Here is a 57,671-nt window from a genome sequence, read left to right as displayed (position 1 = left end):
CCAAGGCGGACCTGCCGATCGAGTTCCGCGACCTGTCCGGGCTGGACGGGCCGGCCCGGGAGCGCGCCGTCGCCGAGGAGCTGGAGCAGCGCGCCCGCGAGCGCTTCGACCTGGCCCGGCCGCCGCTGATGCGGCTGCTGGTGCTGCGCCTGCCCGACGAGCACCTGGTGGTGTGGACGTACCACCACCTGCTGCTGGACGGCTGGTCCGCCGCGCTGCTGCTGGCCGAGGTCACCGCCGGACTGTCCGGTGACGCCGCCGAGCCGCCCGCGCCGCCCGCCTTCCGCGAGTACATCGCCTGGCTGGGCCGTCAGGAGGCCGAGCGCGACCGCGCGTTCTGGACCGGCTACCTGGCGGGCTACCGCGAGCCGGCGACGCTGAGCCTGCCGGGCGTGCGCCCGGGCGCCAAGCCGTCCGGCGACTTCCGCACGGTGCGGGCCGAGCTGCCCGCCGAGACCGTCACCGCGCTGCGGCGGCTGGCCGCCGGCAGGGCGACCACGCTCAGCAGCCTGGTCGAGGCCGCCTGGGCGGGGACGGTCGCGCGCCACAGCGGCCGCGACGACGTGGTGGTCGGCGTGACCGTCTCGGGCCGCCCCGTCGACCTGCACCGGGCGGACCAGATGCTCGGGATGTTCATCAACACCGTCCCGGTGCGGGTGCGGATCGACCGGGAGCTGCCCGGCGACGAGTGGCTGGCCCGCCACGCCGCGACCCGCCACCCGCTGCTGGACCACCAGCACACCCCGCTGACCGACATCCAGCGCTGGGCCGACACCGCGCCCGGCGTGCCGCTGTTCGACACCGTCGTGGTGGTCGAGAACTACCCGGACCGCACCGAGGCGGTGCTCTCCCACGGCGCGGTCACGGTCAGCGACGTCCGCTACGAGACCCGGACCAACTACCCGGTCACCCTGGTCGTGCGGGCCGCCGCCGAGATGCAGCTCCAGGCGGTGGTGGACGCCGGGCGGATCACCCCGGAGGAGACCGGCGCGCTGCTCGACCACGTCGTCGCGGTTCTGACCCGCATCGCCGCGCAGCCCGGCCGCCCGGTCCGCGAGCTGCTCGCCGTCCCCGAGGCGGCCCGCGCCCGCCAGCTCGACACCTGGAACGGCAGCGAGATCGACCGCGGCGAGCCGTCGGCCCTGCTGTCCGGGCTGATCGACGACGCGGTCCGCAGCCGCCCGGACCACCCGGCGGTGGTCGACCAGCAGACCCGGTACAGCTACCGCGAACTCGACCGGCGGGCCAAGGCCCTGGCCCGGCAGCTGGCCGCGCGCGGCGTGCGCCCCGGCGACCGGGTGGGCGTCTGCCTGGGCCGCAGCGCCGACCTGGTGACCGCGATGCTGGCCGTCGCCCGGGCCGGGGCCGCGTTCGTCCCGCTCGACCCGGCCCACCCGGTGGAGCGGATCGGCCTCGTCCTGGCGGACGCGGCCCCGGCCGTGGTGCTCACCGACGCGACCGGCGCGCCCGCGCTGGCCGGCTGGGACGGCACCGCCGTCGACCTGGCCTCCCTGGACCTGGCCGACCTCGACCTGACGCTCCAGGAGGCCGCCGACCCCGCCGCCGCCGAGCTGCCGGGCGCAGCCCCGGACGGCCTCGCCTACCTGATGTTCACCTCCGGCTCCACCGGCCGCCCCAAGGGCGTCGCCGTCGGCCACCGCGCGCTGGCGAACCTGGTGGACAGCCTGGCCCGCCGTCACCCCGGCCTCGACGGCGACACCCGCTTCCTCGCCCTCACCACGCTCGGCTTCGACACCTCGCTGGCCGAGCTGCTGGTACCGCTCGCCGTCGGCGCGACGGTGTACGTCGGCGGCCAGGCCCTCGGGCTGAGCGGCCGCGAACTCGACCGCTACAGCGTCGAGCACGGCATCACCGCGCTCCAGGCCACCCCGTCCCGCTACCGGGCGCTGCTGGACTCCGACTGGCAGGGCGCCGGCCGCCCCCGGCTCTACAGCTGCGGCGAGGCCTTCCCCGCGGACCTGGCGGCGCCGCTGGCCGAGCGCGGCGAGTCGGTGTGGAACATGTACGGGCCGACCGAGACCACCGTGTACTCCAGCGTCGAGCGGATCACCGCCGACACCACCCGGGTCACCGTCGGCCGCCCGATCGCCAACACCGTGCTGCACGTGCTGGACACCGTGGACGGCGAGCTGCTGCCGGTCGGCTGCGTCGGCGAGCTGTGCATCGGCGGTGACGGCGTGGCCCAGGGCTACTGGCAGCGGCCCGAGCTGACGGCCGAGCGGTTCGTCACCGACCCGTTCACGGGCGGCCGGATGTACCGCACCGGCGACCACGCCCGCCGCCTGCCCGACGGGCGGATCGAACTGCTCGGCCGGATGGACCGCCAGCTCAAGCTGCGCGGCTACCGGATCGAGCCCGGCGAGATCGAGCAGGTCCTGCTGGCCCTGCCCGAGGTGGCGGCCGCCGCGGTCGCCGTCCGGGAGGGCCGCCTGGTCGCCTGGGTGGTGCCCGCGGACCGGGGCGCCCCGCTCGACGCCCCCGGGGTCCAGGCCGGGCTGCGGCGCTCGCTGCCCTCGTACATGGTCCCCGAGGCGGTCACCGTCCTCGCCGAGCTGCCGCTCACCCCGGCCGGCAAGACCGACCTGCTCGCCCTGCCCACCCCGGCCGGGTTCGCGGACGAGGCCGCGCCGAGCGGCGGGCCCGGCGGCACGGCGGACCACGAGGCGCTGGTGGCCCGGCTGTTCCGCGAGGTCCTGGCACTGCCGGAGGTCGGTTTGGACGACGACTTCTTCGAGCTGGGCGGCGACTCGCTGCGCGCCCTGCGACTGGTCTCCCGGCTGGAGGCGGAACTCGGCTGCTCGCTCGACATCGAGCTGCTCTTCGACTCCTCCACGGTCCGCGACCTCACCGCGGCCATCGGCCCCGCCCTGACCGACGCCGACGCCGACGCACCGGCCGGCTCCGACGCCCCGGGCTCCGACGCCGACCAGTGAACCAACCGGCGTCCCGGCCGGCCCCGGCCGCCGGGACGCCCCTGCACCGACCACACCGATTGGACACAACCTCCATGGCTAGCCCTACGGCCACGATTCTCGACGACGGCGAACGACGGCTCGACACCCTGCTGCTCTCCCGCTGGGAGGCCGACCCGGCGCAGCCCGCCGTGGTCGACGGCGACCGGGTCCTGCTCGCTGGCGAGCTCAGGGACCGCACCGTGCGGGTCGCCTCGCTGCTGCGCGAGCGGGGGGTGCGCCCGGGCGAGCGGGTCGCGGTCTACCTGGAGCGCTCGGCCGACTTCGTGGTCGCCGTGGCCGGGGTGATCCTGGCCGGCGCCGCCCAGGTCGCCTTCGACGTCAACGACCCGGTCGCCCGCACCCTCGACATGCTGGCCGACTGCACGCCCCGGCTGCTGATCACCACCCCCGAACTGCGTTCCCGCTTCCCCGAGTTGCCGGGCACCGAGGTCGTCACCGTCGACGAGTGCGCGGCGGCCCGCCCGGCCGTCCCGTTCGAGCCGGCGGCCGACCTCGCCGAGCAGCCCGCGGTCGTCATCTACACCTCCGGCTCCACCGGCCGGCCGAAGGCCTCGCTGATCCCGCACCGCGCGGTGACCACCCGCCTGCGGGCGCTCCAGCGCAGCCACGGACTCGGCCCGGACGACCGGATGCTGCACCACACCGCGTGCAGCTTCGACATGTTCCTGATCGAGGTGTACTGGCCGCTGATCACCGGCACCACCATCGTCATCGCCGCCCCCGGCCGCCAGCGCGACGCCGACTACCTCGCCGAGACCATCCGCGCGGCCGACATCACCGTCTTCTACTGCGTGGTCTCGCTGCTGGAGCTGTTCCTGCTGGCCCGCGGGCCCGAGGAGCGCTTCGACGGCCTGCGGCGCGTGCTCACCGGCGGCGAGCCGCTCGCGCCCGAGCTGGTCCGCCGCTTCCACGCCCAGTCCACCGCGCCGCTCACCAACCTCTACGGGCCGAGCGAGTGCACCATCTACTGCACCGCCTGGGTGCCCCCGCGCGACCCCGGCCTGGACACCGTCTACATCGGCCCGGCCATCGAGGACACCACCCTGTGGATCCTCGACGAGGACGGCAAGCCCGTACCGGACGGCGAGCCCGGCGAGCTCTACATCGGCGGCGAGGGCCTCGCCCTCGGCTACCTCAACCGGCCCGAGCTCACCGCGGAGCGCTTCGTCCCGGACCACCTCGGCGACGGCCCCGGCCCGCTCTACCGCTCGGGCGACCTGGTCCGCACCCACCCGGTGGGCGGCCTGGAGTTCCTGGGCCGGGTCGACCTCCAGGTGAAGATCCGCGGCTACCGGATCGAACTGGGCGAGATCGAGTCCGCCGCCCTGCGGGTGCCCGAGGTCCGGCAGGCGGCCGTGGTGGCCCACGGCCGCGGCAGCGACGCCCGGCTGGTCGGCTTCCTGGTGCTCGCACCCGGCGCCGAGCCCGCGAGCGTCACCGCCGCCGTGCGCGAGACGCTGCGCGGCGCCCTGCCCTCGTACATGGTCCCGGCGTCGCTGGCCACCGTCGACTCGATGCCGCTGACCGCCAACGGCAAGCTGGACCGCGCCCTGCTGACCGAACGGGCCGGGGCCGTCCTGCCCGCCGTCACCGACGAACCGCAAGCACCGCCCGGCGACGGCGTGGCCGCCACCGTCACCACGGTCTGGTGCGAGGTCCTCGGACTGCCCGCCATCGGCCCGGACGACGACTTCTTCGAGATCGGCGGGGACTCCTTCAAGGTGGTCCGCGCCACCCGCAAGCTGGAGGCGCTGCTCGGCGTCGAGGTCCCGATGCACCTGATGTACGACGAGCCCACGGTGACGGCCTTCACCGCCGCCCTGGCCGAGCAGGGACCGGAGGGATCGCGGTGACTGCCCAGGTCGTCCGTTCCTTCGGCGAGCTCGACGCGATCGCCCGCGATCCGTCGGCCCCCGTCGTCACCCTGTTCAGCGGCGGGCTGGACAGCAGCTACCTGCTGCACCGCCTGGCCCGGGCCGGCGCCCGCAACGTCCACGCCGTCAGCGTCGACCTCGGCGAGGACGAGAGCAGCGAGCACAAGCAGCGGATCGCCGACCGGCTCGGCATCCGGCTGCACCTGGTCGACGGCCGGCAGGAGTTCGCCGAGGACTACGTCCGCCCGGCCATCGCCGCGCACGCCGTCTACCTCGACACCCACCCGGTCAGCTCCTCGCTCAGCCGCCCGCTGATCGCCAAGGTCGCCGTCGACACCGCCCGCGAACTCGGCGCCACCACCGTGCTGCACACCGCCAACCGCTCCCAGAACACCCTGCGCCGGCTCAACGGCGCCCTCGAACTGCTCGGCTTCGCCGGGCGCTACGGCAGCCCGTACGACCTGGACCCGGTGGACCGGGACCAGAAGATGCACGAGCTCAAGGAAGCCGGCCTGGAGCAGCTGAGCGAGCGGCTGGTCAGCGGCGACTCCAACCTGTGGTGCCGGGAGTTCGAGTCCGGGATCCTCGACGACCCCGAGGACCACGCCGTGCCCGAGCGGCTCTACCAGTGGAGCGCGCTGCGCCCCGCCGAGGCCCCGGAGGCCGTCGAGGTCGCCTTCGAGGCCGGCCGTCCGGTCGCGGTGGACGGCCGCCGGCTGCCGCTGACCGAGCTGATCGACACCCTCAACCACCTGGTCGGCGCGCACGGCCTCGGCCGGTACAGCGGGCTCGAACACCTGGGCCACGGGCCGAAGGTGCTGGAGATCCGCGAGATGCCCGCCGCCTGGCTGCTGCTGCGCTCGCGCCGCCACCTGGAGACGGCCACCCTCTCCGCCGAGCTGCTGCGGGAGAAGCTGAACCAGGAGCAGCTGTGGGTCCGCGAGGCGCTGGAGGGCCGCTGGTTCGGCGAACTGCGCCGCGCCAGCCAGGCGTTCATCGAGGTCTGCTCGGCGCACGTCACCGGCTCGGTGCGGTGGCGGCTCTCGGCGGGCTCGGCCGAGACCCGGGCCGTCGTCGCCGACCGGCCGCTCTACCTGCGCGACCGGGAGGCCTGGGAGCACCGGTCCGTCGCCGCCGAGCGCGCGGCGTTCAGCCCGAACCAGCCGCAGGAGCGCTGACATGGGCGGCTCGAACCCGACGGACCACCCGGCGCCCCCGGAGTCCCCTACGCCTCCTGCGCCCCCGACGCCCCCGGTGCTGCTGGTCGTCTACGGCCGGGGCTCGGCCACCGCGCGCGGGGTCCTGACCGCCGGGCGGCGGCTGTGCACGGCGGTCTTCCTCGGCGACCTCGGCGACCCGAAGGTGGCCGCCGACCTGGCCCAGCTGCCGAAGTCGGCCACCGTGGTGGACACGTCCGGCCTGACCGAGGAGCAACTGTGCGACCGGGCCGCCGAGTTCGGCGCCGCCGGAGTGATCACCTTCAGTGACCACCTGCTCCGGACGGCGGCCGCCGTGGCCGCGCGGTGCGGCGTGCCGTTCCACGACCGGGCCACCGTCGAGGTCCTGGTCGACAAGTTCCGCCAGCGCGAGGCCCTGGCGGCGGCGGGCGTGCAGAGCACCGCCTGCCGGACGGTCCACTCCGCCGCCGACCTCGGCCCGGCCCTCGCCGCGACCGGGCTGCCCGCCGTCCTCAAGCCCCGCTCGGGCGCCGGCAGCGTGGACACCTGCCTGGTCCGCAGCACCGCCGAACTGGCCGACCGGTACGCCGAGTTCACCGAGGGCGTGGCGAGCCCGGCGGTGTTCGTGCTGGAGGAGTACCTGGTGAGCGACCCCACCGTGGTGGGGGAGTTCTGGGGCGACTACGTCTCGGTCGAGTCCGCGATCCGCGACGGCCAGATCCGCACCCTCGCGGTCACCGGCAAGCTGCCACTGGCTCCCCCGTTCCGGGAGACCGGCTACTTCACCCCGGCCCTGCTCCCCGCCGGCCTGGCCGACGAGGTCGTGGCCCTGGAGCAGCGCGCGCTGCGGGCGCTCGGCATCCGCGAGGGCGTCACCCACACCGAGATCAAGTTCACCCCCGCCGGGCCACGGCTGATCGAGGTCAACGGCCGCCTGGGCGGGCACGTCTCGGACGTCCTCAAGCGCTCCGCCGGGACGGACCTGCTCGCCCTCGCCCTCCGGCTGGCACTCGGCGCGTTCGACCCGCCCGAGCCGGTGCTCGCCCTGGGCGCGGACTGCCCGAAGGTGGCGTTCCAGTACTTCCTCTCCCCGCCCGCCGACGGCCTCGCCCCCGGCCCCGGCGAGGTGCTCGACGGCCTCCACCACCTCCCCGGGGTGGACCTGGTGGACGCCACGATCGACCCGTCCTGGCGGGCCGACTGGCGGGCCGGCACCGAGTGGCTGATCGGCACGGTCTACGGCTCGGTCCCCGGACACCCCGAGCTCCGGGCCACCGTCGAGGGCATCCACCGCACGATGGCCGACTTCTGGTCCTGACGGCCCCGAGCCCCGGCCCTCAGCCCTACCCCCGACCCCACCGCACCCGCCCAACCTCGCACCCCTGGAGTCAACTTGCCGCGGCGCATACGCACAGCCACCCACGCGGCGGTGGCAGCCGTAGTCTCCGGCCTGGTCCTCGCGCTGCTCGCGCTGGGCATCGGGCCCGTCCCGGCCCTCGGAACCGCCCTCGTCCCCGGGGCCGGTGCGTGGGACTCCGCCGCCGGCGCCGAACTCCCGCACACCGAGACCCTCACCCTGGCGGGCCTGAACGCGCCGGTGACGGTCGCCTTCGACGACAACGGCGTCCCCACCGTCAAGGCCGCCTCCGACACCGACCTGTTCCAGGCCCAGGGCTACCTGCACGCCCGCTTCCGGCTCGCCCAGCTCGACCTGGAGCGGCGCGCCGGACGCGGACGCCTGGCCGAACTCAACGGGCCCGGGAGCGTCGAGTCCGACCGGTTCGAACTCCAGATGGGACTCCTGCGCACCGCCGAGGCCACGTGGGCCGCCACCGCGCCCGACAGCCCGGCGGGCCGCGCCCTCACCAGCTACACCCGGGGAGTCAACGCCTGGATCTCCGAGCTGCGCCACAACGGGCAGTGGCCGGCGATCTTCTCCCTCACCGGCGTCTACCCGGCCGACTGGACCCCGGTCGACAGCCTGGTCATCCAGGAACTCCTCACCCAGAGCATGGACTTCACCAGCACCCCGCTGGACTACGCGATCTTCCGGGAGTCCCTCGGCGAGGAGCGCACCATGGACTGGTTCCCGGTGCACGCGCCCAACGACCAGCGGCCGTACGACGTCGGACCGTACCGCGACCTCGGCATCGCGCCGCTGCCCGCGAACGTCAACACCGCCGGGCCCGACGGCCAAGCCGCCGCCAACCGGTCGGAGCCGCGCCCCGCGCCCGTCGCCCCCACCGGGAAGCCCGACCCCGCCGGGGAGGCGACCGCGGCCCACACCCTGCTGGACACCATCCGCGCGCTCCCGGCCACCCAGGTCCACACCTTCCCGGACAGCAACGCCTGGGCGGCGAACGGCCCGGCCGTGGCGGGCGGCAACGCGATGCTCGCCGGCGACCCGCACCTGCCGATGACCCTGCCCTCGTACTGGTACCAGATCGCGCTGTCCTCGCCGGAGACCGACGTCACCGGCGCCAGCATGGCCGGCATGCCCGGCGTGCTGATCGGCCGCAACGCCAACATCTCCTGGTCCCTGACCGACGGGCAGAACCAGTCGACGGTCTTCTACAGCGAGCAGACCAGCCCCGACCACCCCGGCCAGTACTTCTGGAACAACGCGTGGCACCCGATGCAGCGGGTGGAGTACACCATCCCGGTCCGGGGCGGCGACACCGAACACCTCGCCGTGGACCTCACCGTGCACGGGCCGGTCCTGACCCGGGCCGGGCAGACCACCTCGGTCAGCTGGATGGGCAACATCCCCTCCCCCGACCTGGCCGTCCTGCTCTCCGTCAACAAGGCCCGCGACTACCAGGAGTTCCGCACCGCGCTCGCCGACTGGCACGCCCCCACGCTCAACTTCGCCTACGCCGACGGCGGCGGCAACATCGGCGTGGTCGCCGCCGGGTACTTCCCCCTCACCAAGGGCGGCAACCCCTGGTTCCCGCTGCCCGGCACCGGCGAGTACGACGTGGTCGGCGCCATCCCCTTCGACGCCACCCCGCAGGTCTACAACCCGCCGAACCACGTGGTCGCGACCGCCAACCAGCGCCCCGTCTCCGCCGACTACCCGTACTACATCGGCACCACGCTCAACGCCTTCGACAACGGCTACCGGGCCAACCGGATCTACCAGTACCTGGAGAGCCACCAGGCGATGACCAGCACGGACTTCACCACCCTGCAGAACGACGTCACGGACTACCTCGCCACCGTCATCCTGCCCCACCTGAAGACCGCCCTGGCCGACCAGAAGCTCGACCCCCGCCAACAGGCCGCCCTCGACGTCCTGAACCGCTGGGACCACACCATGAAACCCGGCGTCGCCGGCGGCCCGATCTGGTGGACCTTCTGGAACGACTACCTGGAGACCACCTTCCAGCCCTGGTGGGACCACGCCAAGGTGCCGGTCGAGCGCGACCGCCTGTACCTCAAGGTCTCCAGCGCCCTGCCCAGCCTCGACGAGAACCTCGAAGCCTGGACCCTGCACGACCCGACCAACCCGGCCTTCACCTCCCCCGGCGGCCCGACCCGCACCGCGACGGACGCCATGCGCACAGCATTCGCCCAGGCCGTCTCCGAACTGTCCCAGGACCTCGGCAACGACCCCGCCACCTGGACCTGGGACCGCGTCCACACCCGGCAGATCCCCTCCCTCACCGGCGCCGAAGCCCTCGGCTACGGCCCCAAGCCCGCCGAGGGCGACCGCTGGACCGTCAACGCGGCCGACGGCGGCATGAACTCCACCTTCGGCCCGAGCTGGCGCATGGTCGTCGACTGGAAGGGCCCGGACACCGCCACCGCGCAGGCCGTCTACCCCGGCGGCCAGAGCGAGAACCCGGCCTCACCCTGGTACCGGAACTTCATCCCGTACTGGTGGGAGGGCCGAAACCCGCCGCTCCTGATGGCCACCGACCAACCCGCCTCCACCAAGGTGTGGACCCTGCGACCGGGAGCCTGACCACCATGACGACCCCCCACCTCCGCACCCTCCTCCGCACCCTCCTCCCCACCCTCCTCGCCACCGTGGTCATAGCCCTCGGCTCCCTCTACTCCCTCTGGTACCTCCCCTTCCTCTGCGGCCTCGCCCTCGGCGCAGTCACCGCCCTGCGCGGCCAACGAGCCCGCACCGCCGTCCTCACCGCCACCACAGCCGCCCTCGCCGGCTGGGCCGCCCCCCTCCTGTGGCGCGCCGCCACCGGCGAAGCCGTGGCCGGCGCCGCCCGCACCCTCGCCGCCCTCGCCGGCCTCCCGGCCCTCGCCTCCCTGATGATCACCGCAACCCTCCTGATCAGCCTCCTCCAAGCCCTCCTGGGCGTTTGGCTGGCCCGCACCACCACCGCCACCCTCCGCCCCACCCCCTGACCCCATCCATCCACCCACCGCAAACGATGTCCCGGCCCGCTCAGCGGCCCGGGCCATCGTCGTTCCGTGGTCTCGGTTTCGGTTTGCCGACCAAGTCGACGGCCTCGGCCGACGTATCCACGGGACTCCGGGCCCACATCCGCCCAGACGGAGCTGAGGTCGAACCCCCCGTCCCAGGTGTTCAGCAGTGCCTCGAATCACCGCCTGAATCAGATCCTCAGCAGCACCCCCGGCCGCCAGGGCCTTGAAACACCAAGGTCATATCCTGGCCGATCATGCAGAGCATTGAATGGGACGGCGTCCGGGAGCGGGTATGCGCGGTGCGCGAGGAGCAGGGGTGGAGCGGGCCGGGGGCTGAGCTGGCTGCGCCGCTGACCGAGATCCAGGTGGTGGAGGCGGAGCGGCAGTTCGGGATCACGTTTCCGGCGGACTACCGGGAGTTCCTGCTGCGGGTGAGTGCGGGTGGACGGTGGCCCAGGGAGTTGCGGCGGGGACCCGACGGATGGCACTGGGCAGAGGACGCGGACACCCAACTGGAGCGGCTGCACGTGCCGTTCCCCGATCACGACACCGCGCTGGCGGCGAGTGACGAGGTGTGGGAGAAGTTCGTACGGGAAGAGGACTACGCCGACCCTGCCGACTTCGAAGCCGCCCGGGACGCTCGGAACGAGGCCGTGGAGGCGGCGGAGCGGGACCGGGTCACGGGCGGTGTGTTTCTGGCGGGCCATGGCCACAACTTCAGCACCCTGCTCATCGTCAGCGGTCCGGATCGCGGCAGTATGTGGTTCGACGGGCGGCCGACCTGCGATCGCCTCAACCCGCTGCTGACGGATGCGGGACGACCGGCCGGCTTCGGTGAGTGGTACATCGACTGGCTGGAACACGAGGAGGGTCTGACGACCCCGGAGCTGGGGAAAGCCGCTCGCGACCAGTGGCACCGCGGTGTCGGCACGCCCATCTGGCTCCGCTGGTTCGACGACTGGGAGGACAACCGCCGCGGCCGGTAGCCCACCGGCCCCGAAGGCGCCGGTCATCGCCGAGGCCATGGCAGTGGCCACGGCAGTGGTGATCGGCAGGGAACGGTCACCAGGCGGCAGTGATGTGAGCAGACTGGAGTGATGAACTCCGGGACAGGGCTTGGCAGCGGCGCTTGGGGCTTTCGCAGCACGGGAAGTCGGACCGGCCGACTTCCCGTGCTGAGAGCGGGATCCGTAAGGCGCTCCCTTAAAATCCCACGGTGAAGATCTGGACGGAGCGCCCTGCCAAAGCCGATGTCGAAGCGGTCTTCTGTCGCTACTTCAGTCTGCTCCGAGCCGGCCGGATCCCCGAGGCCGAGGAACTCGTCGATCACACCTCGGTCCGGCACGTGCTCAGGTCGCTATGGGCCGGCTCGATCGAGGCGAACGCCGACGATGACGAGGCGAGCGGCAGCCCTGCTGTCGACGAGTGGGAGCAGGACCTGTCCTGGCTCCGCGAACTCGATCTCGCGGACTTCCACTGGGGCCACGAGGGCACCGGTTTCTACGTCGAGATCGCCTACCGCGCGCGGATCATCGAGGTGTCATTGAGCTTCTGGGTCAAGCCCACCGACGCCGGCTGGGTCCTCTCGGGGCCTGCCACCCTCTGGTAGGAGGACGAGCAGAAGCGCAGCTCAGACGGTCGTCGACTGGAACTGGTGCGGCATGTTCCAGCCCTCGGCGAGCCTCGACGGGTGAACGTTGGCTCCCCCGCCGAAGAACTCGCAGAACTTCATGATCAGCGGGTCCCAGCCGAGCGGATCCACGTAGTGCGTCCCGGGGATGACGAGGCTCTCCTCGACATGGGCGCGAAGGACCTCGACCTCGAAGGCGGTGGCGTGCGGCTCGGGACCGCCGAAGGGGTGGGCCGAGACGACCTTGCACTCCAGCTGGACCGGGCATTCCGCGACCCTGGGGGGGCCGGACCAGGTCCGACGCCTGCTCGGTCAACTGCGCGACCGAGAACTTCTCCGGCTCGTACCGGTAGCCCTGCTTCACCTTGTAGTCCGCCACGACCGGCTTCCCGGTGGTGAGCGCGATCCGGTCGACGGCATCGACCATCGCCGACGAGGGCAGGTTGAGCACGCACTCGCCTTCCCGCAGCAGGTTCGCGGTGGTCTGGCCGTTGTTGCCGAGACCGAGCATGCAGGACTGGCCCAGCCACCACACCGAGGACATCGGCGCGAGGTTCGCCGTGCCGTCCTCGTTGAGTGAGCTGATCAGCACCACCGGAGTTCCGAAGTACAGGACCTTGAGCCCGGGGACGACGTGCATGCGCTGTGCCTTTCGCGAAGTGCCGGACGAACAGGTCCGCGATCAGGAACACGAACCGTCGCCGACTCTCTCGTGGGCGAGACACCTGCGCTGGCGGAAATGCGACACCGCGTCTCGGCCGAGTGCGGTCGAAGACGGCAGCGACAACGGCAGCGACGACGCTACGGTCCGGGTTCGGGGCGGCCGAGGACGGCGTCCGCTTCGCTGAGCATGCGCCGCCGTTCGGCCAGAACGCCGTCGAACGCGGTGGCGTTCTGCTGGATCAGGGTGCGCTGGACGGTGGTCTCGGCCTCGTTCCAGATCCGGACGAGCCCGGTCTCCTGTTTGCAGGCGACGTCCGCGAGGGCGGTCGTCCGTTCCTCGCCGGTGGCTCGTTCGGACGGCCAGGTGCCGGTCTGCAGCGGTGTCGCGTAGTCGTACCCCGCCCGCTTCATGCACCGGGACCACGCGGTGACGACGGCCACGACCTCCGGCGTCTTCGCCGACCGCTCGAAGGACTCCTGGTTGGCCGACCGGACCACGTAGGCGTCTCCCGGGTAGCCGGGAGTGCCGGTGATCCGCCGCGCGGCGGACTCCTGGCAGCCCTGCGGGCCGGTGAGCGCCTTCATCTGTGCCGGGGAGAGCGGTGCCTGTGTCGGGGCCGGGTGGTCGGGCAGGTGGTAGCCGACGGTGCGGGCGCCGGTGGCGCTGGTCAGACCGTAGCGCCGTTCGTACCGGCCCAGCAGGGGTGCCTGGACGCCGGCCGGGCCGGGCGGTTGGAGGCCGGCGCTTCGCAGGCAGTCGGCGACCAATCGGTCCAGGGCGGTGTGCAACCGGGCCTCGTCGGTGGGCGGGAGGAAGTACGGGTCCAGCGGCAGGGAGATGACGGCGGGGCCGTCGGTGGCGGCCCCGGGTGTGAAATCAGGTGTGAAATCAGGTGTGACCCCGGGTACGGCCTCCGACGTGACGGCGGCGGCGGCGGAGGGCGGCGTGCCGGTGGCGCCCCCTCCGCTCGTGGAAGTGGAGCAGGAGGCGAGCAACAGGCAGCAGGTGACGACAGCTACGAGCGGGGCCGCGAGCGGGGCGGCGAGCCGTGGTGCGTTCATGGTGACGTGGCCTCGAATCTCTGCGCCGCCGGGCCGTCCGACCAGTCGGACGGCCCGGCGGGGTGCTGCTGCGGTCAGCCGTTGACGAGGAACGAGGCGTCCTCGTTCTTCGTCCTCACCAGGTTGCCGTTGCCGCAGGCCACGATGAGGTCCGAGGGCCCGGACCAGTTCTCGTTGTAGAACACCTGGACGTTGCCGACGCAGTGGCCCGGGTACTGGTAGGTCGCGGAGGCCGCGTTGTTCTTCACCGCGGTGCCCTGTCCGGGGCCGGGCGTCAGGAACGCGCCGGCGTTCGCGAGGTTGTCGAAGCCCTTGAACCCGGTGCTCAGGTCCCAACCGGCCACCGAGCCAATCTGGTTGGCGTTGTACCAGAGGCAGAAGGCCCTGGCGCCGAGGCAGTTCGGGTTGTTCGGCGCGGCCTGCGCGGCGGGCGACACGGCCAGCGTCGCGGTGGCCACCGTCCCCGCGAGCAGCAGGGTGGTGAGGATGCGTCGAGTCTTCATGGTCTTCCTCCTGGAGTCCGAACGCCCCGAGGCGGGGCGGATCCCGGTTCGGGTGCGTTTCGGTGCGACGGGTACGGGGGGCCGGTCCATCGGTGCCGCCACGTCCCCCGTTCGTGGCGGTGGTGCCGTCGGCCCCCGGCTCCGTCTTCGGGTTCCCGGTCCGGAACGCCGCCGTGGGGGGCCGCGTCACGGGACCTTGAAGTGTCCGAAGATCCGATGGAGACTCCACCGTGCGGGCTAATTTGATTGTCCATCAACAAAAAACCGACACGGCCCAGGTGAGCGGCGGACAATCCCGCTTCGGCCGCCGGACAGGACCGGACAAAGGGTCGGACAGGACAGGAGGCACGGTGGGTGGTGCTGGACGACCGCAAGGACAGCTCAAGGGAGAGACGGAACAGGCGAACGCCCTGGCCCGGTTCGTACGGGAGGTGACGGGCGGGGCCACGGTCCGCGAGCTCGCTCAGCGGTACCCGGCCGGCAAGACCAGCTGGAGCGAGTACCGCTCCGCGGAGAAGGACATTCCGTGGCACCTGCTCGAACGGCTGGTCCACGACTGCGCGGTGGACCCGCAGGCCCGAACGGTGTTGCTCGTCCGCGCCCGCGCCCTGCACGAGCAGGCCGGCCGGGCGGCGGCCGGGACAGCCCCCTCGCACGCGGAAGGGCGGTCGGCCGCGCGGCAGGCCCTGGAACGGGCCCGGCAGGCGCAGCGCCAGGCCGAGGCGGGCGTGGCCCAGGCCCAGGAACTGATCCGCGTGCTGGTGGCGATCGTGGCCGAACTGCGGGGCGAGCTGAGCGCCGGCACGGAGGACGGGACGGCTCCCGGCGGACGGGTTTCGGACGGCGGGTACGCGGCGCAGTCGCGGCGCTCCCGGCTGCGGGAGGCGACGCGTTGCCTGGCCGAGGTGCGGCGCATCAGGGAGAACGCGCGCCAGGTGCAGCGGACGGCGGGCTGGGAGGAGGATACCGTCGGGCTCCTGGTCGACCAGGAGCGGGCGCGGGCCCAGGAAGACGGTGGTCAGCAGCCGGGTGCGGAGCTGGTGGTGGACGGCGGGGTCCAGGCGCACCTGCCGGTGCTGCGGCGCTTGGAGGCCGACCTCGTGGAGGTACGGGAAGCACTGGCCGACCAGTGCCGGGAGGTGAGCCGGATGGTCCGGCCCACCGCGGCCGGGCCCGGGATTGTCCGCGGCGAACTGGTCCGGGCGCCGGACAACCCGCCGACCAGCCCGCTCGCGCTCGGCCCCCCGCCCACCGGCCCCGCGGTCATCAGCCCCACGGTCAAACGACCCCGGGCAGTCCTGGAGAATCGAGAAGTGGCCGAAAGGCATCCGCTTCGTCAACGGCAACAGCCACCAGTGTCTCGCCGTCTCCTACGGCAGCAGTGCCCCGCACGCCCCACTGATGCAGTACCCGTGCGGAAACTACCCGGACCACTACTGGAGCTACGGCCCACGCCGGTAGCAAAGCAGTCCTCGCCGGCCCGCACGGCCGGGTGGCAGACCGCCCGGGCGACCCGTCTTCCCCCAGGCCTCGGTGGCAGGTCGGCGAACACCCTGTTCAGGCCCGTGCGGCAAGCAGGAGGGCCGCCCCGACGAGGGCAGCCCTTCTGCGGATTCTGCGGATTCTGCGGATTCGGCGTCAGCCGCCAACCCGGCGAGGGAGGCCGCCCGTCAGCTCCGGGTCTCCTGCCGGGAGGAGGTGATGAACTGCAGCAGGTGTTCGTTGACCAGGTCGGGGCGTTCCAGGTTGAGGCCGTGGCCGGCTCGTTGCACGATCTCGGCCCGGACTCCCGGGATCAGCGCGGTGACCCGCTGGAGGACGTGGCGCGGGCGGAGCAGGGCGCTGCGCCTGCCCAGCAGGACGAGGGTGGGCAGGCGGATGGAGCTCAGTTCCTCGTCGGTGAACGGCCTGGCGGCGGGGCGGGTGTTCGGCTTGTAGCTGCGCATGCCGAGCATCAGGGGGGCGATCATCTCGGGCGGCGAGCTGAGTGCGGGGTTGGCGAGCAGGCGCCCGAGCGCGGGGCGCAGCGGCCGCGGGGCGAGCATGCCGAACAGGCCGCCGATCATGTGGGCGTAGAACCGGGCGGGGACCTTCTCGATGCCGCCGGGGTCCATCGGCGCGATCGAGGCGAGGCGTTCGGGTGCGTGGATGGCCTGGTTGAGGGTCAGCCAGCCGCCGTAGGAGAGGCCGACCAGGTGGATGCGGTCGAGTCCGAGCCCGGCGAAGACCTCGCCGAGCCAGGCCGCGTTCTCCTCGGAGCCGGCCGCGACGGCGCGTTGGACGCTGCGGCCGGGGTCGTCGAGCGTGTCGATCGCGTAGACCGGGTGGTGTTCGCCCAGGGCGGCGATCTGCGGGTACCAGTTGGACGGGTGTCCGGCGTGGCCGTGCAGCAGCACGATCGGTTCGCCGGTTTCGGGTCCGTAGTGGTGGACGTGGACGGTGCCGTAGCTGGTTTCGACATCGAGTTCCCGGCGGGGGGCCGGCCACAGCTCCATCGCGCGGTCGTAGGCCTCGAGGAACTTCGTTCGGGCTTTCTCGCTGACGAAGTGTCCGACGCTGGTCCTGGTCATGGTCCCTCCCGGTGCTCGGAATGCACGAAACAGCAGCACTTGATGGTATGTTTGTACCATAAAAACGTCTGGAGGGAACCCGATGCCGAAGCTGGTGGATCACGAGGAGCGGCGGGCCCACATCATCGACGCCCTGCTGCGCACGGCGGCGGACACCGGGCTGCACGCCGTCACCATGCGGTCCGTCGCGATCGAGGCGGGTGTCTCGGTGCGGCTCGTGCAGTACTACTTCGACACCAAGGAGCAGCTGCTGCTCGCGGCGCTCACCCGCCTGGCCGCACGGATGGGCGAGCGGATCCAAGAGCGGGTCCAGGAACGGATCCAGGGACAGGTCGAGGAACGGGTCGAGGAACGGGTCCGCGACCGCGCCGGGGCGGCCGGGCCCTCGGCGTCACCGCGCGACATCGTCGAGGCGGTCCTGCTGGAGTCCGTGCCGACGGACGAGGAGAGCCGGACCTTCCACCTCGTCTACACCGAGTACGCGGTGCTCTCCATCACCGACCCCGCGCTCGCCGGGCAGTCGTTCCTCGCGGCGCCCAACGAGATGGAGGACTTCCTGGTCGGCCAGCTGACCGCCGCCCGGCAGGCCGGGGACACCGATCCGCGCATGGACGCCCGCCAGGAGGCCGTCGTCCTCCTGGCGGTCTCCGCCGGCCTGGGCCTGAGCGTCCTCCTCGGCCAGCGGACGGCGGACGACGCGGTGGCGGTCCTGCACTACCACCTCGGCCGGCTCTTCCCCGGCCCGTAAACCCTCGACGGCGACCGAGTGAGCGCCCCCGGCCGAGGCGTCAGAGCCGTTCGGGAACGGGGTTGCCGACGGTTTCGATGGCGCGGCGGACGGGGACCTTCAGCAGGAGGACGAAGCCGATGAGGAAGAAGACCAGCAGGGAGATGATCGCCGAGCGGTAGCTGCCGGTGATCTGGTAGGCGAGGCCGAAGACCAGCGGGCCCATCCAACTGGTGCCGCGGTCACTGACCTTGTAGACGCTGAAGTACTCGGCTTCCCGGCCCGCCGGGATGAGGTGGGAGAACAGCGAGCGCGAGAGCGCCTGGCTGCCGCCGAGCACCAGTCCGATCATGCAGGCCAGGGCGAAGAACCAGACGGGCTGGTGGGCGGGCATCAGGTACCCGAGGGCGAGGGTGGCCACCCAGCCGACCAGGGATCCGAGGACGGTCCGCTTGGCGCCGTAGCGGCGGGCGATCCGGCCGAGGAGCAGCGCGCCGCCGATCGCCACGATCTGGACCAGGAGCACGGCGGCGACCAACGAGGTCTGGTCCATGCCGAGTTCCTCGCTGCCGTAGAGCGAGGCCTGGGAGACGACGGTCTGGATGCCGTCGTTGTAGCAGAGGAAGGCGCCCAGGTAGAGCAGCGTGAGCGGGTACTGACGCATTCCGCGCAGGGTGCGGGCGAGTTCGCGCAGGCTGCCGGCGGCGGGCCGGTCCGGCGTGGCGGCGGGCCGGTCCGGCGCAGCCGGGGTACGGCCGGACACGACCGGGGTGCGGTCGGGGGCCGCGCCCGCCCGGGAGGGCAGCCGCAGCATCGGGACGATCGTGAACAGCGCCCACCACAGGCCGGCCGAGGCCAGGCAGATCCGCACGGCGGTGCCGGAGGACAGGCCGAGCGCGTCGTGGCCCTGGAACAGCGCCAGGTTGGCGATCAGCAGCAGTCCGCCGCCCGCGTAGCCGTAGGCCCAGCCCTTGGAGGAGACCGCGTCGCGCTCGTCGGGGGTGGCCAGGCCGGGGAGGTAGGCGTAGGAGAGGGCGACCGACACCGCGTACGCGATGTTGGCGACCACCAGCAGTGCGCCGCCGAGGAGGTAGCGGTCGCCGTCGAGGAGGAACATCCCCATCGTGGCGACCGCGCCGACGTAGGCGAAGCCGCACATCAGCTCCTTGTGCCGCCCGGTGCGGTCCGCGACCGTGCCGGTCAGCAGCATCGCCGCGACCGAGAGCAGCACGGAGAAGGAGACCGTGTACGGGAAGAACGACCCGGCGCGCACCGACAGTCCGAGCGGGTGCACGTCGCCGGCCGCGTCGGCGGCGTTCTTGGCGACGGTCGTCAGGTACGGCCCGAGGAACACCGTCAGGACGGTGGCCGAGAAGGCGGCGTTGGCCCAGTCGTTGATGTACCAGCCGAACCGTATCCGGCGCAGGGCGCTGTCATCGGCGGCGGCCGCCTCGCGCTCCGGCGGGCCGTCCGGCAGATCGTCCGGGAGACGGTCCGGCAGGTTGTCCGTGGTGCTCGTCATGGGGATCCCATCACCGTGCTGGAGCCGGTGCTGCCGTCGCTCCAGCAGCCGCGCTCGCCGAGGACGTCCCGCAGGACGTCTATGCGATCGGCCATGATGCCATCCACACCGAGGCCGAGGAGAGCCCTGATCCGTGTGGGATCGTCCACAGTCCAGACGTGAACCTGGAGGCCGAGGCGGTGGGCGGCGCGCACGAAGGCCCGGTCGACGACCCGGACGCCCCGGTGCCGCTCGGGCACCTGCGCGCACACCCCGGCGAACGGCGCCCCGGCGAACCGCGACCCGAACCGCGCCCCGAACTGTGCCCCGGACCGCGCCCCACGCCCCCGCAGCAGCGGCCCGGCCAGCGAACGCAGCCGCAGCCGGGCCACCTCGCGCGGGCCGAGCGAGGTGGCCAGCCGGGGGCCCGCGGCGGCGCGGACGGCGGCGAGGCGGCTGTCGGAGAAGCCTCCGACGCAGACCCGGTCCCAGGCGCCGGTCCGGCGGATCGTCTCGACCAGCGGCCCGACGGCGGCCGCCGCCTTGACGTCGACGTTGAAGCGGGCCCCGGGGAACGCGTCGAGCAGGTCCTCCAGCAGCGGCACGGGCTCGGTGCCGCCGATCCGGGCCCGCCTGACGGTGGCCCAGGGCAGGTCGGCCACCGCACCGGTGCGGTCGGTGACCCGGTCGAGACGGGTGTCGTGAAAGGCCACCAGTACGCCGTCGCGGGTGGCGTGCACGTCCGTTTCGAGGTAGCGGTACCCGAGGGCGACGGCGGCCGCGAAGGCGGCGAGCGAGTTCTCGGGGTGGCCGAGGTCACCGCCCCGGTGTGCGAAGGCGAGCGGCCCGGGGTGGTCGAGGAAGGGGTGCATGTGGTGCTCCGAGCTGCTGGGATGCGCGTTACAGTATTACGCACCCTGTCAAGCAGTAACGCCGGTACCGCCGGTAACGCCAGCAGTCCCATCAGTGCCATCAGTCCCATCAGTGCCATCAGCACCAGCAGTACCGCTACCGCCCTGATCGTCGACGCGGCGCAGATCGTAGAGGTACGACCTGTCGGCCTTCCAGCTGCGCCAAGGGCCGAGCGGAGGGAGCAGCTCCTGGTCGTCCGTCCGCCCCGCCAGCGGCCCGGAGTTGGCGACCCCGTCGACGCCGACGGTGCACCAGCCCCGCTCCGGCAGCCACCGGCACCACACGTCCAGGTCCACCCGCCTGTACGACGGCCGGCCGTTGAACACGCCGTCCGCGCGGAAGTGGTACACCAGACCGTCCAGGCGGCGAACGAACTCGATCGACACGACGGCTCCCCCCATCGGACACCCGAAGGGCCAGGCTACGCCGCGAGCCCGGCGGAGACAGCGAAAGTGCGTTGCACGGCCGCCGACCTGACGCATAGGCTCACGCCATCGACGTGTAGCTCAGCAGCAGAGCACCGGGCTCTGGACCCGGAGGGCGCAGGGGCGGCACCTGCCACGTCGGCCTATGGACGACGACGCTGACCAGCAGCACCCCACCGGGGCCGGGATATCCGCGCACTACCCGCAGCGCCAACTGGCCCTGGCCCGCGCATTCCTGACCTCGACGGCCCACCCCGACGACAACTCCGACGACAACTCCGACACCGACTCCCACGCCGACGCCGAGACCCGGCGCAACGCCGAGGCCCGGGTCGCCCGCTGGCGCGCCGTGCTCGCCGGGATCGCCGACGGCCGGCTGGCCATCGGCTCGCGCACCCCGGTGGCCGGACTGCCCGCCTGGGTGACGCCCGAGGTCGTACGGGGTGGCTTCGCCACGTCCGCCGCGAGCGCCGAGGGCCCGCTCCAGCCGTACGAGCGCGAGGCTGCGGCCCTGGCCGGGGTGGCGGCCGAGCGCGGGGCGCTCTTCGCGTACTGCCTCACCGAGCCCGGCCTGTCCCGGCTGTACGACCTGCTCGACAGCGGCCGCTACGAGGCCGCCGTGCCGGAGGAGGCGGCGCTGCTGACGGTGGCGTGGCTCGTGCGGGCCGGGGACGCGGCCGGCGCGCTGGAACTCGTCGACGTCCTGGCGCCGTTCGCCGACCGGCTGCGCTTCACCCCCCGGCCGTCCGCGCTGCCCGCGCCGGACGCCGAGGCGGTGCACCGGCGCACGGTCGGCGACGCCGTCACGACCCTCACGGGCCGGCGGCCGAACGCCGCCGTGGAAGCGCAGCGCGAGGCGCTCACCGTCTGGCAGCCCTTCGGCGACCAACTGCTGGCCCACTGGCTGGAGACCGCCGAGGCCGGCCGGGTCCTGGAGCGTACGCCCGACAGCGCCTGGACGGAGCGCGGCGCGATGCTGCTCCGCCGCTACGAGGAACTCGCCGCGGCCCACACCCGCTGCACCAAGCACCGCGATCCGAAGGAGAACCTCGGCATCCTGCGCGGCGCCCTGGCGGAGACCGCCGCCGGCCGGCCGCTGGACGCGCGCCGCCTCGGACTGCTGCGGCACGCGGTGGCATCCATGGTGCGCCGACGCGGCCGGCCGGGCTCCGACCGGCACTCCGAACTGCGCACCCGCCAGGCCGTGCAGGCGGCCCAGCCCTCGCACCACGACCTCGCCCAGCTGGTACTGCGCCGCCTCTCCGGGCTGCCCCAGGAGACGGGCGTGGCCGACGTGTCCCCGCTGGTCGCCGACGTCTCGGCGCGCGAGGCGCACGAGGCGCACGAGACGCACGAGGCACACGCGACCCCCACCGGCCACACCACCCGTCTCCCCGCAGGCACCCCGGTGCCCGCAGCGATCCGACAGGTGGTGGAAGCCGCGCTCAGCGCCCCGATCGACACGCTCGTGGAGCGCGGCATGGTGCCCTCGGCCGAGGTCCTGGCCGAACTGGTCCCGCAGCTCGTCGCCGTGGCCGGCGCCCAGTCCTACCCGGACGAGGCGCTGCGCACCCTGATGGCGGCGAACTACTGGGCGTTCCGCAACCGCCGCTCGCTGCTCCTGAGCGACCTCACCGGGCAGGTGCGGGTCGACGAACTGCCCTGGGTACGGGCGGTGGCCGGACACCGCGTCGGCGAGGACGGCCGCGCACCCGCGCGTACCGCGCTGCGCCGGCTCGGCGAACTGGCCGTGCAGGCGTTCCCCGGCACGCTCCTGCCGAACGCGCTGGTGCGCGAACTCGGCGTGCTCGCCCGGCAGGCCGAGCTCGACGCGCCGTTCGTGGAGGAACTGGCGGCGGACATCTTCACGGGCACCTTCACCCCGAAGTACCTGGCGGCGGCCCGGGCCGCCGCGGAACTGCTCGGTGGCACGCTGTACGAGCGCTACTACGCCATCGACTACGCGGCCGTCCACGACCTCGCGACCGCCGAGGCGGGCAAGCCGAACAGGCCGGGCAGGGCGAACAAGGCCCCGGCGCGAGGCCGACGCCCCCGCTCCTCCCCCGGGTTCACCGAGCTGTGCGCGCAGCGCGCCGAGGTGTCCGGAGGATGGTCGATCGCGTCCAACGGGAAGATCATCGAGCAGGCCCAGATCCTCACCACCCACAACCTGGCCACCCTGGTCACCCGGGTCGGCATCAGCCCCGAGCCGGGCTGGGACGACCTGGCCTGGCGCAGCTTCACCACCGTGTGCCGCGCGACGGCCCGGATCCACGACAACCCGCGGCCGCTGTCCACCATCAAGGACGCGGCGTACGCGTGGCGCCAGCTGGTGTTCCACCTCTCCCTGTGCGAGCCCGCCGCGCAGGCCCGGGTCATCGCCGGACTGCGGGGGGAGGCCGCCCGCCACCCCGCCCACGTCGCGGCCCGTCTCGCCCCCGCCCTGGCCGGCCTGCGCCAGGCCGCCCGCGGCGGCGCCGCGGACGCGGACGCCGGGCGCCGCCTCCTGGGCTGGACCACAGGACCGCACTGGCTCCACCCGGCCCCCAGGACCTGACCACCCGCGCACCGCCCAGGCCGAACCCGCCGCCGCCAGACCAGGAAGCCGTCGGCACCGGCGGGTTCGGCTGGTTGGGCGGCGACCCGAACGAGCTCCAGCAGGTCGGCCGTCCGGTGGGGTGGTCTTCGCCGGTGGGTGGCTGCTGACCGAGGACGGTCCTCGAACGAGTGCGACCCGCGCCCACAAATCACCCGATCGAGTGAAGGTCGAACGCTCTCCGCCCATTCGGCACCCCGTCGCCGATGATGCGCTTGGCGCGACACGGGGGCACCCGCCATCCTGCGGGCGCCCCCGCGATCCGTGCCGTCCATCCGCCGACGAACCTCGGAGCACACATGCGTCGCCCCACCACCACCGCCGCCGCAACCGCCCTGACCGCCGCGATAACCGCGGCCCTGCTGACCGGACCGGGGGCCGCCGTCCCGGCCCACGCGGACACCGCACACATCCCCGTCATCCTCATCCACGGCCGCAACGCGGACCCCGGTGTATGGGGCACCCTGATGACCGGCCTCCGTTCGAAGGACGTCCCGGCCTTCGCCTGGGGCTACGACACCTCCCGGTCGACCAACGAGGTCCTGGCCGGGGAACTGACCCAGTACGTCGACAACGTTCTGAGCCAGACGGGCGCGGCCAAGGTGAACATCGTCGCCCACAGCCTGGGCAGCCTGCCGAGCCGCTGGTACCTCAAGTTCGGAGGCGGCAACCAGAAGGTCGCGAACTGGATCTCCCTGGCCGGCCCCAACCACGGCACCTCCCTCGGCTACCTCTGTGCCCTCTGGGACCAGGGGTGCAAGGACATGACGCCCAACTCGTGGGTCATCAGCCACCTCAACCAGGACACCGAGACCCCGGGCCCCACCCGGTACACGACCTTCTGGTCCCCCAAGGACGAGCAGATCTCCCCGACCACCAGCACCAAACTGAACGGCGCCACCAACATCGAGACTGACGGCCTCAAGCACAACGACTTCCTGACGAACCCCGGCGTCCTCGACAAGGTCACCGCGATCCTGACCAGCTGACACACAGCCACACCACCGCACCGGCACCACCGGCCACCCGCCGTGTACAGATCCTCGGCGCGGTGGCCGGCCCCGCCGCGACAACGGCGCGACGAGCACATCTGCGTCGCCTCCCGGTCAAACCCGTGGGCGGCCGCCGGTGGCGGGGCCTCCTCGAAGGTGACCACGGTGTGGCGGACGTAGTGCGCGAAGATCTCGGCCACGGCGTTCAGGTCGGCCGGAACCGCCGGGCGGATCACTGACTCCATGGCGTCCACAACGGGAGAGTGTGGGCCGCGCTGCGCGGGCCACCGACTCGGGCCGTCGCGGGCGCGGCTCTCCGATAAATCAGAGCGCGAACCCGGACAATCCATGGACCAGGAATACGGGCGAAATCGCCGGAAAGAAAAGGTGGAGATAGGAATCGAACCCATCTAAACGGCCCTGCAAGCCGTCGCCTCGCCACTCAGCCACTCCACCGCGGCAACGAGGGAAACATTACACGCACATGAACGGGGATTACCCGGCGACGCCAAGCTTTCACTCCAGAAGACCCTTAATGCGTTTAGTGCTATTTCTCTCGACATGGTGTCGACAGGGTCCGGCGGGCCAGCGCGGAAAAGTCGCGGTGCGCTAGCCTGTGCCGATATCTCCGACCCGATGGGATTTCACTGATGGCCGTCGAGGAATCATGGTCCACCCGTACCACGGAGCTGCGCTGCGGAACCGCTGCGAACCGGTGCCAGTACAAGAGCCTCCCCCTGCGCGACCTTCCCCCGCTCGGTGTCGTGCGCCGCGCCCGGATCGTCCGCGAAGGCCTGCGGGAGCGCCGCGCCGCCGTCCCGACGCCCGGCCGGCCCTCCCGCTTCACCGAGGGGGACTGGGTCCGGGTGAAGGACGAGGCCACGGTGCGCGCCACCCTCGACGCCAAGGACCGCCACCGCGGCCTGTGGTTCACCCGCAGCCAGTGGTCGTTCTGCGGCGGCGTCTACCAGGTCGAACGCATCGTGCGCCGCATGATCGACGACCACTACCGCGTGCGGCGCCTGTCCGGCACCGTCGCCCTGGCCGGCGCCACCTGCCACGGCGCGGACGGGGCCCAGGGCTGCGGACTGGACTGCGCCCTGCTGTTCCGCGACGAATGGCTGGAGCCCGCCACCGCACCGGTCCCCGCTGCTCGGCCCGCCGCCCTCTGGGCGACCGTGCGCAGCCTCCCGGAGATCCACGCCACCCTCGACCCCGACGGGCGGCTGGACGGCGTCCCCTTCCAGCCGGGCATGGAGCTCCACGCCGACACCCGCCACAGCGCCACCGAACTGCGCCACCGCTCCCTCGCCTGGTGGCAACACCCCGCCAAGGGCCGCTGGTTCATCCTCAACGGCCTGCGCTGCGGCGGCGAGCCGCTCGCCACCGGCTGCGACCGCCGCTGCGCCCTGCTGTGGCACGAGTCCTGGCTGCATCTGGAACCCGCCGCCACCGCCCACTGACCTTCCGCCACCGCCCGCCTACCGCCGACCTGCCGGGCACCGCCCTCCGCGGTGCCCGGCAGGTTTTCGTCGCCGGCAGGTCCTCGCCGGCCGTCGGCGCCGTCAGCGCCGCCAGCGGTCGCGCACCAGCTTCGCGGCCAGGTGCAACGGCCCGTCCCGGTCACCGACGTAGCAGCGGGGAAGCGCGTACACCCCGCTGTGGACCCCGGGGCTGACCGCGCACCCGTACCCGTAGCCGGCTCGCGCCACCGCTTCCACCGCGGCGGCGTCGAGCGAACCGTACGGGTAGCAGAACCCTTCGACCGCCTGCCCCGTCAGGTCCTCCAGCACGCGGCGGCTGTCGGCGACCTGGGCTGCCAGCTCCCGCGCGCCCAGGCCCGCCAGCCGCCGGTGCGTCAGCCCGTGCGAGCCGATCTCCAGCCCGGCGGCGGCGGCCTCGTGGACCTGGCACGCCGTCATCAGCGGCTTGCGCGGACCCTGGCGGTCCCAGTCGTTGTATCCGCCCAGCCGGTCGGCCACCACGTAGACCGTCGCCGTGAAGCCGTACTCCGCCAGTGCGGGCATGGCCTCCTCCACGAAGTCGCGGTATCCGTCGTCGAAACTCAGCCCCACCATGCCCGCCGCGCCACCACCCCGGTGCGAGCGCATCAGGTCGCCGACCGACACCCCGCGCAGCCCGCGGGCGGACAGCCAGCGCAGCTGGCGGCGAAAGCGCGCAGGGTCGACGGTAATCAGATAGGGATCCTCACTCGTTGATGCCACCGAGTGGTACATCAGCGTCCACGGAAAACGCCCCGCACCTCCACCGGCCGCTTCTTCCGGACTGTTGCGTGGTCGAATGATTCGCATGTTCTGCTCCAGCTGTCCGGCGGCACCGCCTGTGCAGGTGGCCTTCAGGGAAATTGCATTCTGGCAGCGTCGTACCCGGCTTCCATTCGCGCCAGGCGACTCCGCCCCATTTCACCCGGATGCCAGCCCAGAAGTCGCCCGACGAGTGCCCGGCCCGCACGGCCCGAATACCGGTTCCGCCCCGTCCGGAACCGGCCGACGTTTCACCTGGCCGCGACGGCGGCCGATGCCCGTGCGGCGGCTCTGGCGGCATCGAGCGCGGCCCGGACCCGCGCCGCGCCTGCGGAGGCGATTCCCGTCGTGCGGCTGTCGCTCGCAGGGCGGCTGACGAGGCCCGCACACGCGCGACAGATGCCGGGTTGGACCACTGGGTCGTGGCACTGGGCGCACTCGGCGTAGCCGGCCGCCGCTGGCCGTGCGGCGGCCCGGACGGGCGGCATCTTGCGCTCCAGGCGGTAGCGGAGCACCGCGACCGCCGAGTACACCGGGGCGGGCAGGCCCGGCAGCAGGGCCCGGGCGAGGTCGGCGGGTGTGCTGCCGCGCTCCAGCCACTGGGCGACCAGGGGTGCGAGTTCACGTGCTTCGGCCTCGCCCAGGCGCAGGCGCGGTTCGGGGCGGATGACCCGGAACAGGGTGGCGACCGCCTCGCGGAGCCGTTCGTCCGGCGCGTCCTTCTCGGAGTCCCCCTCCCGCCTTTCCGCCCCCAGGGCGGCGCCGGGCTCTCCGGACTGCCGGGAGGGGAGGGAGGGTTCTTTCACCGGGTTCTTTACCAGGGCGTCAGCGCCGCCGGTGGTCCCTTCGCCGGGGGCCGGACGGTTGGCACCCGGCGGCATCAGCTGCGGGGTGTCGTGGACGTGGGTCTCGGTGATGATCGTGCCGTCGGGCATCCGGATCTTCTCGACCCGGTAGAAGCCCGCCTCGGCCAGCTCCTTCAGCGCCTTGCGAATGGCGCAGCGCCCCTGGGGGCTGGTGTCGGCCATGTGCCGGCCGTCCTCGCGCCAGCCGTCCGGGCGGGAGAGGAGGTCCGCGAGCAGACCGCGAGCGGTGTAGGACAGCCGCCGGTACTGGAGCACGGTGTTGGGCAGCACGGTGAAATCGCGCACGTGGGCGCTACGATGGACGCGCATCGGGAGGTTCTTCTCCTGTTGCCGGGCCCCGGAGCGTTGCCGCGCTGCCGGGGTCACCTATTTGTGGTTAGGTCACGGAACGTACCACAACTATCCGACACACCAAGCGCGTTGACGCCAGCGACCGGATCATATTCAAATCCTCCCGCCGACGGCCGGCACGAAGTGCGGCCAGGACCACCGAGGCCTTCCACGGCTGGACCCGGAAAAGGGTTCCATGACGGCCCCGACCGGGGATTGTCCCCCTCTCGCATGGGCCCGCTGCCCGGATGGATCGGTGGATCTTGAGCACCCAGGCTGAAGGCATACGAATTGCCGATGCATCCGGCAGGGTGCACAAGGAGGGTTCCCCCATGACCGATCGTGCTCGCCCGCTTCGACGTGCCCGCGCCTCGTCGTCCGGGCCGGGGCGAGGCATCGCGATGGTGGTGGTGACGGTCGCCACCGGTCTGGCCGTGGGAGGCGCTCTGCCCGCGTCCGCGGCGCAGCCCCGCGGCTCCGGTGAGGTCGTGCGGCAAGGCCTGGACCGCCTGGTGCACGAGGACAAGTACCCCGCCGCCCTGGCCTCCGACCTCGGCCGCGACGGGCGCACCCGCAACTACGCTGCCGGCGTCGCAGACTTGAGCACCGGGAAGAAGGTGCCGGTCGACGGGCAGGTACGGGCGGGGAGCAACACCAAGGCGTTCACCGCCACGGTCGTCCTGCAACTGGTCGACGAAGGCAAGGTCGCCCTCGACGCCCCGGTCGAGCAGTACCTGCCGAACCTGGTGCGCGGCGAGGGCATCGACGGCCGCCACATCACGGTACGTCAGCTGCTGCAGCACACCAGCGGACTGCCTGACTACGTCGACTTCGCGGGCGACCTCGTCGGCACGGAGCGCCACACCTACCTCCAGCCCCGAACCCTGCTCGACCTGGCGCTGGCGCACAAGGCGCTGTTCGCCCCCGGGACCAGCTGGGCGTACAGCAACACCAACTACCTCCTGGCCGGCCTGATCATCGAGAAGGTCACCGGCCGTCCGCTGGCCGAGCAGATCACCCACCGGATCATCGAACGCATCGGACTGCGCCACACCTACTTCCCCGGCGCGGGCGACGAGGGCATCCGGGAAGCACACCCCCAGGGCTACTACGCGCAGCCCGGGGGGCCGTTGGAGGACGTCACCGAGTTGGACCCCTCCTGGTCCTGGGCCGCCGGGCAGGTGATCTCCACCCCGAGCGATCTGAACCGATTCTTCTCCGCCCTCTTCGGCGGCAAGCTCCTGAAGCCCGCACAGCTCGCCCAGATGCGGACCACCGTCGAGGTCCCCGGCGGAATGTGGCCCGGTGCCCGGTACGGGCTGGGAGTGACCAGTACGCCGCTGAGTTGCGGCGGCCTGATGTGGGGGCACGGCGGTGACATCCCCGGTTACCAGACGCGCACCGGCGTCACCGATGACGGCCGCGCCGTCACGGTTGCCGTCACCGCCGACACGGCGCCCACCAAGCAGGGCCCCTCCGATGTCCTGGCCCTCCTCGACGCCACCCTGTGCAGGTGACGGCCGAGGCTCCGTAGTGAGAGTGGCCGTGGTTGGCGTCGCCCAGTTCCAGGATTGCGTCGGTGTCGCGGCGACTCTCCGAACCCCCTGCACGCGCCGCCGCCCGAACTCATCGGTCCCAGGAGAAGAATTATCCGGCAGTCCCAACTCCATTGCCAGCAGTCCGCCGACGGCCCGCCGCCCACCGATCGGCCCGCCCCGATCGCCCTCAACCGCTTCGCCGAAACTCAGGGTGCGGCGGCGCGTCGGCGGCTGGTTCGGCCACTGCTGCGTTGACCGTCAACGACGAGTGCGCGCAGAGCACACTGCGGAGCCGCACGGCAACTACGGTTCTTGCACGGCGAGAAGGCCGAGTCCGCGGAATCCCGGTTGCCGCCCCTGCACGTTCGCTCGGGGGGAGCCGAGGGATCCTCAGCGAAAGGAAGCCCGAAGTGCACCGGACAACTGCTCACCCGCTGCGACGGACGACGGCGTTGCGCCGGGTGGGGAACACGATCGCGGCCGCGATGGCCGGAGGCGTCCTGCTCCTGGCCGCCCCGGCCCCTGCCGGGGCGGTGGAACTGGACTGGCGGGGCGTCGGCGTCAGCAGCCTGTCCCACATGAAGACGGTGACGGTCAACGGCAACACCTACGACGTCACCAGGGGCCTCGACAACGGCATCTGGTTCCGGTTCAACAACGGCGCCTGGCAGCCGCTGGGCGGCTTCCAGGCCCAGAGCTACTACTCCCCCGCCATCGTGCAGTGGCAGGACCGTGTCATGGTCGCCCACCAAGGGGTGGACAACCAGATCTACTGGACCGCCGTGCAGAACCCGTCCGCGAACCAGTGGGAGCCGTGGCACCGCATCGAGGGTGACGCCGCCGCCTGGGGCGGCATCTCCCTGGAGAGCCTGGGCAGCACGGTGCTCTTCGACTGGGCGGACGTCAACGGCCTCTACCGGATCACCAGCGTGCACACCCGCCCGGACGGCACCCGCTCGCAGACCGCGATCAGCTTCCCCAACAGCCAGTGGCACGTGGGGCCGCAGGGAAGCGGCACGACGGGCACCCGGCGACCGAGCCCGATCATGACCTGGAACGAGGCGGCGGGCGGCGAGATGGAGCACATCTACCTGGTCGGAACCGACAACCACGTCTGGCAGATCTGGCGCAACCCCGCCACCGGGGCGACCGGAACCGCGAGCCAGGTACCGGGCGGGGCCGTGTGCATCTCCGGGGTGTCGGCCGCGCGGATGGGGTACCAGGACTACACCGTCGCCCCGGGCGACCCCCAGTACGCCAACCAGCGCCGGCAGATGCTCGCCTGCATCGGGGCCGACGGCTACGTCTGGATCAACACCTCCTCCACCGGCGGTGGCACCTGGGACGGGTGGCGCCAGCCCGCCGGCGCCCTGGCGCCGTCGACGGACACCCCCGCGATCAACGCCACCGTCAACGAGTTCAGCATCGACATCAACTGGAACGGAGCCCGCAGCGGTCTCTTCCCCGACCACGCGATCGTCGAGAAGAGGATCCGGTAGCGGGAGGAGGGCACCGGCGGGCGACGGCGTGGAGGCCCGGACGGCTCGCGGCACGGGGCTGTCAGCCGACGGACTTCGCGTCGTCCGCCAGTACTTCGACGAGCCGCCGCTTGACCGCGTCGCGATGCGGGACCTGACGAGGCGGCTGCCCCGGCTTCGGCGGGACGCCGAGGTCGGTGAGGAGGTAGAGCATCCGCAGGGTGCGCAGCGCGTTGGACACGTATGTCGGGGTGGTGCCCCGGGCCACGGCCCGGAAGTCGGCGCCGATGTCGTCGAGCCAGGCGACGGACCGGTCCGCGGTGAGCTTCGGGTTGGTGAGGGTCAGCGCGATCGCACGGGCGAGCCGGTCGTCCTCCCGTTCGGCGTACAGGTAGTCGGTGGGCGCGAGGAGCCGGGCGGTCGCGAGGTCCAGCATCTCGACCGGTTCGACCTCGCGGTGGCAGCCGAGGGCACCGAGCAGGTCGGCGCCGTGCGCCACCGCGTGCAGCCAGCCCAACTGCGCGTCGTGGCCGCGCAGATCGCTCTCCGCGGGGTACCAGCGGGTGAACGCGTCCAGCCATTCCTGCCGGAGGTCCCCGCGGCTGACGATCATGTCCAGGACCAGCGGCGCGAACGTGCGGGCCTGAATCGGCGAACCGGCCGCGAAGCGGGCCGCCATGTCATCGCCCAGGCGGAGCCGCCGGTCGCCGTCGATGACGTCGCGCTCGATCCAGGTCCGCAGCACGACGTACGGGTAGCCGTCGCGCACCTCCGGGTCCGGATCCCGCAGGCACTCCGCCAGTTCTGCGGTGAGCTCGTCCAGATCGCCGCCCGGGGGCACCGCACATGCGTCGGAGTAGATCTTGTACCAGTCAGTCACGAGCAGCGAGGCTAGCCCGCCACGGACGGCGTGACCAGCGATTATCCGGATCCGCCCGCTGCTGTGACCGACAGTGCCGCGGGACGTCGGACGCCCATCGCCCCGGCCTCCCGCCCCCACTCCCCCGTCCACGTGGCGCCTGGCCGCCGTCACCGTGACGACCGCGCTCGCCGTCCTGGTGTTCTCGAACTCCTCGGCGTACGCCGAGGCGCCCGGTGAGAGCAGCAGGTGGGCCGACGAGATCGAGGACGACGTCCCCGTCGCGGCGAGCGGCATCATGGGCGAGGCGCGCGCCGACGACAGTGACCTCATCCAGGTGTGGCGCGGGGCCGACGACGCCGACACGTACTGTCGCTCGACCACGGGCGGCCGATCACGCTCGCCGGCCAGACCAACGCCGGCCCGCAGGTCGTCTACGCGGACGGCACCCGCGCACCCCGCACGTCACCACCAACCTCTCCGTCGAGGTCGACGAACCGGCGGGCACGGCCGTCGCGCGTTCATACGTCACCGCCCTCCAGGCCCTGCCCGGCTTCCCCTCGCAGCCCATCGCCGCCGCCCGCCACCACGACCGCTTCGAACTCCGGCGCGGCCAATGGCAGTTCGCGGAGCGCCGGGTCCGCCTCACGCTGGTCGGCGACGTGAGCCGCCACCTGCGCCAGGCCGCCGCACCCCGGTAACCCCCAACCTCACGGGACAGGAAGGCTAGGCATCCGTCCGCACGACCGCGGTGAGGGTCTGCTCAGGGCTGCCGTCGGCGGGCCGTGCGGTCACCGGGTCCCCGTTGCGCCCCGCGGTGCTGGAGGTGAGCGCCCAGCCGGCGGGGTTGACCACGGCCCGGCGGGCACCGTCGTAGCTCCACCGCTGGGCCGCGGAACCGTCGCAGGCGGCGCGCACCACCTGGCCGCCGACGGCCGCGGGTGCGGCCAGGCACTCGTTGCCCTGGGCGGTGTGCAGGCTGCCGTCGCGGGCGAAGACGAAGAGCTGGTTGGCGTTGGGCGTGGTGGCGCAGCGGTAGCTGATGGCGCCGTTGGTGCCGCCGCGGTCGAGGCAGGCGCCGTTGGCGAACCGGAGCGGCCAGCGGGCGGACTGGCCGAGGCCGAGTTCGGTGAGCAGGGTGCCGTCGGGCTGCTTCCGCTGGCGGATCATGTCGTCGCAGGCACCGCTGGTCGAGGTGCCGGTGTTGGTGGCGGTGAGGGTGCCGCCGTTGCCGGTCATCGGGCCCCAGCGGTTCTCGGAGTACGCGTTGTCGTTGCAGACGTAGGCGGGCCTGTTCCAGTCGAAGTACTCCACCCAGCTGTTCCAGTCGTGCTTGATCTGCTGCGACTCGGGGAGCAGGACCGAGCCGAGGACGAAGGAGGTGCCGGCGGTCTCGTCGGTGACGGTGGCCGTCACCCAGTGGGTGGCGGGGTCGATCCGGACCTGGAAGGCGTACGTGTGGCCGGTGACCGGGCGGCCCTGGTTGACGGTGCTGTTGGCGCACTGGAGGTGCTGGCCCTCGCCGGTGCTGTTCCAGCAGTGCGAGCCCTGGGTGCCGTCGGCGAACTGGAGCTCGGTGTCGGCCCAGGTGGACCAGTTGAACAGGCCGTCGTTCTGCTGCTTGTCCTGGAAGCCGATGTAGGAGAGGTTCCCGTCGAAGTTGAACTGGCTCGACCAGAAGACGTCACCGTCGCCGGGGGTGGTCACCACCGTGTTGCGGAAGGTGACCTCGGTGAGGACGGTGTCGCCGGTGATGGTCCAGGAGGAGTACGAACCGGGCGTCTGGCCGTAACGGGGCTGGGCCGCGGCGGCCGGGGCCGCCGGTTTCGCGACGGCCGGGGCTTCTCCGGCGGGCAGGCCGGTGAGGGCGAGACAGGCGAGCGGCACCGCGCACATGGCGCGGCGCCGGGAGACGCGTGACATCCGTTGCTCCTGACAGGTCAGCGGCGGCCGCAAGCCGTCGGCGCCGCACGGATTCCCCAGCGCGACCCTCACCCACCCGATCACGGTCCGCAACAGATGAGGTCGCCAGGAGTGACCGGGCGCCCGGAGGTTCACCAGGCGCCGATCACCCGTTCGAGCGATTGGTGCAGGCCGCCCCTCCGGACGCCGAACGGGCGAACGGGCGAGCGGTGATCGGACGCATGACGGACCAGCCGGGCCCGCCGCCACCCGATCGGGCCACCTCCGGCCGCGACACGGCGAAGCGCCGAGACAACGGCGGTTCGGATGCGGAAGGCTGACGCCACCCTGCCCGGGGCCTCGCGGCGCGGCGGGCACGAGCGACCGGAGCGACCGGAGCGACCCGAGACCGGAATGGTGGCATGACCGTTCAGGACACCCCGCCCACCGGGACCACCCGGCGCGGCGACTTCGCCGAGCTGCACCGACGCGTCTCCGACGCCGGTCTGCTGCGCAGGCGTCCCCTGTACTACGCGGGCCGGAGCGCCGCGCTGTTCACCGCCCTGGCGCTGCTCCTGGCCGGGTTCGTCACGCTCGGCGCGAGCTGGTGGCAGCTGTGCCTCGCGCCCCTGTTCGCCTTCGTCCTCGGCCAGTTGGCGCTGCTGGGGCACGACGTCGCCCACCACGCGGTGTTCGCCGGCCGGCGGGCGACCGACCTGGCGGGCATCGTGCTGGGCAACCTCGTGGTCGGCATGAGCTACGGCTGGTGGGTGAGCGACCACAACCGGCACCACGCACACCCGAACCGCGAGGGTCACGACCCGGCCGCGGACTCCCTCCTCTTCGCCCGGACCACCGAACAGGCCTGCCGGACAAGAGGGTTGAGGCGGCTCGCGGCCAGGTACCAGGCGGAACTGTTCTTCCCGCTGCTGTCCCTCCAGGCGCTCGGGCTGCTCGTCGCCACCTGCCTGACCCTGACCCGCGGCACCGTCCGGTACCCGGCCCTGGAGCGCACGCTCGCCGCGCTGCACTACGCCCTGGCGGTGGCCCTCCTGGCCGTCGTCCTCGCACCGATCCAGGCGCTGGCCTTCGCCGTACTGTTCGGGGCGGTCCTCGGCGTGTACCTGGGGTGCATCTTCGCGCCCAACCACAAGGGCATGCCGATGACCGGCCCGGACGCGGAGCGCGCCGACTTCCTCCGCCGGCAGGTGCTGCCGTCGCGCAACCTGCGGGCCGGCCGGTTCGTCCACTTCCTCTTCGGCGGCCTCGGCTACCAGATCGAGCACCACCTCTTCCCGGCCATGCCGGTGGCGGCACTGCGCCCCGCCTCGCGCATCGTGCGCGACTACTGCGCCCAGATCGGCGTGCCGTACAGCGAGGCGAGCCCGGTCGCCTGCTTGCGGGAGATCCTGCGGGACCTGCGGGCCATCGGCCGCTCGCTCTCCGGCGACCCGGCGCAGTCGGGCCCGCCGACCCGGCCTTCCGCTCCAGAGCCGACCCGGCCGACCGCCCCGGAGCCGCAGGCCGCGCCCGAATCGGGGGCGGCGGTACGGTGAGCGGAGTCCTGTCCGGGCCGGCGGCGCGCACCGCGGACGGCCCGGCCCCCGGCGGCGAACGGCTCCGCGTCCTGATCGTCACCGAGTCCTTCGCCCCGCAGCTCAACGGTGTCGCCCACAGCGTCCTCCGGACCGCCGAACACCTCGTCGCCCGGGGCCACACCCCGGTGGTGGTGGCACCCGCCGTGCGGGCACCAGCCGCGCGGGCCGCGCGACGGCACGCGGGCGACCTGCGCCGCGATCGGGCGTACGGCTACGAGGTGGTCCGCGTCCCGTCGGTGCCACTGCCCGGCTACCCGGAGGTGCGGGTAGCGCTCCCGGGGCGCGGGGTGGCCGACGCCATCGAGCGGCACCGCCCGCACGTGGTCCACCTGGCCAGCCCGTTCGCGCTCGGGGCGGTCGGCGCCGCGGCGGCCGACCGGGCGGGGATCCCGTCCGTGGCGGTCTACCAGACCGATCTGGCCGCCTACGCCAGGACCTACCTGCCGGCGCTGGGCGCGGCCGGGCCCCGGCTCGCCTGGTGGCGGCTGCGACGGGTGCACTCCCTGGCCGCGCGGACGCTGGCACCGTCGCGGGCTTCGCTGCGCGCCCTGCTGGCGCACGGCATCCCCCGGGTCCACCTGTGGCCGCGCGGCGTCGACTGCGCACGGTTCCACCCCCGCCACCGTGACGAGACCCTGCGCCGGCGTCTCGGCCGCCCCGGAGACGTCCTGGTCGGGTACGTCGGACGTCTGGCGCCGGAGAAGCACGTCGACCGGCTGGCGGAGGTGTCCCGGATCCCGGGGGTTCGGCTGGTGGTCGTCGGCGACGGCCCGTGCCGAGCCCGGCTGGAGACCGTACTCCCGGACGCGGTCTTCCTGGGCCTCCGGTCCGGGCACGAACTCGCCCGGCTCTACGCCTCGTTCGACGCCTTCGTCCACGCGGGGCCGTTCGAGACCTTCGGCCAGACCCTCCAGGAGGCCATGGCGAGCGGGCTGCCCGTCGTCGCCCCGGCGGCCGGCGGACCGCTCGACCTCGTCCGCCCGGGGCACACCGGGTTCCTCGTCCCACCCGGCGCGGCGGACGGGTTCCGGGAGGCCGTCGAACGTCTCGCCCGCGACGACGAACTGCGGGCGGCGTTCGGGCGGGCGGGCCGTGCCTCAGCGACGCAGCGCAGCTGGGAGACGGTCGGCGATCGCCTCGTCGAGCACTACCGGCTCGCCCTCACCGAGACGGCCGGGCCACCCCTGCGCCGCTGAGCAGGCCGGCGGACCCGCCCCGAAGAAACGGACCACCATGCACCACCCCCTCGCCGCCGAGTACGTCCGCAGCCCCGCTCCGGCCGCCGGCACCGCCGTCTTCCTGCACGGACTGGGCGGCTGGACCCACAACTGGGCCCACCTGATCGACCTGCTGCGGACCTCGGCGCACTGCCTGGCCCTCGACCTCCCGGGCTTCGGAAGGTCGGCACCCCCGCCCGACGGCGACGTCACCGTCGAACGCCAGGCCGCGGCCGTCGCCCGTCACCTCGACCGGACCGGGCACCACCGCGTGCACCTGGTCGGCAACTCGCTCGGCGGCCTGATCGCACTGCGCCTCGCCGCCCAACGACCCGACCTGGTCGCCACCTTGACCCTCATCTCGCCCGTGCTGCCGACGTTCCCGCCCGCCCCGGCCCTGCGGGTGGCCCTGCTCGGCCTGCCGGGCGCGCCCCGGCTGCACTCCCGCCTCCTGGCCGCCCAGAGCCCCGACCGCCAACTGGACGACCTCTACCACCTGATCTACGCGAACCCCGCCCTCGTCGGCACCGAACAGCGGTCGGTGGAGGCGCGCGAGCGCCGACGCCGCGCCGAACTGCCGTACGCGCAGGACATGCTGGCCGAAGGTGTGCGCTCGGTGGTCCACGCGTTCCTGCGACGGGGCGAGGCCTCCGCCTGGCACCTGGCGCGCCGCGTCACCGCCCCCACCCTGCTCGTCTACGGCCGGGACGACGCCCTCGTCCCCTTCCGTACGGCGCCCCGGGCCTACGCGGCCTTCCGCGACGCCCGCCTCCTCACCCTCCCCGGCGTCGGCCACGTCGCCATGCAGGAACGGCCGGCCCCCGTGGCCACGGCGATCCGCGCCCTGATCACCGGGTCGAGCCCGCGCGGCGCCGTCACTGTGCCGGAATCGCGCGCACCGGGTGCTTGCTCAGGATCGACACGCGGTTGAAGGCGTTGATGGCGATCGCCACCCAGATGACCGCGGAGATCTGGTCATCGGTCAGGACCTCGCGGGCGGCGCCGTAGGCGGCCTCCTGCGCGACGGCGTCCGACGGGTCGGTGGTCACCTCGGCCAGGGCGAGCGCGGCCCGCTCCTGCGGCGTGAACAGTTCGGTGTCGCGCCACGCGGGCAGCGTGCCCAGGCGCTGCGCGGTGTCACCGGCCTGAAGAGCGGCCCGGGTGTGCACGTTGAGGCAGTAGGCACACCCGTTGATCTGGGACACCCGCAGATTGACCAGCTCCACCAGCCTGCGGTCCAGCCCGGCCTCCGCCGCCCCCACCCCGGCCGCCTCGGCGGTCGCCCGCAACGCCCGGTAGGCCTGAGGGCTCTGCTTGTCGATGAACACCCGCCGGCGCACCGGGGCAGCGGTCACATCGGTGGTCACATCACTCACGGGAACTCCTCTGGCGGATCAGCAGATCAACGGATCACTCGTGGCCGGCATGTCACCGCACCATCATAGTTGAAAGTGAAACCACTTTGGCCACCGTCCTGCGCGGCACCCAGCCACGAATGGCGCCACAAGGACGGCTGCGACACCACAAGGTGTCCGCTCCGGCGCCGAGTACGACCGGCCCGGTCAGCACCATCAGGCAGTCATCGGACCAGGATCAGGCCGCAACTGTAGGCACGGGCATGGCCGAAGCCGTGGGTGAGGGCGGCCGTGAGTGCTTGTGGGTCCGTGACGCTCAGAGCTCCGCGGATCTCGGCCCGGCTGATGAGCAGGCCCCTGTGGGGGCCTTGGCTGGAGACCTTCGGCAGGATGCGGAGGGCCAGCCGTTCCATGTCAGAGTCGACACCGAGCCGGACCACTCCGTCCGGGGCCACCGCCGGTTCGCCGAACGGCTGCAGACGACGGGCGAACCACGTCTTCACGTGTTCCGGGCGGGTGTGCGGTACCCGTACACCCCTTCCGCCTCCGCCGCCTCCGGACGCTGGCGGCCCGGCCGGTCGGCTGCTGACCGGATTGACGACCGTGCGGAAGTCGAGTCGGTCCCCGACGCGAAAGGTGCGGTCCACCACCAGGCTGTGCGGCGGCTCGACCAATGCCGCTCTGGGCAGGCCGCTCCAGTCACCGGGTACGGCGGACTGTACGACCAGGGAGAGCCGGGCGGTGCTCAGGTCGACGGTCCAGCTGGAGAGCACCTTCATCTGGGCGCGGGCGTCCCTGCTTCCGTCGTCGACCCAGCCGCGGAAGCCACTCATGACGGTCCGGTGCATCTCTTGGGCGTCGATCAGTGACTTGGCAGTGAACGGGTGCCTGGCGTCCAACGTGATCAGGGTGTGCGTGGCGACGAATCTGGCCGTCTTGTTGGCGGGAACGGGCTCGGTTGTGCGCGGGGTGTTCACGGGATGATGTCCCATTCGGTGGCGTGCGGGGCGATGGTGATGCGGTGCCGGGACTCCCAGCGCTGCCGGTGGACGGGGCCGCTCGCGAGGAACCTCTCGGGCTGGTCGCGGACCGGCCCGACGCCCGGCAGCGGGTGCGGGCTCTCGATCCAGGCCCACCGGGTCTGGCTGACGTTCGGCGGCGGTTGCCCGTCGTCGGCTGCCGGGAGCAACGCCCGGGTTTCGAAGACCTCCGACAGGGCGCCCGGGGCGATGCCGACGAAGAGGTCGCCCGAGGGCGGGCAGGATTTGCGGCCCAGCCAGAGCAGGCGCTTCGGGTGCTCCAGTGCGTGGGCGATCCGTTCGAGGAGTGCGCGGTCGGAGTACTGGAGGCCGACGAGGAAGGCCGCGTCGGACAGGTACCAGCGCTCGGTGATCATGGCGTGGCGGCTCACCTCACCTGCGACCAGCGCCCCGGAACGGGGGTCCGCCGCGATCCGCTTCGGTGCGCCGTACCAGGATGCCAGGGCGTGGCTGCCGAAGGATGCGGTCGTTCCCTCTCTCTGCTCCCCGAGCGCTTCCAGGGCCGCGGCCCGGCGGTGGTCCGTCACGAGGTCGCGGGGGCGGACGGGATACCTTCCGCCCCCGACGGTGTGGTAGTCCCGCATGGGCGTTCCTGGGCGGTCGGCGCGAACGCCGAAGAGGACGGACCCGAGTTCGTCGAGCGGATCCTCCCGGTCAAGGCCGAGGGCTGCCGCACAGAGGCCGATCACTCCGGACTTGGTGGGCCGGGTGTGGGTGTCGCGCTGGGCGAACCGGCCTTTGATGCCCCAGGACTGCAGCGGCCCGGCCAACCTGATGAGCAGAACGTGCTGCGGTGCGTCGGTCGTCGCGGTGGAACCGGTCCTCGCAGTAGGAGCGGTCGTGGCAGGGGCGTCGGTCACGGCGTGAGGTCCTCGATGGAGTCCACGACGTCCACTGCCCCGGTGGGGTCGACCGTCTCCAGGAGGTCCGCGATCTCCGGGGCGTAGGTGAGGACGCGCGCGGACCGCAGGTCGCCGCGGCGCTTGCTGACGAAGAGGTGGTGCCGCATCAGACGGCGGACCGCCGCCTGGCCTGCCGGGCCCTCGCCGCCGCTGCTCTCGGGGTTCTCGTCCACGGGGTTCTGGAAGGCGGCAGCGTAGTTGTACGGGCGCTCGCCCTCGAAGGCGAGCACGAGTGCCGGCAGCGAGCCGGTGGAGGCGGTGGAGTTCTTCTTCGCCTCCGGGACGGCCTCGACGAAGGCGTTGACGAACTCCGCCTCGGCGGCGGTCGCCGCCTCCTCCGCCTCCTCCGCCTCCATTCCGGCCTGCTGGAGGTTGGCGCGAAGCTGTCGGCGGTCCAGGACGGCGTGCCGGTAGAAGGTCCCGGAGATCAGCGACTGGTACCCGGTCATGCCCGCGCCCGCGTCGTCCGCCGTGTCGAGGAAGCTGAGGGCGTTGCGCTTACGGTCGAGCTTCGCGTCGTCGGCCGCCGCGTAGAAGTCCTCGATCTGCTCTGCGGCGTGCACGGTGAAGGCATGGCCGGTCTGCACCGCCCCGTCGACATTGGGAGAGTCGGCGATTTCGGCGAGGAAGCGCCCGTAGAGGGCGATGTCCACAGCGTCACGGGGCGCGATGGCGAGCAGAACGGCGTTGCGCGTGCTCTTGGGGAGAGGGGGGAGGCCTGTGGTATCGGACTCCGTGGCCGCCTGCGCGTCGTCGTTCTCCTGCTCCTCAGTGTTCTTCGCCGCGCCACGGCGGGGTTTCTTCGAGGCCTTCTGCTGGCCGGCGAGGTAACTGTCGCGCCACGGCCGGATCTCGTCGGCGTTCTCGGCGATGTGCCGGGCGATCCTGGTGCCTGCGTCGGCGGGCGCGAAGATCAGCACCTTGGTCAGATTGGCCACCGTCTTCTTGGCCGGGTCGCCGAACTTCAAGCCGCTCGCCTCGATCACCGCGCGCGCCGTGATCAGGGCCTCCTCCTTCTCCCAGCCGTTCCCGGACGACAGTTCGGCCGCGGTGAGGAGTGCCCACTCCCTTGTCCGGGTGCCCATGCTCCGGCCCTTGAGGGCGCCGATGCCGGCGTTGGCCCGGTTGCGGGCGTAGACGCGCTCGGCTCGTCGCCGGGCCTGGCTGGTGATCATGTGCCGTTCGAACCCGCCGTACACGAGGGACTTGGGCTGACCGTTCTCGTCTCTGACCGGGAGCACGGCGACTAGCGTCTCCAGGAGGTGCAGCGAGAGGAACGGGCTTCGAGCGTCTGCGGTCACGCGGTCGCGTCCTTATGGTCGGTCGGGATCGTGTACGTGTCGTGCTTGGCCTACCGGTCTGACGAACCGGGCCCATTGGTCCTGCCCGGCCTCGGCCTACCGGCTCTGCGGCGAACTGCCGGACGGCCGGCTCCGGTGGACCGGGGCATGGAAGTCGACCGACCACTGGTAGGCGATGCGGGCCTTGCGGTCGTTCCAGAGGATCAGGTCCTCGGTGAGCCGGGTCCAGGAGGGCGGGAGCCGGTCACAGGACCGGAGCCGGACGATCGTGTGCTGAAGGTGCCGCCACGGCACTCTCCGGCTGACGACCACCCGGTCCACGAGCCGCTGCGCGCCCGGGTCGCCCGGGCCCCGTCCTACGCTGTCACCGATGCGCGCCGCCGCCGAACCAAGACTCCCGTAGCCGTAGGCCGGCGTCGAACGGCCCTGGTGGTAGAGCGCGAAGAGGAAGGCCATCCGCTCGAACAGGTCGCGGTGGCTCTCACCGCCGTACCAGCCGGCCCGGATGTGCGCGTTCGTCCGGCCCCTGGCCCGGCGCAGGTTGGCCAGGGTGCCGTACTCGCGGTTGCGCACCAGGGTGGTGAGCCAGGCAACCAGTGCGGCGCTGTCGTGCGGGAAGGCGTCCGCGACGGGGTACCCGTCTCGGGGGCTGTCCTCAGTCATGGGCGGTCTCCCCCCGGAGTTCGGCCGGGGCCTTCGGATGGCTGATGTCGTCCTCGAAACGCTTCAGGGCGTCCGCCCTGGCCTGGAAGCCCCGCTCATTGGGCGGGAGGGTGTCGAGGCGGTAGACGAGGTGGGTACGGGCCAGACCGGTGAGGGTCTGCGTGTACTCCAGGAGCAGGGGCGCGACCGGATCTCCCGGGTTGTCGTACCCCTCATCGATCACTGCCTCCAGCAACTGGTCGAAGGGCTTGGCAGCCTCGGGCCAGAACATCCACCGCGCGTCGAACCGGGATATCTGCCGGGCCTCGTCGGCCGGCCGCGCTGCCGAGTGGACCTTCTCCGAGGCGAGGATCGCCGCCCGTTTGAGACTCCACGCCAGGTACTCGGCGATGCGCGAGCCCCGCCGGGACGCACGGTAGAGCTGCACCTCCATCGCTGGGGCGTAAGGGAAGTAGCCGTCCGTCCAGGAGACCGGCAGCGTCTTGTTGGAGACGAGGCCGACGGCCCACAAGTGGTAGGGCGCGCCCCGGCATTCCCGCTTGTGCGGCAGCGAGCGCAGTCGCGCGTAGAGACCGGGCTGTGCGTCCTTCACCGCGCTGTACAGGGCGTGCGCCTCCTGCCAGAGGGCGCGCGTGGGCGACGGCCACAGGGGCTTGACCTCTCCGCCGGTGGTCCGGCTGAACACGGCGTCCTGCATGTGCTTTTCCGGGTCGAGTTCCAGGACCTCGCCGGCTCCGATCAACACGCGGTCGACGACGATCGCACCGTCCGCATCGCGCTTCGGTCGCAACAGGACGGAGCGGCCGAGCGCGCTGTGCAGGTCGGCAGGGCTCTCCGGCACCCGAGGGCGGGCCCGCACAGCGAAGTTCCGGCGGCTCACGGAACCACTGGTCCAGGAGGTGTTGAGCCGGCCCGGGTCTCCCTCGGGCGGATAGAGGTTGAGCCGCAAGGTCTCGCCGAACGTACGGCCGAGGGGAACGACCCGAATCCGTCCCTGCAACCGCCCGGTGGACAAGTTGGTGACGGTGGGTCCGAGAATCCTGCCGGTGATCCTTGCCCTGCCGTACGTGCCGTACACGTGCTGGGCGAGCATGGCTCGGAACGCGTCGGCCGCTGGCAGCGGCTCGCCGTCCTCGAGGTGGTGGTGGTCGAAGAACTGGTTGTAGTCACCGGCCCGCTCGATGACCAACTGCGCGGTCCCCGTGCCGCTCTCGTCGAAGGAGGGGGCCAGAAGGGAGTTCTGCCCGAGGGGCGTCTCGGGGTGGAACAGGTCCCAGTGCTCGTCCGGCTCACCGGCCAGCCACTCGGCTGCGGAGCGGAGACTGCGTTCGTCACGGATCCACTCCCGCCACTCCTCGGGTGTGCTCGGACAGGTATCGGAAGCGAAGCAGATGGCCATGACGAACTCGATGACGGCGACTGTCTCGCCCGGGGTCGGGCAGTCAATTGTCGTCAAACTGTCGGCCTGGTCGAGGAGTTCGCACAACGATAAAGGAATCCTGGCGCCTTCGGGCGTCACCGCGGGAATGCACGGCTCTCTCCGTGGGTCCCAGCTGGGGCGCTGCTCGACCAGGGCCGGAGGGTGCGTTCGCGGCAATGCCCTGCCCATCACTTCGTATGATCGCGCTTGTCCGACAAGGGAGTTGGAACCCCAATGCCGAACCCGACGCTAGCACCCGCGATTGGATCGTGTAGCTCGATCGACCGGATTGCCCCGCCATCCCGGTTCAGGGTGGCGGGGCACCGGTCAGCCCCACACACGCGGGGAAAGCGACCCAGCAAACACTCGCTGCCGTCGACGGTTCATTCCCGCTGCACTGCGGGAGCGTCTCTGCCGTGATGCCGACAGGACTCCATCACATCAACGGCCACGAGCAAGGAACAGACGGCGCGCCGTAGACTGAAGCGCCGCCGATTCGCTCGGCTGCCCGGCCCGCTCGATGAACGAAGGTCGCAACGCCCCGTTCCGGGTCCCGCCCCGCTCGAACGGGGCAGGATCCGAAAGCCAGGCTGGAGCACCGCGGGCGCCCGCTCACCTGGACTGGCGGCGCCTGGAGAGGATCGTCAGAGTGGAACGGGCATCACGGCGGCGGTCCGGGGTCCGGGCCAGGACCGAGGCGAGGGCCACGATCGCGAGGACGACCCCGTACAGCAGGCCGGCTCCTGCGGCCAGCACGGCAGCCGCAGTTGCATCCTGGGTCAGCATGGAAAGCACAGTCATGGGGAGATCCTTCTGTCGGAGGCCTGCGGCCCGCGGTCGATGAGCCGAGCTTCTGACGGCGCCCCGGTGCGCCTCCACATCCGGGCGGGATATCCGCTGGTCAGGAGCCCTTTATTCACCAGCGTGGGAGCAGAAATGGTCAGAAGTACGGCGCCCGGGACGGCACGCAGGAACCTCGGGGTGATGCTGCAGGAGTTGATCAAGGCTCGCGGCATGAGTCGCCGAGGTGCTGCACGACTCGTCTCGAACGGCGCGCTACGGGAATCGACCCTCCGGCACTGGTGCTGCGGCGAGTCCGCTCCTCACGCAACGGACCTGTTCTGGAACCTGGTCGAACAATTGGAGGGCCAGGACAGCCAACGCCTCCATCCGCGCGAGGAATGGGAAGTCGCTCTCCATGCCGCGCAAGGAGAGACGGCCAGGGGCCGGCGCGAATGGAGAGCCGACTCGGAGAAGCGCGGCAGGAAGCGCGAGCGCGCCGCGATGAATGCCTTCGTCCGTGATCGGGCTCCGCAGGCGGCCTCGTACCTGTGGTGGCACGCACAGCTTCCCGTAGGAAAGACGGCGCTGCTCACCGACTACGCGAGGCAGCCGCCGCAGGACGCCGACCTCCTGCTCTGTGTCCTGTCCGAGAAGCACGGGACGAACACCCGTACCGAATTCATGACCGAACTGCGCCGACAACTCCAGGTGCCCGAGCCCCGGAGGAAGACGTCCGCCGAGGCGGAGTTCCTGCGCCTGCTCACCAAGGCCGCGGGTCGAAGCCGAAAGCAGAAGCGGCAACTCCTCCTTGTGGTCGACGGCTTGGACGAGGACCGCGCCTGGCCGACGGCTGGGGCGCCCGGTGGGACCGGGGTGGCGAGCATCGCCGCACTTCTCCCGGCCGCTCCTGCGGCGAACGTCCGCGTCATCGTTTCCAGCCGGCGGAGCGGGCCGCTGCCCGTCGACGTCCCCGAAGGGCATCCGCTGCGCGAGCGCGAGTGCCTTCGCCCACTCACCGCGGGCGACCGGAGCTACGATGTCGAACAGGCGTGCTTCGCGGACCTGGAGCGGCTGCGCACAACCGACCTGGGCCGGGCCGTCACCGACCTGCTCGCCGTCACGGACAGCGGGGGCGGCCTGCGAGCAGCCGACCTCGCGGAACTGACCGGGGCCTCCGTCGAGGACGTGAACGGCCTGCTGCACAGCAGGGAGCAGCGCTGCATCGTCTCGAACGGGGAATCGGCCGAGGTCCACCTGCTGAGCCACGCCGGCATGCCGCACGCCATCCGGCGGGAGTGGGACCAGGCCACCGTCGAGCGCTGCACCCGTCGGCTTCACGCCTGGGCGGCGCGCTGGCGCGAGGCCGGCTGGCCCGAGGGCTCTCCGACGTATCTGCTGACCGAGTATCCGCAGCTGCTGGACACGGCGGGTGAGCGCGGACGGCTCCTGCTCGACCCACTGCGCCAGCTGCGGGTCGCGGACGCACTGGGCCCTCAGGTCATGCTCGACCAACTACGTCTTCTCAAATCCGAGTTCAAGGCGGTCGAGGTATCGGATCCTGAACGGCAGGAGGCCGAGACCGCCGTCCGGCTGGCCGCGGCACTGGACCTCGTGCAGCGCCGGGTCGGACCGGTCCCGCCTCGGGCACCCGTGCTCCTCGTGCAGTCGGGGAGCGTCGTCCGCGCCTGCACCGTGGCCCGCTCGGAGCCGGAACTCGTTCTGCGGGCCGCCCGGTTGGCCGAGGTTGCCGTCGAAGCGGCACGCGCCTCGCACCCCGATGCCACCGCAATCGCGCGCGAGGCGGCCGACTGCTTGGTCCGCTCGGGCCGGTTCACTCCGCGCGCCGGTGGCTTCTTCGAGGACGCTTGTGCGGAAGTGGCCGAGGCAGCGGGCGCGTTGGACACACTCGGCATGAGGGATGAGGCAAAGGCACTGTTCCGGGCCGTGGTGCTCAGCGACGCGGCTGCCATGGACGCACTCGTCGAAGGAGCGGTCCTCCTCTCCGCTGACGGCCCCGAGCGCTTCGTGGAAGCCCTGGAGGAGCACGCGGAGGAGCTGAGCGAGGTCGATCCTCGGGCCCAGGCCATGGCCGTGGACATCTGGGCGACCATCGCCCGCGCCTCCAGCTCCCGCAACATCGCGAACCTGGACCGCATCGAACGCCTCTGCAAGGCCATCGATATGTCCGACGGCCTGATCGTGGTGGACACTCTCGCACTCGCGGCCCAGGCCTTGGCGACCATGGGCCGCCGGTCGAAGGCCTGGGACGTGCTCAAGATCGCGCGGGACCATCTGCACACCGCCCTGGTCAGGCTGGACTCCCCAGCCGACCGGGCCCACCGGGCACGCGAGTTCTCCGGCACGATGGACCGTATGGTCCGCGCCGAGACCGCGGCCGGCACCGGCCTCAAACCTCACCTGGACGCCAAGCTGCTGATGACTGCCCTCAGCCGGGGAGTTCGCACAGGCGTTCTCGGCGACGACCAACTGGAGCGGGCGGAGGCCTTTCTCTCAGCAGTCGACGAACAGGTGGCAGCAGAGCACGCCGCCCATCTCGCGGCGAAGGAGGAGCAGCGACGGGCCCACCGGAGGGAGGTGGACGCGAGCGCGAAGGCCCTGACGAAGGAACGGAAAGCCAGATGGAACCCCGCCCAGGCTCCCCCGACCCGAAGTGCACGGCCTCATGTCCAGACGGACGAAGAACCCTCACCGTCCACCGTCCCGGGCCGAAGCCCGGCGCTCGGGAACCCCGAGCCCCTCGTCGGTCCGGTCACCCGGCTCCAGTACGCGGAGCAGCTGGTGCACGGCGGCAACCTCGAGCTCGGACGTGAACAGCTGGAGGCCGCCGTCCGCTCCTCGCTCCCCGACGCGCCGATCGCTCTGAGCACCGGCTCGGCCGAGGAGTTGGTCCGGGCGCTCGGTATGACCGGTGAGTTCGGACAGGCCGAACAGCTGATCAGCTGCTCGACGGAACCAGGCGACCGCGCTCGACACTTGGCCGCGCTGTCCATGGGGTGCTCACTCGGCGGTCGCTCACCGGAGGCGGTTGCGTACGCCCACGAGGCCGCCCGGCTTGTCCCTCCCACACCGCACTTCGCCGTGCGAGGAGCCGTCGCGCAGGCCCTGGCCCATACAGGGGACGCGGAAGCGGCGGTGGCGGTGGCCCGTATGGAGGAGTCGGCAGACGCCAAGGCTTCTTCTTCCGTACGAGGCAGGAGGACTCGACGCACGCTGGTTCTCGTCGCCGCCGGCCTGGCACGGCATGATCCGAAACGTGCCGCTGAACTGATCGGGCCAGCGGTCCAACTGGTACAACGGCGCATCGGCGCTGGCCGCCCGGTCAGCCAACTTCCGGCGCTGGCAGAACTGCTGCTCGCACGCCCCGATCCGACGCGACCGGATCCGGAGCTCAGCGAAGCGATCCGGCTCGCCGCAGAGTTCACGAACAGGCCTCGACAGACCTGGGACCGGGAGGAGACGACGCTCCTGGCCCTGCTGCGGCGGCTCGACTGCGTGCCCGCACCGGGACGCGCCGCCGGTGAGCTGGAAGAGTGGCTGCGCTCCCTGCGACCCGAACGGGCTTCCCACGCTGAACTCGCCCTGCTCAGCTCCCTGGACGGCGATGCCGCCAATGCCCTGCGCATCGCGAACGCAGCATCGACACCGACGGCGCGTGCCGTTGCGCTGGCTGCTGCCGCCCACGTCCTGGCGGGGGCGCCCGCAGTCCTGTCCGTCGAGGAGTCCGAGGACAGCACTGTTCAGCTCTGCCTCGCGCTCGCTCATGCGGGAGGCCGCCCCGACCGCAGCGACGCAGACAGGGCTGCAGCCCGGGACCTCCTCCGGGAACTGCTCGCCGACGGGAGTTGGACGCAGGCGATCCCGTTGCTGCCGTTGCTGGTTCCCGAGTCTCTGCACCCCCTGAGCGAACTGGTCGCCGCACACATCAACGGCCGCACCAGCACCTGACGAAGGCGGTCACGCCTCCCCTGTCGTTGATCACCCGTAGGCGAGCCGACGGAACCCGTCAGCCGGCTTCACCTGGACCGACTGGTTCCAGCACCTGCGGCGCTGGAGACAGGTCGAACCGTCGGTCGTGTGCGTGATCGACTCCTTCGCCGAGGCCTGGAGCGTCAACCAGCCTTACTCCTTCCGCTGGAGCGAACAGAGGGTCAGCCGTTCAGCCACCCGGACACGTCGAATTGGGCCAATCCCCTGTGGTCGGCAAGGACATCGAAGTGACGGTGCCGGCCCCACAGTCCCCGGTCGCCGATGACAAGCAGTCGTCGCCGGGCCCTGCTCACTGCGACGTTGAGGAGGTTGGGGCTGGCAGCCGCCCAGTCGCGGGCTCCGCTCTGGGACGCCACGGTACCCAGCAGCAGGATGACCACGTCCGCCTCCTTGCCCTGGGTGGTGTGCACCGTGCCGACCCGCTTGGCGGGAAGCCGGGTTCCGGCCGTCCGACGCGCCTCGGCGACCACCTCACGGAACGGGCTCACCACGAACACGGACTTGCCGAGTCGCTCGCGCACCTCGGCGGCCGACGCGGTGCTGGGGTCCACCGGCTGCCGGCCCTCTCGTAGCGCGGACTCCGACTCCTCCTGCTCGATCTGCGCGCGCAGCCGCTCCCCGAGGAGATCCAGCACCCTGCCCAGCACGAGCCCCTGCTGAGCCACCCACTTGCCGTCGGACTCGCCCCCGACGACGTCCAGCCAGACGCTGCGGTCGGCGATCGGATAGGGCGCTCGCTCACCCGTGCCGAACACCATCAACCCGTCGTAGGCGATGCGGTTGCTGATCTCGAACATCGGATTGTCGCAGCGACGGTGCACCCGAAGCGGTGACCCCACCCACACCTCCGTTCCGCCGTCCGGGAGTTCGGCCGGGAGCCAGGTGCCGCACCGGGCGAGGCGGTCGGCGACCCGCTGGACCGAGGTACGACCGGGCGCCCACTCCTGCGCCACTCCGTAGTGGGTGCGAAGCCGCTGCTGTGCCGTCCACGGCACCGTCACGACAGGTTCGAGCTGCAACGGGTCGCCGACGACGACCGCCCGGCGGGCCCGCCAGAGTGCACCAACCGCCTGCTGTGGGGTGGCCTGCCCCGCCTCGTCGATGAACAGCCAGCCCAGGTCCTCGGAGCCCAGGCCCGCGAAGAGGCGGTCCAGCGAGGCGAAGGTCGTCGACACCACCGGCACGACCAGGAACAACAGTTGCCAGGCGGCCCGGACGGTTTCCGGCGGTAGGTCCTTCGGGGCGTCGCCACCCACCACCTCCATCACCGCCTGCAAGCTGGTGAGCAGGCGCTTCGCCTCCGCCGCGAGGAAGGCCCTGTGCAGATCCAGCGCGGCGAGGAACACACGGGTGCGGGCGGCGCTGAACTCCTCGTCCATCCAGGGGGCGGACATCTCCCGCCGGCCATCGGCCTGCGGGTCTCCGGGGAGTGCGGCCCAGTCCTCGGCCGGCACGTGTGCGCGCCACCGTCGCGTCGCATCGGAGACCTTGCGGGCGGCGATGTCGGCGGTGGTCCGAGCCGTGGCGGCTGCCTGCTCGGCAGCGGTGACGGCCTGTTCCGCGCGGCGCAGGCCGTCCAGTCGGCTCGCGCACGAGCGCTGTGCCGCAGCCTCGGCGGCAGCGGCCTCCGTGCTGGCGACTCGTGCGTCGGCAAGGAGCTCGCCGAGTCGGCCGAGTGCGGTCTCCGATGCCTCCCATGCTGTTTCGGCCTGGGCCAGAGCACTCACCAGCGGTTCCCGCCCACGCAGCCACCTCTCCTCCGCATCTGAGGAGAGCCAAGCGCGTAGCCGGCGAGGACGCTGCCGCGCATCGTACGAGCGCAGGTCATCGAGCCGCGACTGGCACACTCCCCGGCGCAGCTCCACGGTGCACTGAGCCTCGGCCAACGTCGTGGACACCTGGTGCTCGGTCTGCTGCGTGGCCGCCAGCCGTTCAGTCGCGCTCTGCGCCGCGGCGTGCACGTCGGCCAGTGCGCGCTCGGCCGGGGCCTTGTTCGCCCGGGCCGCTGCCACAGCGGCTTCGGCACCCCGTAGCTGTCGCGCCAGGAGCTCCCTGCTGTCGCGTGCGGCGGCCGCGGCCTCCCTGGACGCGGCCAGCTCCTGGACGGCCTGGCGCGCCTGGGTGAAGCGGCGCACCGCCAGCGGCCAGGGCTCGCCCAGCGCAGCGGTGGCCGGCGCGTCCGGTGCGCAGGGGGCACCGGACACGGGGCTGTCGCCGAGCGGGTTCCGATCCGGGCCAGGTCGGGCGTCACGGTCCGACTCCGTCTGCCGGACCAGGAGATCACGCAGACCCTGGCCGGTGGCCACGGCTTGTCGGCGGCTCTGCCCGGGGCGTCGCGGGTCGGCCGTCTCCTGCATCTCCCTGCCCCACCAGAGGCGGCTGACGAACTGGGAGCGGTTGGCGCGATTGCCGAGAGGTGCCGCGACCGCGCCCCACGCGTCCGCGCCGCCCAGCAGCAGCCTGCCCTGCGCTGAGAGGTAGTCGGCCTCCTCGAGCCACTCCTCGGCTACCGCGGCTGCGGACGGGATCTCGGTCGTCACGTTCTCGACCGCGCCGTTGTTGGCGGACGCGATGACGATCTCGTAGCCCGTCAGCTCCTCCCGCAGCCCGTGAAGCCTCCGGTTCCACTGGCCGGAACTCCAGGTGTGGACCTTGCCGAACGCGTCCGCTGGAGAGACCAACGCTGCCAGCCGCTCCGCACGTTGCACCACCAGGGCGGCGATCAGGTCGCGGAGCATGGTGGTCTTGCCCGTGCCGGGCGGCCCGTTGACCGCGTAAAGGCCGCTGCCCCCGGCGCCACCCAGCTCCGCCAACGCGCTGTTCACCGCGAACTGCTGGCTGAGGACCAGGGGTTGGTCACTCCTACCGGGCCACCGACCGAGCGGGGCGGCTGTCGGACGGACACCGTCCAGCAGGATCTGCGGCTGTTGCCGCACGTCGGTCCGGCGGCCGGAGTCCAGAGTTGCGGTGGGCCGGAGATACTCCTCCAGCGCCCGTCCCGACCTACCTTCCGCGAGCGCCGCAATCACCTGTTCCAGGTCCGCGGCGATGAAACTGTTGAGGAAGTCGGACTGGTCGCTCTCCTCGCTCTGCGACTCCCGGACGGTGTAGCTCTTCACCCGCACGGCGTCCGGCCGCAGCGCCTCCGCGATCCCGAGCTGCTCGGCGACCCAGCGGGTGACGGCCGCGAGGTCCCTGACCTCAAGCGGTTTCAGGCCCAACGGAACGGGGAGATCACTCGTCAGGTCCGGCTCCTCGGGCTCATCCGCCGCGTCCGCGTCATCCCCGGAATGCAGAGCGTCGGAATCGGCACCGCCCGCGGGGTGCAAGCCACCATCGAGGACTCCCTCCACCCGCTGGGTCACGTGATCGCTCACCCGGCTGCTGACCCGGTCCGCGAGCGAGGTCGCCGCCGATCCGGTCAGCGTCTCGGCGACCGCCTGGGTGATCGAGCCCAGCGCGGCGCCCGCCACGGTGCCCACCGTCGAGGCGATCCCGCCGACGGCCGCGCCGAGCACGACATCGACCGCCACACCCGCGATCGCACCGAGCGCCGATCCGGGTCCGGAGGACGCGCCGCCCGCTCCTCGCCGCTGTTCCACCACCGGGAGCCGGCCGTCGCCCAGCTCCAGGAGAGTGGAGACGCACAGCTCGGAGTCCTTCTCGAAGCCGTCGAGCCAGGCCGGGTCCGCCGGCCCCGGGCGCAGGGCCCGGCCCACCGCCCACGCGCACGACGAGATCGTCACGCTGTCCTTGAGCAGCAGCCCCTGGTCGTTGACCGAGAAACAGAGCACCGCGCTCTGGCCGCCCAAGCGGCCGTCGAAGTCCTCGGTGGGGCCGTCGGTGCCGAACACGCCGAGCAGCGTGTCGCGCAGTGCGGCGAGCTCGAACACGCCCGCGTACACCGTGTGCTGCCAGGATCGCCCGCGGCCCGGCGAGCGCCGGCGGAGCCGGTGGCCCGGCTCCCACGGCAGCGGTCGGCCCTCCCAGACCGGATAGACGTCCTTCGACGGATCCACCCGGTCGACCTTCTGCGGACTGAACAACTCCACAGCCCGCCAGTACCGGACGATCGCGGCCCTGCGCCCACGCTCTCCACCGGCCATCCCCACGCCCCCTCATGCCAGCCCCACCCGGTGAGCAAGCAGCGTACGGGATCACGAACTACCCAACGTGGGTCTTGGCGACTTCGGCGAATCGGGTGACAGCGGCTCGCCGGGTTTCCGCACGTGGAAGGGGCCGAAGCCCCTGCTGCGCCGTCCATCGGGTGAGTAGAGTGCGAGCGCCCGGGCGGGGTGCGGGCGGCCAGGGGGCCGGGGGGTGGCGGGGGTGTCGCCGGTCAGGGGGCCTGGGTGTCGGCTGCGGGTGGGGTGGGCGCGTCGTCGGCGTCGTCGGGCTCGTCGGCCTTGGCGCGGACGTCCTTCGGGGTGGGCGCCACGATGTTCCGTTCCTCCGCGGACCGCTCCCGTACGGTGTCGTCGCCGTCCCGCGAGGCGTCGTGCTCCGCGGGGGTGGTGCCCGTGTCGTGCGTGCTCATGGCGTAGCCCTTCTCATCAGGTCAGTCGGCAGATCCGGTGCGCTCTGGGGGCGGCCTCGCGGGCCCGGTGGTTGCTTCCTGCTCGAACCGGCGGGCCTGGCCGCTCCTCCTCGGGGTTGCCCCGGCGTCTACCCCGAACGCCGGTCGCGACGCGTTCGCACGGCCTCGGAGATCCGGTCGGCGGGCCCTGCCGTTCCTGGCGCCGCTCCGGCCACGACGCCACGACGGGATCCGGACCCGTGCAGGACCCCGGCGCTAAGGAGCCGTCCGGCGGGCGGCCGTGCGCCGCAGCACGATCTGGGGCAGGACGAGCCAGGTGGTGGTGAACCAGAGCAGGACGGCTGCGCTGAGGACCCAGGCGGCGACCGGGTTGCCGGTGGCGGTGCGCAGCAGGAGCAGCAGGGCGGCGGCGATGGTCAGGGCCAGGGTGACGAGGCCGGTGGCGATGAGGTGGCCGGCGACGTGGATGAGTTCGGGTTTCATGCCGCGGCCGGCGAGGAGGCGGTGGAAGGCCACGGGGGCGACGAGCGTGCCGGTGGAGAGGGCACCGAGGATGACGGTGGCGACGTAGAGGTCCTTGTCGAAGTCGGGCAGGCCGGCGAAGCGCGGGGTGAAGGCCACGCTGATGAGGAAGCCGAAGAGGATCTGCGCGCCGGTCTGGCACACCCGCACCTCCTGGAGCATCTCGCTCCAGAGCCGGTCGGCCCGTTCCTGGGGCGTCTCGTCCCTGCCCCCGCCGGGCGACTTGTCGTCCTTCAGCACGGTGTCGTCTCCCTGTGCGCGGATGCACGGATGCACGGATGCGCGGGTGCGCGGGTGCTCGATGCGGGCAGGTCGGCAGGCCCGCAGGTCAGGTGCCGGCCCTTCGGGCCGCCGGGTCAGGGGCGGTCTTCGTGGTGGCCGCAGAGCCAGGCCAGCGCTTGGTAGGCGCCCAGGGCGTACGCGGCGTTCGCGGCGTTCGCGCCCTCGTCCGCGCCGTCGCCCTCACCCGAGGCCGAGGCCAAGGCCGAGACGTCGCGCAGACGGACGGCGGCGGCCTGGCACTCGGCCAGGAGCTGCGCCCGGCACGGCCCGGTGGCGCCGAGCGCGGCGGCAGCGGTGAGGGGCGCCGCGACCTGGGCGCCGGCGGCCCATCGGTAGGCCCCCAGGATCCCGTGGTCGAAACCGGTCCACGGCTGCGGGCGGCCGTTGGCCGCCTCGATCGCGTCGAACACCTCGTCCAGTAGGCGCACCCCTACCGCCGGGATCGTCGTCTCGTCACTGGTCATGCCCGCAACCTACGTCGCCCGGACGCGGCCCGCCCCCGGGCGCCCGGTCCGTCCCGGGGCCGGCCGGACGGACGCTGGGCAATCGGGTGAACCCCACGACGGCCGCCGAGGTGGCGCCGGCGGGTCCGGATCCGGCTCGGAGCGCGGTGCGCAGCGCCGGGACCGGGTGGCGGCGGACCACTCAGTCGCCCGTTGCGGGCAAGGCGATGCGGCGCACCTGTCCGGCTTCCAGCTCGACGACGACGGCCAGCACCGGGCGCAGCCAGCGCACCATCGACCGCGCGCCCGGATGCGGCTTTCGCAGCCGTCCGGCGACGGGCGATCCGAGCTCCGCCCGCTCCTGCCCGGACAGCTCACGCGTCACCAGCCGCCGACCGTCGACGAGCACCACCAGCAACCGCCCCGGCTCGCCCGGTTTGCACGGTTTGCCCGGTTCGCCGACGGCCCCGACCACCCAGCCCCTCACCGCAGCCCGCCCGGACACCGTTCCAGCGCGGGCGGCACGATCATCGACGGACTCCTTCCGTGCACGAGGTGTGATCACCCGAGCATGGCAGCAGGCCCCGACGGGCGCGATCCATGCGGTCGTCGGTCCCACCGCTCTTCCAGGCGGGGCCGGGCCGAAACGGGGCAAGGGTGCTCGCCTCGAAAGGCCCACCCCCGGATGTGGGTCCGCCGGAGATGGCCGAGGCTCGGTGCATGGCATCGATCATCGTGCTCTTCGAGCTGGAGCCCGACGGGGCCATCGATGCCATCGCGGCCACTGGTGTGGAAAGTGCGGAAGATGCGGAAGGTGCCGAGCCCGCCGTGATCGCGGTGCACGCCGCCGGGGCCGATCCCGACGTGCCCGAGGACCCGCAGCCGTACACGCTGTGCGGGCTGGAGACCGGCCCGATGGAACACACCCACTACCGGCCGCTCCGGCCCGGCGAGCCCTGGTACCCGCCCACGCTCGCCGACCAGCGGTGCCAGGAGTGCGAGCGCGCCCTGCGCACGCAGTGACCGCAGTGACCGCAGTGCCCGCAGTGCCCGCGTACGGCGCTCACAGTCCGGGCGCGTACGGCGCGATGCCGACGATGAGGATGTCGCGGCGGCCGTCGCCCCCGTCGTCGCCGAGGCGGACCGGGCCGACGTAGTGGCTGACGCGCCGGTCGTGGACGCCGTACCCGTCCAGCGGTTCGGTCAGGACGAAGCGGGTGTGGATGGCGTCGGCGGGCAGCGCGTCGGGTTGTCGGCCGGCGCTCTCCGGGGTGGCGATGACGTTCTCGCCCCCCTCGATGTTCCGGCGGCCGACGAGGTGGGCGAAGGTGAACGTGGCCGGTGAACCGCCGTCCTGGTGAAGGCAGTTCGGCGAGGACACCGCGACCTGGCCCCGGTCCTGCACGCCGAGCGCGATCAGGTGGATGCCGACGTAGACGGGCACGCGGTGCAGGTCCTCCAGCCACAGGGCGTGGTCGAGGTCGGCGCGGACGAGGGCGTCGAGCAGCCGGTTGCCGTGCAGAGAGGGCGGGATGTCGGGCAGCCGGCGGCGCAGCCGGGGGTACTCGGGGTTGTGCTCGTCCTGCCAGTACTCGGTGACGGTGCCGAACTCGCCGTCGGGGGCACCGGGGATGTAGGACAGCGCGCCGGTCCAGGGCAGGTAGACGGCGTGCGAGTAACGGCGGAACCGGTTGGTCTCCCGCGCGTACGGGTCCGGGGGCAGGTCCCGGTAGGCGTCGGCGAGCCGGGCGAAGTCCTCCGCCAGTGCCTCGGGGTCGACGCCGAGGTCGGCGGCGCTCAGGCGGGCGTAGCCGTCGCGGCGCACCAGGCCGCCCCGTTCGGGGGTGCGGCCGTTCGGGTTCGGGGTGGCGTGCATCGGCTTCCCAAGGGGTTCGCGGGCGGCCGTCGGCGCGGTTCCGTCCCCCGGCCGCTCCCTGCCGGCTCCCTCCAAGCTGGCACGCCCGTCGCGGCCGCGCCGCAGTGGGGTCCGCCAGGCGGGTGACTGCGGCGGGGCGGCGTCCGGGGGGATCATGCAGCTCGCCAGGTCGTCCACCACCGCCGGCAGGCCTCCGGCGCGGTGTGCGGCGCGTTGGCGGTGGGCGCCGCTGCCCCGGGTGGCGAGCCGGTCGACGAAGGCGGTGACCCGTTCCAGGTCCCCCAGGTCCTCCAATGCGGCACCGATGTGCTCCAGCAGCCGCCGTGCGCGTTCCGGGGCGGGCAGCATCCGTCCGGTCAGGGCGTCCGCCCCCCGCCCCGGCCAGCCGTCGCGGGTGGCGTACCAGTAGGCGCCGCGCAGCAGCTCACCGCTCAGCCGGGGGCCCTGGTCGCCCTGCTCCGCCAAACGGGCGGAGGTCACCACCAGTCCCCGGACGACGGCCGCCAGGGCCACGGAGTCGACCGCCTCGGCCGGAACGTCCATGCACCGTACTTCCAGGGTCGGCAGGTTCGGGTGCGGGCGGGTGTCCCAGAACGGCAGCTCGGCGAAGGACATTCCGCCGACGTCCGCCATGGCGGTGGCGAAGCGCCGGTAGTCGTCGAAGGATTCGACCCTCGGCGGCGGCCCGAGACCGGGGAACCGCAGGCGCAGCACTGACCGCCAGCTCGCGTACGCGGTGTCCCGTCCGGCGTGGAAGGGCGAGTTGGCGCTCATCTCGACCAGCAGCGGCAGCCATGGCCGCAGATGGTTGCCGACCAGGGCCGCCACCTCCCGGTCGGGCAGGAACACGTGGACGTGCAGGGCGCAGACGGCGAAGTCATCCATCATCGTCCGGAACAGTTTCACCCCGTCGCGGTACCGGGGGTGATCGCCCACCGGCGCCACGTCGCCGCCGATCACGGGTGTCGCGCTGGGACAGACCTTCAGGTTCTCGGCCGTCGCGCACGCGGCCAGTTCGCGGCGCAGTCGCGTCAGCTCGGCGGACAGGTCGTCCATCGTGCTGCACGGCGGTGTCCGCACCTCCATCTGGAGGTCCGTGAACTCCCCGGACACCAGCTCCCCCAGCACGCCGGCGGCGCGGGCGGCCAGCCCCGGCCCGGCGGGCACCGCGGCGCGGGTGGCGGCGTCCACGAGGAAGTACTCCTCCTCCACCCCCACCGTCGGCGCCGGCTGCCGACCGCGCCCCGCACCGTCCGGCACGGGCCGCCGGGAGCCTTCCGCGCGTACCGCGTCGCTGCCGTCCACCCCACCAGCGTCACTCCCCCGGCCCGCGCCGTCATCCCGTACCTGCCGTCATCCCGTACCTGCCATCGGTCCGGCCGCCGCGGACGTCCCGAAGGATGTGGCCCCGCGGACGAACGCGACGACGCCGACCGCCGCCACGCCGGTCGGGGCGCCCACGGGGGCACCGGGGTGCCAGGCCTCACCACGCGTCGCCAAGGCCGTTGGAAGCAGGGTCGGGACCCGTCCGCCGGAGGTGGCCCGGGCTGGTCCGGATGCCACCGAGCGGGTGCGGCGGACCGGCCCAGCAGCGACGTTGAGAAGATGGACATCGTCGTCGTACTTGAGCTAGACATGCCGACCAACGTGCGGCTCCTCGGCCCCGACCACACCCCGGCGGACCCGGAGAGCCCGGTGCGCCGCGTGCACGCCGCCCCCGCGGAAGCCTCGGGCACCTGCGGCCGCCGCACCCTGTGCGGCCTGGACACCGACGGGATGACCCTCGCCCCGCACCGCTACGCCCACCAACCTCCAGCGCACTGGCTCACCTGCAGCACGTGCCAGGCCGCCAGACAGGGCCCCGCACCCGACGCCACCGGAGCGGCCGCCCAGGACCACCACGAGGACGACGCCCACCCGGCGGAAACCGCCGCGCGCTGAGCACCACACCCACCGCGTCGAGCGCGCGGGCGGCGGCCGACGGCCGGTCGCCTCCTCAGCGCGAGCCGACCGCTTCGGACCGTGTGCGCAGCGCGGCGTCGACGCCCCGCAGGAAGTGTTCGAGGTCGTCGGGGTTGCGCGAGGTCACCAGCCGCCAGCCGTCGGCATCGTCCGTGACCAGGGGTTCGTCCGTCCCGGTGGCACCGGCGTTGGCGAGGTCGGTGCGCACGGAGGGGGAGGAGGTGAGCCGCTCGCCGTACGCGACACCCGCCTCGGCCGGCAGCCACGGCCCGTGGCAGATGGCGGCGACGGGACGTCCGGCGACGGTGAAGGCGACGGGACGTCCAGCGACGGTGAAGGCGAGCACGGTGTGGACGGCCGCCTGGCGGAGCCGGAGGGTGTCCGCGGTGATGGTGGCGCCCGGGACGAGCAGCAGGTCGTAGCCGGCGGGGCCACCTCGTCGAGGGTGTGCGCGGAGGTGTGCGGGCCCGGCAGGTGTGCAGGTCCGGCAGGTGTGCAGGTCCG

General features: G+C 72.4%; 46 protein-coding genes and 2 tRNA genes (2 of these 48 running past the window's edge). 22 read left to right on the top strand and 26 right to left on the bottom strand.

The features are described 5' to 3' along the window. The 8 genes from AB0O19_RS25860 to AB0O19_RS25825 form a co-directional block, all read left to right on the top strand. Positions 1 to 2,954: the 3' portion of an amino acid adenylation domain-containing protein gene (locus tag AB0O19_RS25860; protein ID WP_363622765.1), read on the top strand. Its footprint begins 235 nt before the window's first position; only the last 2,954 of its 3,189 coding nucleotides appear in the window; the start codon falls outside the window, past its left edge; it ends in the stop codon at positions 2,952 to 2,954. 74 nt (positions 2,955 to 3,028) lie between these two features. Next, positions 3,029 to 4,849 (top strand): non-ribosomal peptide synthetase, encoded by a 1,821-nt coding sequence (locus AB0O19_RS25855; protein WP_363622763.1) that lies wholly within the window; start codon positions 3,029 to 3,031, stop codon positions 4,847 to 4,849. After that, positions 4,846 to 6,048 carry an argininosuccinate synthase-related protein gene (locus AB0O19_RS25850; RefSeq protein WP_363622761.1) on the top strand — a complete coding sequence of 401 codons (1,203 nt, stop codon included), beginning with the start codon at positions 4,846 to 4,848 and terminating at the stop codon, positions 6,046 to 6,048. The genes AB0O19_RS25855 and AB0O19_RS25850 overlap by 4 nt, the downstream gene beginning before the upstream one ends. A gap of 1 nt (position 6,049) precedes the next feature. Then, positions 6,050 to 7,366, top strand: a complete 1,317-nt coding sequence (locus tag AB0O19_RS25845) for an ATP-grasp domain-containing protein (RefSeq protein ID WP_363622760.1) — start codon at positions 6,050 to 6,052, stop codon at positions 7,364 to 7,366. A gap of 111 nt (positions 7,367 to 7,477) precedes the next feature. Then, the gene (locus tag AB0O19_RS25840) at positions 7,478 to 10,015 is read left to right on the top strand and encodes a penicillin acylase family protein (protein WP_363622758.1); all 2,538 of its coding nucleotides are present in this window, start codon (positions 7,478 to 7,480) and stop codon (positions 10,013 to 10,015) included. A gap of 5 nt (positions 10,016 to 10,020) precedes the next feature. Beyond that, positions 10,021 to 10,419 (top strand): hypothetical protein, encoded by a 399-nt coding sequence (locus AB0O19_RS25835; RefSeq protein WP_363622756.1) that lies wholly within the window; start codon positions 10,021 to 10,023, stop codon positions 10,417 to 10,419. Between the two features lie 275 nt (positions 10,420 to 10,694). Continuing rightward, complete coding sequence (locus AB0O19_RS25830) at positions 10,695 to 11,426, top strand: SMI1/KNR4 family protein (protein WP_363622754.1); 732 nt, start codon at positions 10,695 to 10,697, stop codon at positions 11,424 to 11,426. A gap of 230 nt (positions 11,427 to 11,656) precedes the next feature. Then, positions 11,657 to 12,049, top strand: coding sequence for a hypothetical protein (locus tag AB0O19_RS25825; RefSeq protein WP_363622752.1), 393 nt, complete (start codon positions 11,657 to 11,659; stop codon positions 12,047 to 12,049). A gap of 21 nt (positions 12,050 to 12,070) precedes the next feature. Here the strand turns inward: AB0O19_RS25825 and AB0O19_RS25820 are convergent, their stop codons facing one another. From AB0O19_RS25820 to AB0O19_RS25805, 4 genes are all read right to left on the bottom strand, one after another. Next, entirely contained in the window at positions 12,071 to 12,202 is a 132-nt protein-coding gene (locus AB0O19_RS25820) for a hypothetical protein (RefSeq protein ID WP_363622750.1), read from the bottom strand. A gap of 669 nt (positions 12,203 to 12,871) precedes the next feature. Beyond that, positions 12,872 to 13,795: a hypothetical protein gene (locus AB0O19_RS25815; protein ID WP_363622748.1), complete on the bottom strand. Its 924-nt coding sequence runs from the start codon at positions 13,793 to 13,795 to the stop codon at positions 12,872 to 12,874. Between the two features lie 74 nt (positions 13,796 to 13,869). Beyond that, complete coding sequence (locus AB0O19_RS25810; RefSeq protein WP_363622746.1) at positions 13,870 to 14,298, bottom strand: hypothetical protein; 429 nt, start codon at positions 14,296 to 14,298, stop codon at positions 13,870 to 13,872. Positions 14,299 to 15,968: 1,670 nt separating this feature from the next. After that, positions 15,969 to 16,868 (bottom strand): alpha/beta fold hydrolase, encoded by a 900-nt coding sequence (locus AB0O19_RS25805; protein ID WP_363622745.1) that lies wholly within the window; start codon positions 16,866 to 16,868, stop codon positions 15,969 to 15,971. Positions 16,869 to 16,950: 82 nt separating this feature from the next. On the opposite strand from AB0O19_RS25805, the gene AB0O19_RS25800 reads away from it, so the two are divergent. Beyond that, the gene (locus AB0O19_RS25800) at positions 16,951 to 17,616 is read left to right on the top strand and encodes a TetR/AcrR family transcriptional regulator (RefSeq protein ID WP_363622743.1); all 666 of its coding nucleotides are present in this window, start codon (positions 16,951 to 16,953) and stop codon (positions 17,614 to 17,616) included. A 40-nt stretch (positions 17,617 to 17,656) separates the two neighbouring features. Here the strand turns inward: AB0O19_RS25800 and AB0O19_RS25795 are convergent, their stop codons facing one another. From AB0O19_RS25795 to AB0O19_RS25785, 3 genes are read right to left on the bottom strand one after another with little or no spacing between them, the layout of a single operon-like run. Further along, on the bottom strand, positions 17,657 to 19,117 hold the full coding sequence (locus AB0O19_RS25795) for an MFS transporter (protein ID WP_363622741.1): 1,461 nt from the start codon (positions 19,115 to 19,117) through the stop codon (positions 17,657 to 17,659). Further along, entirely contained in the window at positions 19,114 to 19,968 is an 855-nt protein-coding gene (locus AB0O19_RS25790; RefSeq protein WP_363622739.1) for a glycerophosphodiester phosphodiesterase, read from the bottom strand. The genes AB0O19_RS25795 and AB0O19_RS25790 overlap by 4 nt, the downstream gene beginning before the upstream one ends. Before the next feature lie 48 nt (positions 19,969 to 20,016). Then, positions 20,017 to 20,394 carry a hypothetical protein gene (locus AB0O19_RS25785; protein ID WP_363622737.1) on the bottom strand — a complete coding sequence of 126 codons (378 nt, stop codon included), beginning with the start codon at positions 20,392 to 20,394 and terminating at the stop codon, positions 20,017 to 20,019. A gap of 109 nt (positions 20,395 to 20,503) precedes the next feature. Here AB0O19_RS25785 and AB0O19_RS25780 point away from each other — a divergent pair. The 3 genes from AB0O19_RS25780 to AB0O19_RS25770 all read left to right on the top strand — a co-directional run bounded on the left by AB0O19_RS25780 (position 20,504) and on the right by AB0O19_RS25770 (position 24,018). Continuing rightward, positions 20,504 to 20,575 (top strand) — tRNA-Gln (locus AB0O19_RS25780). Between the two features lie 3 nt (positions 20,576 to 20,578). Continuing rightward, positions 20,579 to 22,990, top strand: coding sequence for a hypothetical protein (locus tag AB0O19_RS25775; RefSeq protein ID WP_363622735.1), 2,412 nt, complete (start codon positions 20,579 to 20,581; stop codon positions 22,988 to 22,990). A 338-nt stretch (positions 22,991 to 23,328) separates the two neighbouring features. After that, on the top strand, positions 23,329 to 24,018 hold the full coding sequence (locus AB0O19_RS25770) for an alpha/beta fold hydrolase (protein WP_363622733.1): 690 nt from the start codon (positions 23,329 to 23,331) through the stop codon (positions 24,016 to 24,018). Positions 24,019 to 24,406: 388 nt separating this feature from the next. Here the strand turns inward: AB0O19_RS25770 and AB0O19_RS25765 are convergent. After that, a tRNA-Cys gene (locus AB0O19_RS25765) sits at positions 24,407 to 24,477 on the bottom strand. A gap of 194 nt (positions 24,478 to 24,671) precedes the next feature. On the opposite strand from AB0O19_RS25765, the gene AB0O19_RS25760 reads away from it, so the two are divergent. Then, a complete protein-coding gene (locus tag AB0O19_RS25760; protein WP_363622731.1) occupies positions 24,672 to 25,484 on the top strand; it encodes a hypothetical protein in 813 nt (270 codons plus the stop codon). 102 nt (positions 25,485 to 25,586) lie between these two features. Here AB0O19_RS25760 and AB0O19_RS25755 read toward each other — a convergent pair whose 3' ends face one another. Both AB0O19_RS25755 and AB0O19_RS25750 read right to left on the bottom strand, forming a co-directional pair. Then, on the bottom strand, positions 25,587 to 26,246 hold the full coding sequence (locus AB0O19_RS25755) for a polysaccharide deacetylase family protein (RefSeq protein WP_363622729.1): 660 nt from the start codon (positions 26,244 to 26,246) through the stop codon (positions 25,587 to 25,589). Positions 26,247 to 26,536: 290 nt separating this feature from the next. Continuing rightward, positions 26,537 to 27,460 (bottom strand): hypothetical protein, encoded by a 924-nt coding sequence (locus AB0O19_RS25750; RefSeq protein WP_363622727.1) that lies wholly within the window; start codon positions 27,458 to 27,460, stop codon positions 26,537 to 26,539. Positions 27,461 to 27,813: 353 nt separating this feature from the next. Between AB0O19_RS25750 and AB0O19_RS25745 the strand changes: the two genes are divergently transcribed. Beyond that, on the top strand, positions 27,814 to 28,998 hold the full coding sequence (locus tag AB0O19_RS25745) for a serine hydrolase domain-containing protein (protein WP_363622725.1): 1,185 nt from the start codon (positions 27,814 to 27,816) through the stop codon (positions 28,996 to 28,998). Between the two features lie 431 nt (positions 28,999 to 29,429). Further along, positions 29,430 to 30,518: a hypothetical protein gene (locus AB0O19_RS25740; RefSeq protein WP_363622723.1), complete on the top strand. Its 1,089-nt coding sequence runs from the start codon at positions 29,430 to 29,432 to the stop codon at positions 30,516 to 30,518. 61 nt (positions 30,519 to 30,579) lie between these two features. Here the strand turns inward: AB0O19_RS25740 and AB0O19_RS25735 are convergent, their stop codons facing one another. Beyond that, entirely contained in the window at positions 30,580 to 31,377 is a 798-nt protein-coding gene (locus tag AB0O19_RS25735) for a DUF2785 domain-containing protein (RefSeq protein WP_363622721.1), read from the bottom strand. Between the two features lie 215 nt (positions 31,378 to 31,592). Between AB0O19_RS25735 and AB0O19_RS25730 the strand changes: the two genes are divergently transcribed. Beyond that, positions 31,593 to 32,057: a nuclear transport factor 2 family protein gene (locus AB0O19_RS25730; RefSeq protein ID WP_363622719.1), complete on the top strand. Its 465-nt coding sequence runs from the start codon at positions 31,593 to 31,595 to the stop codon at positions 32,055 to 32,057. Positions 32,058 to 32,082: 25 nt separating this feature from the next. Here AB0O19_RS25730 and AB0O19_RS25725 read toward each other — a convergent pair whose 3' ends face one another. After that, entirely contained in the window at positions 32,083 to 33,279 is a 1,197-nt protein-coding gene (locus tag AB0O19_RS25725; RefSeq protein WP_363622718.1) for a ricin-type beta-trefoil lectin domain protein, read from the bottom strand. 401 nt (positions 33,280 to 33,680) lie between these two features. Between AB0O19_RS25725 and AB0O19_RS25720 the strand changes: the two genes are divergently transcribed. The 3 genes from AB0O19_RS25720 (at position 33,681) to AB0O19_RS25710 (ending at position 37,004) form a co-directional block, all read left to right on the top strand. Continuing rightward, a complete protein-coding gene (locus AB0O19_RS25720) occupies positions 33,681 to 34,814 on the top strand; it encodes an acyl-CoA desaturase (RefSeq protein WP_363622716.1) in 1,134 nt (377 codons plus the stop codon). Between the two features lie 71 nt (positions 34,815 to 34,885). Further along, positions 34,886 to 36,052, top strand: a complete 1,167-nt coding sequence (locus AB0O19_RS25715) for a glycosyltransferase family 1 protein (protein ID WP_363622781.1) — start codon at positions 34,886 to 34,888, stop codon at positions 36,050 to 36,052. Between the two features lie 37 nt (positions 36,053 to 36,089). Beyond that, the gene (locus AB0O19_RS25710) at positions 36,090 to 37,004 is read left to right on the top strand and encodes an alpha/beta hydrolase (RefSeq protein WP_363622714.1); all 915 of its coding nucleotides are present in this window, start codon (positions 36,090 to 36,092) and stop codon (positions 37,002 to 37,004) included. Here AB0O19_RS25710 and AB0O19_RS25705 read toward each other — a convergent pair. From AB0O19_RS25705 to AB0O19_RS25675, 7 genes are all read right to left on the bottom strand, one after another. Continuing rightward, positions 36,949 to 37,449 carry a carboxymuconolactone decarboxylase family protein gene (locus AB0O19_RS25705; RefSeq protein WP_363584402.1) on the bottom strand — a complete coding sequence of 167 codons (501 nt, stop codon included), beginning with the start codon at positions 37,447 to 37,449 and terminating at the stop codon, positions 36,949 to 36,951. The genes AB0O19_RS25710 and AB0O19_RS25705 overlap by 56 nt on opposite strands. A 203-nt stretch (positions 37,450 to 37,652) precedes the next feature. After that, complete coding sequence (locus AB0O19_RS25700) at positions 37,653 to 38,405, bottom strand: type I-E CRISPR-associated protein Cas6/Cse3/CasE (protein WP_363622712.1); 753 nt, start codon at positions 38,403 to 38,405, stop codon at positions 37,653 to 37,655. Next, a complete protein-coding gene (gene cas5e / locus AB0O19_RS25695; protein ID WP_363622779.1) occupies positions 38,402 to 39,250 on the bottom strand; it encodes a type I-E CRISPR-associated protein Cas5/CasD in 849 nt (282 codons plus the stop codon). The genes AB0O19_RS25700 and cas5e overlap by 4 nt, the downstream gene beginning before the upstream one ends. A 74-nt stretch (positions 39,251 to 39,324) precedes the next feature. Continuing rightward, complete coding sequence (locus tag AB0O19_RS25690) at positions 39,325 to 40,671, bottom strand: type I-E CRISPR-associated protein Cas7/Cse4/CasC (protein ID WP_363622710.1); 1,347 nt, start codon at positions 40,669 to 40,671, stop codon at positions 39,325 to 39,327. Positions 40,672 to 40,767: 96 nt separating this feature from the next. After that, positions 40,768 to 41,334: a type I-E CRISPR-associated protein Cse2/CasB gene (gene casB / locus AB0O19_RS25685; RefSeq protein ID WP_363622708.1), complete on the bottom strand. Its 567-nt coding sequence runs from the start codon at positions 41,332 to 41,334 to the stop codon at positions 40,768 to 40,770. After that, a complete protein-coding gene (locus AB0O19_RS25680) occupies positions 41,327 to 42,943 on the bottom strand; it encodes a type I-E CRISPR-associated protein Cse1/CasA (protein ID WP_363622706.1) in 1,617 nt (538 codons plus the stop codon). Before AB0O19_RS25680 ends, casB begins: the two co-directional genes overlap by 8 nt. A 423-nt stretch (positions 42,944 to 43,366) precedes the next feature. After that, a complete protein-coding gene (locus AB0O19_RS25675; protein WP_363622704.1) occupies positions 43,367 to 43,555 on the bottom strand; it encodes a hypothetical protein in 189 nt (62 codons plus the stop codon). A gap of 183 nt (positions 43,556 to 43,738) precedes the next feature. Here AB0O19_RS25675 and AB0O19_RS25670 point away from each other — a divergent pair, with 183 nt between their 5' ends. Next, the gene (locus tag AB0O19_RS25670; protein WP_363622702.1) at positions 43,739 to 47,503 is read left to right on the top strand and encodes a hypothetical protein; all 3,765 of its coding nucleotides are present in this window, start codon (positions 43,739 to 43,741) and stop codon (positions 47,501 to 47,503) included. Positions 47,504 to 47,706: 203 nt separating this feature from the next. On the opposite strand, the gene AB0O19_RS25665 is transcribed toward AB0O19_RS25670, so the two are convergent. The 5 genes from AB0O19_RS25665 to AB0O19_RS25645 form a co-directional block, all read right to left on the bottom strand. Then, positions 47,707 to 51,597 carry an ATP-binding protein gene (locus tag AB0O19_RS25665; RefSeq protein WP_363622701.1) on the bottom strand — a complete coding sequence of 1,297 codons (3,891 nt, stop codon included), beginning with the start codon at positions 51,595 to 51,597 and terminating at the stop codon, positions 47,707 to 47,709. A gap of 287 nt (positions 51,598 to 51,884) precedes the next feature. Beyond that, positions 51,885 to 52,082: a hypothetical protein gene (locus AB0O19_RS25660; protein WP_363584400.1), complete on the bottom strand. Its 198-nt coding sequence runs from the start codon at positions 52,080 to 52,082 to the stop codon at positions 51,885 to 51,887. 255 nt (positions 52,083 to 52,337) lie between these two features. Continuing rightward, positions 52,338 to 52,844, bottom strand: coding sequence for a DUF6328 family protein (locus tag AB0O19_RS25655; RefSeq protein WP_363622699.1), 507 nt, complete (start codon positions 52,842 to 52,844; stop codon positions 52,338 to 52,340). A gap of 116 nt (positions 52,845 to 52,960) precedes the next feature. Further along, positions 52,961 to 53,350, bottom strand: coding sequence for a hypothetical protein (locus AB0O19_RS25650; protein ID WP_363622697.1), 390 nt, complete (start codon positions 53,348 to 53,350; stop codon positions 52,961 to 52,963). Positions 53,351 to 53,531: 181 nt separating this feature from the next. After that, positions 53,532 to 53,804 (bottom strand): hypothetical protein, encoded by a 273-nt coding sequence (locus AB0O19_RS25645; protein ID WP_363622695.1) that lies wholly within the window; start codon positions 53,802 to 53,804, stop codon positions 53,532 to 53,534. A 245-nt stretch (positions 53,805 to 54,049) separates the two neighbouring features. Here AB0O19_RS25645 and AB0O19_RS25640 point away from each other — a divergent pair, with 245 nt between their 5' ends. Then, positions 54,050 to 54,352, top strand: coding sequence for a hypothetical protein (locus AB0O19_RS25640; protein ID WP_363622693.1), 303 nt, complete (start codon positions 54,050 to 54,052; stop codon positions 54,350 to 54,352). Between the two features lie 40 nt (positions 54,353 to 54,392). On the opposite strand, the gene AB0O19_RS25635 is transcribed toward AB0O19_RS25640, so the two are convergent. Next, positions 54,393 to 56,510, bottom strand: coding sequence for a YbdK family carboxylate-amine ligase (locus AB0O19_RS25635; RefSeq protein WP_363622691.1), 2,118 nt, complete (start codon positions 56,508 to 56,510; stop codon positions 54,393 to 54,395). 300 nt (positions 56,511 to 56,810) lie between these two features. Here AB0O19_RS25635 and AB0O19_RS25630 point away from each other — a divergent pair, with 300 nt between their 5' ends. Next, positions 56,811 to 57,146: a hypothetical protein gene (locus AB0O19_RS25630; protein WP_363622689.1), complete on the top strand. Its 336-nt coding sequence runs from the start codon at positions 56,811 to 56,813 to the stop codon at positions 57,144 to 57,146. A 55-nt stretch (positions 57,147 to 57,201) separates the two neighbouring features. Here the strand turns inward: AB0O19_RS25630 and AB0O19_RS25625 are convergent, their stop codons facing one another. Next, on the bottom strand, positions 57,202 to 57,671 hold the 3' portion of the coding sequence (locus AB0O19_RS25625; protein WP_363622687.1) for a DJ-1/PfpI family protein. 40 nt of this gene lie beyond the right edge of the window; only the last 470 of its 510 coding nucleotides appear in the window; its start codon lies off the right edge, out of view — the gene reads right to left on this strand; it ends in the stop codon at positions 57,202 to 57,204.

It is taken from the genome of Kitasatospora sp. NPDC091276 (assembly GCF_040684355.1).
Taxonomy (GTDB): Bacteria; Actinomycetota; Actinomycetes; order Streptomycetales; family Streptomycetaceae; genus Kitasatospora.
This window is presented reverse-complemented; position numbering and strand designations above follow the sequence as displayed.

Coding starts and splice junctions, on each gene's coding strand:
- AB0O19_RS25855 (WP_363622763.1), top strand. CDS start 3,029: ATGGCTAGCCCTACGGCCACGATTCTCGACGACGGCGAACGACGGCTC.
- AB0O19_RS25845 (WP_363622760.1), top strand. CDS start 6,050: ATGGGCGGCTCGAACCCGACGGACCACCCGGCGCCCCCGGAGTCCCCT.
- AB0O19_RS25835 (WP_363622756.1), top strand. CDS start 10,021: ATGACGACCCCCCACCTCCGCACCCTCCTCCGCACCCTCCTCCCCACC.
- AB0O19_RS25830 (WP_363622754.1), top strand. CDS start 10,695: ATGCAGAGCATTGAATGGGACGGCGTCCGGGAGCGGGTATGCGCGGTG.
- AB0O19_RS25815 (WP_363622748.1), bottom strand. CDS start 13,795: ATGAACGCACCACGGCTCGCCGCCCCGCTCGCGGCCCCGCTCGTAGCT.
- AB0O19_RS25810 (WP_363622746.1), bottom strand. CDS start 14,298: ATGAAGACTCGACGCATCCTCACCACCCTGCTGCTCGCGGGGACGGTG.
- AB0O19_RS25805 (WP_363622745.1), bottom strand. CDS start 16,868: ATGACCAGGACCAGCGTCGGACACTTCGTCAGCGAGAAAGCCCGAACG.
- AB0O19_RS25800 (WP_363622743.1), top strand. CDS start 16,951: ATGCCGAAGCTGGTGGATCACGAGGAGCGGCGGGCCCACATCATCGAC.
- AB0O19_RS25795 (WP_363622741.1), bottom strand. CDS start 19,117: ATGACGAGCACCACGGACAACCTGCCGGACCGTCTCCCGGACGATCTG.
- AB0O19_RS25790 (WP_363622739.1), bottom strand. CDS start 19,968: ATGCACCCCTTCCTCGACCACCCCGGGCCGCTCGCCTTCGCACACCGG.
- AB0O19_RS25775 (WP_363622735.1), top strand. CDS start 20,579: ATGGACGACGACGCTGACCAGCAGCACCCCACCGGGGCCGGGATATCC.
- AB0O19_RS25770 (WP_363622733.1), top strand. CDS start 23,329: ATGCGTCGCCCCACCACCACCGCCGCCGCAACCGCCCTGACCGCCGCG.
- AB0O19_RS25760 (WP_363622731.1), top strand. CDS start 24,672: ATGGCCGTCGAGGAATCATGGTCCACCCGTACCACGGAGCTGCGCTGC.
- AB0O19_RS25750 (WP_363622727.1), bottom strand. CDS start 27,460: ATGCGCGTCCATCGTAGCGCCCACGTGCGCGATTTCACCGTGCTGCCC.
- AB0O19_RS25745 (WP_363622725.1), top strand. CDS start 27,814: ATGACCGATCGTGCTCGCCCGCTTCGACGTGCCCGCGCCTCGTCGTCC.
- AB0O19_RS25725 (WP_363622718.1), bottom strand. CDS start 33,279: ATGTCACGCGTCTCCCGGCGCCGCGCCATGTGCGCGGTGCCGCTCGCC.
- AB0O19_RS25720 (WP_363622716.1), top strand. CDS start 33,681: ATGACCGTTCAGGACACCCCGCCCACCGGGACCACCCGGCGCGGCGAC.
- AB0O19_RS25710 (WP_363622714.1), top strand. CDS start 36,090: ATGCACCACCCCCTCGCCGCCGAGTACGTCCGCAGCCCCGCTCCGGCC.
- casB (WP_363622708.1), bottom strand. CDS start 41,334: ATGACTGAGGACAGCCCCCGAGACGGGTACCCCGTCGCGGACGCCTTC.
- AB0O19_RS25680 (WP_363622706.1), bottom strand. CDS start 42,943: ATGGGCAGGGCATTGCCGCGAACGCACCCTCCGGCCCTGGTCGAGCAG.
- AB0O19_RS25675 (WP_363622704.1), bottom strand. CDS start 43,555: ATGACTGTGCTTTCCATGCTGACCCAGGATGCAACTGCGGCTGCCGTG.
- AB0O19_RS25670 (WP_363622702.1), top strand. CDS start 43,739: ATGCTGCAGGAGTTGATCAAGGCTCGCGGCATGAGTCGCCGAGGTGCT.
- AB0O19_RS25660 (WP_363584400.1), bottom strand. CDS start 52,082: ATGAGCACGCACGACACGGGCACCACCCCCGCGGAGCACGACGCCTCG.
- AB0O19_RS25650 (WP_363622697.1), bottom strand. CDS start 53,350: ATGACCAGTGACGAGACGACGATCCCGGCGGTAGGGGTGCGCCTACTG.
- AB0O19_RS25640 (WP_363622693.1), top strand. CDS start 54,050: ATGGCATCGATCATCGTGCTCTTCGAGCTGGAGCCCGACGGGGCCATC.
- AB0O19_RS25630 (WP_363622689.1), top strand. CDS start 56,811: ATGGACATCGTCGTCGTACTTGAGCTAGACATGCCGACCAACGTGCGG.